At 42.5% G+C, this 57671-nt stretch carries 60 protein-coding genes and 5 pseudogenes (2 of these 65 cut by a window edge); 30 read left to right on the top strand and 35 right to left on the bottom strand.

The window, feature by feature from the left end; all coding sequences use genetic code 11:
* From L4D76_RS13275 to L4D76_RS13235, 9 genes are all read left to right on the top strand, one after another.
* Nucleotides 1-135, top strand: partial view of a TRAP transporter substrate-binding protein gene (locus L4D76_RS13275; RefSeq protein ID WP_428441370.1) — the end only. The gene continues 882 nt to the left of window position 1, outside the view; 135 of the gene's 1017 nt are visible here — the last part of the coding sequence; the start codon falls outside the window, past its left edge; it ends in the stop codon at nt 133-135.
* 99 nt (nt 136-234) lie between these two features.
* Nucleotides 235-789, top strand: a complete 555-nt coding sequence (locus tag L4D76_RS13270) for a TRAP transporter small permease subunit (protein WP_428441369.1) — start codon at nt 235-237, stop codon at nt 787-789.
* On the top strand, nt 782-2104 hold the full coding sequence (locus L4D76_RS13265) for a TRAP transporter large permease (protein ID WP_428441368.1): 1323 nt from the start codon (nt 782-784) through the stop codon (nt 2102-2104). The genes L4D76_RS13270 and L4D76_RS13265 overlap by 8 nt, the downstream gene beginning before the upstream one ends.
* 129 nt (nt 2105-2233) lie before the next feature.
* Entirely contained in the window at nt 2234-2731 is a 498-nt protein-coding gene (locus tag L4D76_RS13260) for a gluconokinase (protein WP_428441367.1), read from the top strand.
* 35 nt (nt 2732-2766) lie between these two features.
* Nucleotides 2767-4260, top strand: a complete 1494-nt coding sequence (gene gndA, locus L4D76_RS13255; protein ID WP_428441366.1) for an NADP-dependent phosphogluconate dehydrogenase — start codon at nt 2767-2769, stop codon at nt 4258-4260.
* A gap of 153 nt (nt 4261-4413) precedes the next feature.
* Entirely contained in the window at nt 4414-5415 is a 1002-nt protein-coding gene (gene gntR / locus L4D76_RS13250; protein WP_428441365.1) for a gluconate operon transcriptional repressor GntR, read from the top strand.
* Nucleotides 5416-5447: 32 nt separating this feature from the next.
* Nucleotides 5448-6401, top strand: a complete 954-nt coding sequence (locus L4D76_RS13245) for a LysR family transcriptional regulator (protein WP_428441364.1) — start codon at nt 5448-5450, stop codon at nt 6399-6401.
* 183 nt (nt 6402-6584) lie between these two features.
* Entirely contained in the window at nt 6585-7760 is a 1176-nt protein-coding gene (locus L4D76_RS13240; RefSeq protein WP_428441363.1) for an adenosine deaminase family protein, read from the top strand.
* A gap of 41 nt (nt 7761-7801) precedes the next feature.
* Nucleotides 7802-9130 carry an NCS2 family permease gene (locus L4D76_RS13235; protein ID WP_428441362.1) on the top strand — a complete coding sequence of 443 codons (1329 nt, stop codon included), beginning with the start codon at nt 7802-7804 and terminating at the stop codon, nt 9128-9130.
* A 106-nt stretch (nt 9131-9236) separates the two neighbouring features.
* On the opposite strand, the gene L4D76_RS13230 is transcribed toward L4D76_RS13235, so the two are convergent.
* Together L4D76_RS13230 and L4D76_RS13225 are read right to left on the bottom strand one after the other, a co-directional pair.
* A complete protein-coding gene (locus L4D76_RS13230; protein ID WP_428441361.1) occupies nt 9237-9434 on the bottom strand; it encodes a YtxH domain-containing protein in 198 nt (65 codons plus the stop codon).
* Between the two features lie 449 nt (nt 9435-9883).
* On the bottom strand, nt 9884-10219 hold the full coding sequence (locus L4D76_RS13225; protein ID WP_428441360.1) for a hypothetical protein: 336 nt from the start codon (nt 10217-10219) through the stop codon (nt 9884-9886).
* Between the two features lie 169 nt (nt 10220-10388).
* On the opposite strand from L4D76_RS13225, the gene L4D76_RS13220 reads away from it, so the two are divergent.
* Nucleotides 10389-11561 (top strand): cation:proton antiporter domain-containing protein, encoded by a 1173-nt coding sequence (locus tag L4D76_RS13220; RefSeq protein ID WP_428441359.1) that lies wholly within the window; start codon nt 10389-10391, stop codon nt 11559-11561.
* A gap of 81 nt (nt 11562-11642) precedes the next feature.
* Here the strand turns inward: L4D76_RS13220 and L4D76_RS13215 are convergent, their stop codons facing one another.
* The gene (locus L4D76_RS13215) at nt 11643-12866 is read right to left on the bottom strand and encodes an HlyD family secretion protein (RefSeq protein ID WP_428441358.1); all 1224 of its coding nucleotides are present in this window, start codon (nt 12864-12866) and stop codon (nt 11643-11645) included.
* The gene (locus L4D76_RS13210) at nt 12859-13293 is read right to left on the bottom strand and encodes an MFS transporter (RefSeq protein ID WP_428441384.1); all 435 of its coding nucleotides are present in this window, start codon (nt 13291-13293) and stop codon (nt 12859-12861) included. Before L4D76_RS13210 ends, L4D76_RS13215 begins: the two co-directional genes overlap by 8 nt.
* Nucleotides 13294-13464: 171 nt before the next feature.
* On the opposite strand from L4D76_RS13210, the gene L4D76_RS13205 reads away from it, so the two are divergent.
* Nucleotides 13465-14484 (top strand): AraC family transcriptional regulator, encoded by a 1020-nt coding sequence (locus L4D76_RS13205; protein WP_428441357.1) that lies wholly within the window; start codon nt 13465-13467, stop codon nt 14482-14484.
* An 82-nt stretch (nt 14485-14566) separates the two neighbouring features.
* Here L4D76_RS13205 and L4D76_RS13200 read toward each other — a convergent pair whose 3' ends face one another.
* Both L4D76_RS13200 and L4D76_RS13195 read right to left on the bottom strand, forming a co-directional pair.
* Nucleotides 14567-15040, bottom strand: a complete 474-nt coding sequence (locus tag L4D76_RS13200) for a hypothetical protein (protein ID WP_428441356.1) — start codon at nt 15038-15040, stop codon at nt 14567-14569.
* Between the two features lie 185 nt (nt 15041-15225).
* Nucleotides 15226-15591, bottom strand: coding sequence for a hypothetical protein (locus tag L4D76_RS13195; protein WP_428441355.1), 366 nt, complete (start codon nt 15589-15591; stop codon nt 15226-15228).
* Nucleotides 15592-15936: 345 nt separating this feature from the next.
* Between L4D76_RS13195 and L4D76_RS13190 the strand changes: the two genes are divergently transcribed.
* The 4 genes and pseudogenes from L4D76_RS13190 (at nt 15937) to L4D76_RS13175 (ending at nt 18834) form a co-directional block, all read left to right on the top strand.
* Entirely contained in the window at nt 15937-16980 is a 1044-nt protein-coding gene (locus L4D76_RS13190; RefSeq protein WP_428441354.1) for a GMP reductase, read from the top strand.
* Between the two features lie 54 nt (nt 16981-17034).
* Nucleotides 17035-17340: pseudogene (locus tag L4D76_RS13185) on the top strand (phage portal protein); the annotation flags it as partial.
* Between the two features lie 165 nt (nt 17341-17505).
* Complete coding sequence (locus L4D76_RS13180; RefSeq protein ID WP_428441353.1) at nt 17506-17949, top strand: hypothetical protein; 444 nt, start codon at nt 17506-17508, stop codon at nt 17947-17949.
* 633 nt (nt 17950-18582) lie between these two features.
* A complete protein-coding gene (locus L4D76_RS13175; RefSeq protein WP_428441352.1) occupies nt 18583-18834 on the top strand; it encodes an Ogr/Delta-like zinc finger protein in 252 nt (83 codons plus the stop codon).
* 137 nt (nt 18835-18971) lie between these two features.
* On the opposite strand, the gene L4D76_RS13170 is transcribed toward L4D76_RS13175, so the two are convergent.
* From L4D76_RS13170 to L4D76_RS13160, 3 genes are all read right to left on the bottom strand, one after another.
* Nucleotides 18972-20858, bottom strand: a complete 1887-nt coding sequence (locus L4D76_RS13170) for a methyl-accepting chemotaxis protein (protein WP_428441351.1) — start codon at nt 20856-20858, stop codon at nt 18972-18974.
* A gap of 465 nt (nt 20859-21323) precedes the next feature.
* Nucleotides 21324-21827 (bottom strand): GNAT family N-acetyltransferase, encoded by a 504-nt coding sequence (locus L4D76_RS13165; protein ID WP_428441350.1) that lies wholly within the window; start codon nt 21825-21827, stop codon nt 21324-21326.
* 79 nt (nt 21828-21906) lie between these two features.
* A complete protein-coding gene (locus L4D76_RS13160; protein WP_428441349.1) occupies nt 21907-22332 on the bottom strand; it encodes a GFA family protein in 426 nt (141 codons plus the stop codon).
* Between the two features lie 154 nt (nt 22333-22486).
* Here L4D76_RS13160 and L4D76_RS13155 point away from each other — a divergent pair, with 154 nt between their 5' ends.
* A complete protein-coding gene (locus L4D76_RS13155) occupies nt 22487-22822 on the top strand; it encodes a phage integrase (RefSeq protein WP_428441348.1) in 336 nt (111 codons plus the stop codon).
* 1024 nt (nt 22823-23846) lie between these two features.
* Here L4D76_RS13155 and L4D76_RS13150 read toward each other — a convergent pair.
* Nucleotides 23847-24449, bottom strand: coding sequence for a hypothetical protein (locus L4D76_RS13150; RefSeq protein WP_428441347.1), 603 nt, complete (start codon nt 24447-24449; stop codon nt 23847-23849).
* 272 nt (nt 24450-24721) lie between these two features.
* On the opposite strand from L4D76_RS13150, the gene L4D76_RS13145 reads away from it, so the two are divergent.
* From L4D76_RS13145 to L4D76_RS13120, 6 genes and pseudogenes are all read left to right on the top strand, one after another.
* Nucleotides 24722-25744 (top strand): phage integrase, encoded by a 1023-nt coding sequence (locus tag L4D76_RS13145; RefSeq protein ID WP_428441346.1) that lies wholly within the window; start codon nt 24722-24724, stop codon nt 25742-25744.
* A 123-nt stretch (nt 25745-25867) separates the two neighbouring features.
* Nucleotides 25868-26140, top strand: a pseudogene (locus L4D76_RS13140) (IMP dehydrogenase); the annotation flags it as partial.
* A 54-nt stretch (nt 26141-26194) separates the two neighbouring features.
* Nucleotides 26195-26500: pseudogene (locus L4D76_RS13135) on the top strand (phage portal protein); the annotation flags it as partial.
* A gap of 297 nt (nt 26501-26797) precedes the next feature.
* On the top strand, nt 26798-27430 hold the full coding sequence (locus tag L4D76_RS13130) for an outer membrane beta-barrel protein (RefSeq protein WP_428441345.1): 633 nt from the start codon (nt 26798-26800) through the stop codon (nt 27428-27430).
* Between the two features lie 492 nt (nt 27431-27922).
* A complete protein-coding gene (locus L4D76_RS13125; RefSeq protein ID WP_428441344.1) occupies nt 27923-28174 on the top strand; it encodes an Ogr/Delta-like zinc finger protein in 252 nt (83 codons plus the stop codon).
* A 349-nt stretch (nt 28175-28523) separates the two neighbouring features.
* Nucleotides 28524-30437: a methyl-accepting chemotaxis protein gene (locus L4D76_RS13120; RefSeq protein ID WP_428441343.1), complete on the top strand. Its 1914-nt coding sequence runs from the start codon at nt 28524-28526 to the stop codon at nt 30435-30437.
* A gap of 115 nt (nt 30438-30552) precedes the next feature.
* Here the strand turns inward: L4D76_RS13120 and L4D76_RS13115 are convergent, their stop codons facing one another.
* From L4D76_RS13115 to L4D76_RS13090, 6 genes are all read right to left on the bottom strand, one after another.
* Entirely contained in the window at nt 30553-30765 is a 213-nt protein-coding gene (locus L4D76_RS13115) for a hypothetical protein (protein WP_428441342.1), read from the bottom strand.
* A 43-nt stretch (nt 30766-30808) separates the two neighbouring features.
* On the bottom strand, nt 30809-31057 hold the full coding sequence (locus L4D76_RS13110) for a hypothetical protein (protein WP_428441341.1): 249 nt from the start codon (nt 31055-31057) through the stop codon (nt 30809-30811).
* A 139-nt stretch (nt 31058-31196) separates the two neighbouring features.
* A complete protein-coding gene (locus L4D76_RS13105) occupies nt 31197-31412 on the bottom strand; it encodes a hypothetical protein (protein ID WP_428441340.1) in 216 nt (71 codons plus the stop codon).
* A gap of 303 nt (nt 31413-31715) precedes the next feature.
* Nucleotides 31716-32522, bottom strand: coding sequence for a hypothetical protein (locus L4D76_RS13100; RefSeq protein WP_428441339.1), 807 nt, complete (start codon nt 32520-32522; stop codon nt 31716-31718).
* Nucleotides 32523-32660: 138 nt separating this feature from the next.
* Nucleotides 32661-32846: a hypothetical protein gene (locus L4D76_RS13095; protein WP_428441338.1), complete on the bottom strand. Its 186-nt coding sequence runs from the start codon at nt 32844-32846 to the stop codon at nt 32661-32663.
* A complete protein-coding gene (locus L4D76_RS13090) occupies nt 32843-33094 on the bottom strand; it encodes a hypothetical protein (protein ID WP_428441337.1) in 252 nt (83 codons plus the stop codon). Before L4D76_RS13090 ends, L4D76_RS13095 begins: the two co-directional genes overlap by 4 nt.
* 422 nt (nt 33095-33516) lie before the next feature.
* On the opposite strand from L4D76_RS13090, the gene L4D76_RS13085 reads away from it, so the two are divergent.
* Entirely contained in the window at nt 33517-36177 is a 2661-nt protein-coding gene (locus L4D76_RS13085) for an SIR2 family protein (protein WP_428441336.1), read from the top strand.
* A 512-nt stretch (nt 36178-36689) separates the two neighbouring features.
* Here the strand turns inward: L4D76_RS13085 and L4D76_RS13080 are convergent.
* Nucleotides 36690-37772, bottom strand: a complete 1083-nt coding sequence (locus tag L4D76_RS13080; protein ID WP_428441383.1) for a type I restriction endonuclease — start codon at nt 37770-37772, stop codon at nt 36690-36692.
* A gap of 199 nt (nt 37773-37971) precedes the next feature.
* On the opposite strand from L4D76_RS13080, the pseudogene L4D76_RS13075 reads away from it, so the two are divergent.
* Nucleotides 37972-38154: pseudogene (locus L4D76_RS13075) on the top strand (site-specific integrase); the annotation flags it as partial.
* Nucleotides 38155-38205: 51 nt separating this feature from the next.
* Here L4D76_RS13075 and L4D76_RS13070 read toward each other — a convergent pair.
* Both L4D76_RS13070 and L4D76_RS13065 read right to left on the bottom strand, forming a co-directional pair.
* Nucleotides 38206-38775, bottom strand: a complete 570-nt coding sequence (locus L4D76_RS13070) for a 1-acyl-sn-glycerol-3-phosphate acyltransferase (protein WP_428441335.1) — start codon at nt 38773-38775, stop codon at nt 38206-38208.
* Nucleotides 38776-38941: 166 nt separating this feature from the next.
* The gene (locus L4D76_RS13065) at nt 38942-39478 is read right to left on the bottom strand and encodes a hypothetical protein (RefSeq protein WP_428441334.1); all 537 of its coding nucleotides are present in this window, start codon (nt 39476-39478) and stop codon (nt 38942-38944) included.
* Between the two features lie 400 nt (nt 39479-39878).
* Here L4D76_RS13065 and L4D76_RS13060 point away from each other — a divergent pair, with 400 nt between their 5' ends.
* Nucleotides 39879-40361, top strand: a complete 483-nt coding sequence (locus tag L4D76_RS13060; RefSeq protein WP_428441333.1) for a phage integrase — start codon at nt 39879-39881, stop codon at nt 40359-40361.
* Nucleotides 40362-40399: 38 nt separating this feature from the next.
* A complete protein-coding gene (locus L4D76_RS13055) occupies nt 40400-40750 on the top strand; it encodes a nucleotide pyrophosphohydrolase (RefSeq protein ID WP_428441332.1) in 351 nt (116 codons plus the stop codon).
* Between the two features lie 123 nt (nt 40751-40873).
* On the opposite strand, the gene L4D76_RS13050 is transcribed toward L4D76_RS13055, so the two are convergent.
* Nucleotides 40874-41266: a YybH family protein gene (locus tag L4D76_RS13050; protein WP_428441331.1), complete on the bottom strand. Its 393-nt coding sequence runs from the start codon at nt 41264-41266 to the stop codon at nt 40874-40876.
* Nucleotides 41267-41546: 280 nt separating this feature from the next.
* Here L4D76_RS13050 and L4D76_RS13045 point away from each other — a divergent pair, with 280 nt between their 5' ends.
* Together L4D76_RS13045 and L4D76_RS13040 are read left to right on the top strand one after the other, a co-directional pair.
* Entirely contained in the window at nt 41547-41819 is a 273-nt protein-coding gene (locus tag L4D76_RS13045) for a type II toxin-antitoxin system Phd/YefM family antitoxin (protein ID WP_428441330.1), read from the top strand.
* Complete coding sequence (locus L4D76_RS13040; RefSeq protein WP_428441329.1) at nt 41800-42069, top strand: Txe/YoeB family addiction module toxin; 270 nt, start codon at nt 41800-41802, stop codon at nt 42067-42069. Before L4D76_RS13045 ends, L4D76_RS13040 begins: the two co-directional genes overlap by 20 nt.
* Nucleotides 42070-42152: 83 nt before the next feature.
* On the opposite strand, the gene L4D76_RS13035 is transcribed toward L4D76_RS13040, so the two are convergent.
* Both L4D76_RS13035 and L4D76_RS13030 read right to left on the bottom strand, forming a co-directional pair.
* Nucleotides 42153-42707 (bottom strand): GNAT family N-acetyltransferase, encoded by a 555-nt coding sequence (locus tag L4D76_RS13035; protein WP_428441328.1) that lies wholly within the window; start codon nt 42705-42707, stop codon nt 42153-42155.
* A gap of 212 nt (nt 42708-42919) precedes the next feature.
* Nucleotides 42920-43570, bottom strand: a complete 651-nt coding sequence (locus L4D76_RS13030; protein ID WP_428441327.1) for a T3SS effector IpaJ family cysteine protease — start codon at nt 43568-43570, stop codon at nt 42920-42922.
* Between the two features lie 262 nt (nt 43571-43832).
* Between L4D76_RS13030 and L4D76_RS13025 the strand changes: the two are divergent.
* Nucleotides 43833-44006, top strand: a pseudogene (locus L4D76_RS13025) (site-specific integrase); the annotation flags it as partial.
* 92 nt (nt 44007-44098) lie between these two features.
* The gene (locus L4D76_RS13020) at nt 44099-44824 is read left to right on the top strand and encodes a carbonic anhydrase (protein WP_428441326.1); all 726 of its coding nucleotides are present in this window, start codon (nt 44099-44101) and stop codon (nt 44822-44824) included.
* Nucleotides 44825-45048: 224 nt separating this feature from the next.
* Here the strand turns inward: L4D76_RS13020 and L4D76_RS13015 are convergent, their stop codons facing one another.
* The 13 genes from L4D76_RS13015 to L4D76_RS12955 form a co-directional block, all read right to left on the bottom strand.
* Nucleotides 45049-45336, bottom strand: a complete 288-nt coding sequence (locus tag L4D76_RS13015) for a hypothetical protein (RefSeq protein ID WP_428441325.1) — start codon at nt 45334-45336, stop codon at nt 45049-45051.
* Nucleotides 45337-45572: 236 nt separating this feature from the next.
* Nucleotides 45573-45860 carry a hypothetical protein gene (locus L4D76_RS13010; RefSeq protein ID WP_428441324.1) on the bottom strand — a complete coding sequence of 96 codons (288 nt, stop codon included), beginning with the start codon at nt 45858-45860 and terminating at the stop codon, nt 45573-45575.
* A gap of 156 nt (nt 45861-46016) precedes the next feature.
* The gene (gene napC / locus L4D76_RS13005; RefSeq protein ID WP_428441382.1) at nt 46017-46607 is read right to left on the bottom strand and encodes a cytochrome c-type protein NapC; all 591 of its coding nucleotides are present in this window, start codon (nt 46605-46607) and stop codon (nt 46017-46019) included.
* Between the two features lie 14 nt (nt 46608-46621).
* Nucleotides 46622-47056 carry a nitrate reductase cytochrome c-type subunit gene (locus L4D76_RS13000; protein WP_428441323.1) on the bottom strand — a complete coding sequence of 145 codons (435 nt, stop codon included), beginning with the start codon at nt 47054-47056 and terminating at the stop codon, nt 46622-46624.
* A complete protein-coding gene (napH, locus tag L4D76_RS12995; protein ID WP_428441322.1) occupies nt 47046-47912 on the bottom strand; it encodes a quinol dehydrogenase ferredoxin subunit NapH in 867 nt (288 codons plus the stop codon). Before napH ends, L4D76_RS13000 begins: the two co-directional genes overlap by 11 nt.
* On the bottom strand, nt 47912-48676 hold the full coding sequence (gene napG, locus L4D76_RS12990) for a ferredoxin-type protein NapG (RefSeq protein WP_428441321.1): 765 nt from the start codon (nt 48674-48676) through the stop codon (nt 47912-47914). The genes napH and napG overlap by 1 nt, the downstream gene beginning before the upstream one ends.
* Before the next feature lie 17 nt (nt 48677-48693).
* On the bottom strand, nt 48694-51180 hold the full coding sequence (gene napA / locus L4D76_RS12985; RefSeq protein WP_428441320.1) for a nitrate reductase catalytic subunit NapA: 2487 nt from the start codon (nt 51178-51180) through the stop codon (nt 48694-48696).
* A 1-nt stretch (nt 51181) separates the two neighbouring features.
* Nucleotides 51182-51442, bottom strand: coding sequence for a chaperone NapD (locus L4D76_RS12980; RefSeq protein WP_428441319.1), 261 nt, complete (start codon nt 51440-51442; stop codon nt 51182-51184).
* Between the two features lie 589 nt (nt 51443-52031).
* Nucleotides 52032-52580 (bottom strand): PadR family transcriptional regulator, encoded by a 549-nt coding sequence (locus tag L4D76_RS12975; RefSeq protein WP_428441318.1) that lies wholly within the window; start codon nt 52578-52580, stop codon nt 52032-52034.
* A 184-nt stretch (nt 52581-52764) separates the two neighbouring features.
* The gene (locus L4D76_RS12970) at nt 52765-54507 is read right to left on the bottom strand and encodes a methyl-accepting chemotaxis protein (protein ID WP_428441317.1); all 1743 of its coding nucleotides are present in this window, start codon (nt 54505-54507) and stop codon (nt 52765-52767) included.
* Between the two features lie 592 nt (nt 54508-55099).
* Nucleotides 55100-56281: a mannonate dehydratase gene (uxuA, locus tag L4D76_RS12965; RefSeq protein ID WP_428441316.1), complete on the bottom strand. Its 1182-nt coding sequence runs from the start codon at nt 56279-56281 to the stop codon at nt 55100-55102.
* Nucleotides 56282-56396: 115 nt separating this feature from the next.
* Complete coding sequence (locus L4D76_RS12960; protein WP_428441381.1) at nt 56397-57185, bottom strand: FCD domain-containing protein; 789 nt, start codon at nt 57183-57185, stop codon at nt 56397-56399.
* A gap of 116 nt (nt 57186-57301) precedes the next feature.
* A protein-coding gene (locus L4D76_RS12955) for a TRAP transporter substrate-binding protein (RefSeq protein WP_428441315.1) crosses the window boundary here: on the bottom strand, nt 57302-57671 show its end. It continues 614 nt past the right edge of the window; the window shows 370 of its 984 coding nt (coding positions 615-984); its start codon lies off the right edge, out of view — the gene reads right to left on this strand; the stop codon is at nt 57302-57304.

Here is a 57671-nt window from a genome sequence, read left to right as displayed (position 1 = left end):
TGGTCTGCAGACGAACGTAAGAAATTCCGAGAAATTGCCCGTGAGCAATGGAAAGTATTTGCAAAACGTTCACCAAATGCGGAAAAAGTTTACGAGTCAGTGACTCAGTTCTTAGAAGAAAACGCGCTGCTATAGCACCTGTTCTCCAGGTTACTAACAACAGCAATAACAAACTCAATAGCGATTTCTTTATGAGGGCGAATTCAGCCCTCAGTTCCACATGGACTTCCTGCGATGAATACCAACAAATCAGCTCAAGAACCTGACGATGAAAAGCCTCGTAATCTATTGGATGCTTTTATCATCAAACTTGGAAATCTACTTAGCCTTTTTTTTATTTTTACTGTTGCGATTTCATTTTACGAAGTCCTGATGCGTTATGTCTTCAACTCCCCGACCATCTGGGTTCATGAAACGGCCTCGTTCATTGGCGGCTCACTGTTTGTATTTGGCGGTATTTATGCCTTTGCCACCAACAAACATGTTCGGGTCGTACTTATTTACGATGCAGTTTCAGATAAAACACGGCATATCCTGAACATTTTCCACCATATTGTCGGATTAGCTTTCTCAGGATTGATGGCTTGGGCTTCCTATCAAATGGCTCTCGATTCCTGGTTTTCACCATGGGGAGAATTGCGATTAGACACTTCCGGTTCTGCCTGGAACCCACCATTCCCAGCGCTGCTTAAAGCCATTATTTTTCTGACCTTTTGTGTATTAGTGGTTCAGTTTATTCTTCACCTTATTTATGAAATCAATATCCTGAGGAAACAAAAAGATGTTTGATTTATCAGCGTTAGGTCTTGGTTACGGCAGTTTGCTAATGCTGGTTATGATGATTGCCCTTTTGCTAACGGGCATGCAACTGGCATTTGTTACCGGTTTTGTTGCTATATTTTTTACTCTGGGCTGGTTCGGTGTTGACGCTCTTCCTCTGGTAACCAGTCGAATGTATGGCTTTGTCGATGGCTACATCTTCCTTGCCGTTCCGATGTTCGTATTAATGGCGGCACTGTTAGATCGCTCAGGTATCGCTCGCGATCTGTTTGATGCCATGAAAGTTTTTGGTCGACGGCTTCGTGGCGGTGTCGCAGTCCAAACCTTATTGGTTGCAGTGGTACTGGCATCCATGTCAGGTGTGATCGGCGGTGAAACTGTTTTACTCGGTATTCTAGCCTTACCGCAGATGCTCCGTTTAGGTTATGACCGAAAGCTCGCAATTGGCACCACCTGTGCTGGCGGCGCATTAGGTACCATGTTGCCTCCAAGTATTGTCCTGATCATTTACGGTTTAACAGCCAGTGTCTCTATTGGTGACCTGTTTAAAGCCTCGTTTTTACCTGCGTTACTTTTGGCACTGCTGTACATCATTTATGTTTTAGTCCGTTGTAAATTGAATCCGGCTTTAGCACCTCTTCCTACCGAAGAAGAACTGGCACAAGATGCCAAACAACATCCGAGTTACTTTAAAGCCTTATTTTTCCCAATGCTGTCAGTAGCCACCGTACTCGGCAGTATCTACACCGGCGTCGCATCAGTCACTGAAGCTTCGGCATTAGGGGTTGTCGGTATCATGATTAGTACCGTGATCCGTGGCGAAATGAACACAAAAATGCTTAAAGACAGTGCCGTCGCTACGATGAAAACTTGCGGCATGATCATGTGGATTGGTATTGGTGCCAGCGCACTGGTCGGTGTCTACAACCTGATGGGAGGAATCCACTTTGTAGAACAAACTATCTTTGCGTTAAGCGGTGGTAGCCCAACAGCGACATTGTTAATAATGATGGCAATTCTGCTTGTACTCGGCATGTTCCTCGATTGGGTGGGTGTGGCGCTACTGACCATGCCAATTTTCGTACCGATAATTACCAATCTTGGCATGGATCCAATCTGGTTCGGTGTGGTGTTCTGCTTAAACATGCAGGTTTCATTCCTTTCTCCACCATTCGGACCCGCGGCATTTTATCTGAAATCTGTGGCGCCTAAAGACATCAGTCTTGGTGAGATTTTCAGTTCACTACTGCCATTTATCGGATTACAAATTATCACATTATCTCTGGTTATTATCTTCCCGCAACTTGCTCTGTGGTGGCAATAAACTGGTCTGAATTCATTCGTTTTTCGCTCACTGATAAATTCAGAGACCACAATTTGAAAGAGATTTGTGATTTAAGAGATTGATCAAATATTGCCCTGCCATCAGACAGGGCCAGGAAAAATACGCCTTATGAACAATAAAAACATATTAGTTATGGGAGTATCTGGCTGTGGGAAAAGCCTCATTGGCAGCAATCTGGCCGCAGCTTTAGATCTACAATTTTTTGACGGTGACGATTTTCATCCTCAGGAAAACGTAGAAAAAATGAAACAAGGTATTCCACTCACCGATGATGATCGTTTTGACTGGTTAAAAAAACTGAATCAGGTGTTTCGTTCAGAAGCAACAGCTGTGATTGCGTGCTCAGCGTTAAAACCAGAATACCGAGATATTCTTCGTCAGAACAATACCGAGCTGACCATCATCTATCTTCAGGGCAATTTCGAAACCATCTGGGATAGACATAAGAAAAGAGCCGATCACTACTTTAATGGCCACACGATGCTTAAAAGTCAGTTCGCCACTTTAGTTGAACCGGAACAACATGAAGCCATCTTCATCGATATCTGCCAACCGGCAGATCAGGTATTAACCGACATCTTAGAAAAACTGGTTATCAATCAGTAATACCAGACTAGGGCCTAAAAATAGGGAAAAATATAATGACTGATACTTTATGTAATATTGCCATGATTGGTCTGGGGGTCATGGGCAGAAATCTGGCGCTTAATCTGCTCGATAACCAGTTCAATGTTGCCGGTTTTGACCTGAATCCAAACCTTGTAAAACAAACTCAGGATGAAGCTAACCAGCTTGAAAAAGGGCAATTTTTATCTTGCCCGTCTTTAGTTGAAATATTAGGCAAATTAGAAAAACCACGGATCATAGCCCTGTCAGTTCCTGCAGGAAATGCTGTCGATACCGTTATCGCATCGTTAATCGATGCGGGTATTGAAGCCAATGACATCGTCATTGACACAGGAAATAGCCTATGGACTGACACCATTACTCGTGATGAAAGGTACCACACTCAATTTAAGTTTTTCAGCACTGCCGTTTCAGGCGGTGAAGTTGGTGCTCGGTTTGGCCCGGCCTTAATGGCCAGTGGCTGTGCCGCTTCCTGGCAACATATACAGCCAATGTGGGAAGCCATCGCTGCCAAAGTCGATCAGAACGGTTTACAGCTCCCGCCGCTAAGTAGCGGAGAGCCTTGCGCAGCTTATATCGGCCCTAGCGGCTCTGGGCATTTTGTCAAAATGGTCCATAACGGTATTGAATATGCCGATATGCAGCTTATTTGCGAAGTGTACCAATTCCTGCATCAGGTGCTGAATATGCCTGCCCGGGAAATTGGTCAGGTATTCGCACAATGGAATAAAGGGATACTGAACAGCTACCTGATGGAAATCAGTGCTGATATTCTCCAGCAGCAAGATCCAACGACCAATAGACCTCTGGTCGAGATGATCCTCGATAAAGCCGGTCAAAAAGGTACTGGATTGTGGACGGCTGTAACCAGTTTAGAAGCCGGGTGCCCGGCCCCTACAATCGCGCAGGCTGTGTACGCTCGCTCCCTGAGTGGCTTAAAAGATCAACGAACACTTGCTTCAAAGTCACTGCGAGTGATCACGGACACTTCAATTTCTGTCGATAAAGAAACCGCTATCGAGCAACTGCACGACGCCCTCTATTGCGCCAAACTCTGCGCATACGCTCAGGGCTTCGAACTCATGAAGACCACAGCACGGCAACAACATTGGCAACTGGATTTTGCCAATATCGCCAAAATATGGCGGGCAGGCTGCATCATTCGGGCGATCTTTTTGCAGTCCATCACGGATGCATACACCGCTCAACCAGAACTGAATAACCTGCTGTTAGATTCAAAGTTCAGTCATGAATTAGAGCTGCGCCAGCTCAACTGGCGTAAGGCTGCCGCTAACGCCAGCTTACTCGGTGTCAGTTGCCCGGGCATTAACTCTGCGTTGAACTATTTCGATGCAATGTGTAGCGAAACTTTACCTGCGAACCTGCTTCAGGCACAACGAGACTACTTCGGCTCACATACCTATTCTCGTATCGATCAACCCGAAGAAGAAAAATTCCACTTCACGTGGAATCAGTCGCCAAGAACAGAAGTAAAGGTTAGCGAATAACCAGTCAATGGCCCTGAACGACGAGGGCCTTTTTATTGCAATCGCTTGGGTATACAAATACTCCCCCCCATTAAAATCCTCATTATTACATTCATATTCCTGCAAAAACTGTGTTAATGTTACCAGTAACAAATACAATAACGATGTGGAAAAATGGTAATTAAAAAGAAACGACCGACCCTTCAGGATGTCGCTAATTTAGTGGGTGTGACAAAGATGACAGTCAGTCGTTTTTTGCGTAATCCCAGTCAGGTTTCCGAGTCTCTGCAAACCAAAATTTCTGATGCCGTCGAAGAGTTAGGTTATATCCCCAATCGCGCACCAGATATCCTTTCTAATGCAAAAAGTAATGCGATCGGCGTGCTGGTTCCGTCATTGACCAATCAGGTTTTCGCTGAAGTAATACGCGGAATCGAGAAGATAACGGAGCCCGCAGGCTATCAAACCATGCTTGCCCACTATGGCTACAGTAAGACCATTGAAGAAAAAAACATTGCTTCGCTGCTATCTTACAATGTGGATGGCATCATTTTATCGGAAAGCTTTCATACCGACCGAGCCCGGAAAATGCTTAAAACGGCTGGCATTCCTGTCATTGAAATCATGGATTCGGTATCGCCGGCCATCGAACAAGCTGTAGGAATTGATAATCAGGCTGCAGCCAGAGCAATGACAACAACAATGATCGCCAAAGGACGCAAGAACATCGTCTATTTCGCAGCACGACTGGATGCCCGCACTCGACTGAAAATGCAGGGCTACGAACAGGCAATGTTAGAACATGGCTTAAAACCGATCAGTTTACAGACTGAAGATGCCTCCTCATTTACGCTTGGTGCAGCCTTATTACATCAAATGTTAAAAGACTATCCTGATGCTGACGGCATTTTTTGTACCAATGACGATCTTGCCGTCGGTGCTATTTATGAGTGCCAGCGATTAGGGATCGACGTTCCTCAGCAGATTGGTATTGCCGGTTTCCACGGCCATGATATCAGTCAGATAATGGTACCAAAGTTAGCAACGGTGATCACTCCACGCGAACGCATCGGCCAAACAGCCGCTGAGCAATTATTAGCGCGTTTAAAAGGAGAAAAACTTAAAGAGCCAGTTATCGACTTAGATTTCCAGATCGCATCTGGTGAAAGCATATAATTGGTATAATCATATTTTCAGGATGAAAATCAATGAGCCTGGATACTAAGTGGCTGGAAGACTTTTTAATGCTGGCAGAAATGCAGCACTTTTCCCGCGCGGCAGATGCCCGTCATATTACTCAGCCGGCCTTTGGCCGACATATCCGTGCGCTGGAAAAAACGGTCGGCCAAACCTTAATTGATCGTTCCACGACTCCCATCAGCTTAACCCCAGCCGGACGGCAGTTTCGCACTGTTGCTCGTAATATCATTTCGCAAATGGAAGACGGGCTAAAGCTGCTCAATGGCATCGAGAAACCGCTGCTTAATCCAGTCCGAATTTCCACCCCACATTCTTTATCGTCACCAACATTGCTGGATCTGATTCAGCAGGTTGAAGACAACCCGATAAATGCTCAGTTTTCTGTCGACATTTTACGGGTTGATTACGCGGTGCAATCCCTGACTGAAGGTAATTGCGAATTCCTATTGGGATTTGAAATTCTGTCGTTGCTGCAACCGCCATTTAAAAATTTATGTCTCGGACAGGGAGATTTTCTTCTGGTCTCCGCCACCGACTCTGATGGGCATGCCAAGTTCTCTCCCCATAACGAGAACACCCCCCTCTTGCGTTACAGTGCGGAGTCATACAGTGCACGCTTAATTGAGCAAAAGCAGCCACACTTAACCACTATGAATACGTATCCGGTGTTTGAATCATCCATGTGTCAGCTTCATAAAGAAATGGCACTGCGTGGTAAAGGCATTGCATGGCTGCCGGACACCCTTATTCAGAGCGAGCTGGAACACGGCCTGCTGGTTGCTATCAACCCGGAACAGTACCGTATTCCATATCAGGTTCGCTTGTACCGCAACAGCTCACCACTGCACAACGAAGCGGAGAAAGTCTGGCAATTACTTAGCGAAAAATTGCATCAAGGCTGGCGGCTAACTTCTCCCTGGTTCAACAGCGAGTACCATTCAGAACCCAAATTATCGCTCTGAAAACCCTTTCCGTTCAACCAGTTCGGCCTCTTTTAAAAATCGATTGCAGCACTAATTTAATTTGTTAGTGCCGATTCGGCACTAACATATCAAAAATTGCATTTCACAACAGTCCCCTGCAGATAGATACTCTCATCAAATACAGACATTTTTATTAGTCAAACATATATCGGTGAGGCCGTCGTGAATCAAAACTCTCTCACTCTTTCAGATTTCTATCACCAGTTTCCCAAAGCAGATATTCATTACCATCTGTTAGGCGGAGTTCGGTTAGGTACTATGCTGGATTTCGCTCGCAAATACGGCGTTGAATTGCCTGAATCTGAAGCGAAGTGTTTTTATCGGGCCCACCAGCACGAAACAGGAAAAATGAAAGGCGGTATTGAAGCACTGACTTTGCTATACAGCCTGATGCGTGAACCCGCTGATTACTTCCGTGTACTGGTGGAAGTCGCTGAAGATGCCCATGCCTGTGGTGTTCGTTACATCGAAACCTTCTGGAATCCCAGCGATACAGCGGTGAACAACGCAGCGTTAGATGATCAGGCCATAAACAACCTGACAATAAATAAACCAGCTATGAGCTATGCTGCCGTGACTGATGCCCTGAGTGAGGCTATCGATTTAGTCGAACGTGAAAAAGGGTTAATCATCCGGCTGATCCCATCCATCAACCGTGAGAAATCGCCCGAAACCGCCGTCAAGATGGTAGAAGAGATGATTGCCTACCCTCACCCGTATGTACTAGGGATCGGCATTGATTATAAAGAGCACAATGCCGAGGTTGAGAAATTCTGGAAAGCGTATCGTCTGGCTCAGCTACATAACTACCGTCTTACTGCCCATTGTTCAGAATTCGGCTTACATTGGCGCAATGTGGAAACCGGCGTTGAACTGATCGAGGTTGATCGTATCGATCACGGTTATACCATTATTGAAAACCCTGCATTAACTGAAAAATACGCTAATACCGGCATTCCATTTACGGTGGTTCCATCAAACACCTATTACTTCAGACAATGGCCTGAATATCAGGACTGGTGCCGGAACCATCCAATCCGAGCCATGGCAAAAGCCGGGCTCAATATTACACCGTGTACCGATGACTGGCATATTCATAATACGACCAGTGCGAATTGCTATCGTGTCATGGTGGAAGACTTTGGCTTTGATCTCGACAGTATCCGCCAGATGATGCTGAACAGTATTAACGCCAGCTGGATATCAGAAGAACAGAAACAGCAGTGGCAAACAGATTGGGTGAATGAATTTGATAGCTTAAGGGCAAGGTTAATTTCTGAACCTGAAATAGCACCAGACCAACTGATCCAATATCGTCGGTCACCTAACACCGAATAACACAGGTATAAATACTTGCAATGACGCATAGAGGGAACACCATGGAATCTGTCGCAAAAAAACCGTTTAGCATCGCCCGATGGTTTGACTTTCAAGGCAATAAAACAACCTTGAAAACCGAAATTATCGCAGGCATGACCACCTTTGCCACTATGGCCTATATGGTCGCAGTCGTACCAGGAATGCTCAGCAAAGGCGGGCTGCCTTTTGATACTGCACTGACAATCACTATACTGATGACCGTACTTACCACCGTGGCTATGGGTATTTACACCAATCGTCCGTTTGTACTGGCTCCCGGTTTGGGTAGCGTGGCCATTTTTTCCTTTACCTTACTCGGCAGCGGTGTACCACTCAGCATTGCTTCCGGCATCGTCTTTGTCAGCGGTGTGTTATTCATGCTGGTCTCTTTCTTAGGCGTCAGGGACTTTATCGTTCGGGTTATTCCCCACAGCGTCAAAGTCTCTGTAGGGGTGGGAATTGGCCTGTTCATTGCGCTATTAGGTTTCAAACAAGCCGGTGTCATTATTGCCGACCCAAAAAAGAACGTATTACTTTTTGGTGATTTGGCCTCGATAAACGTAATGGTCGCCATACTCGGCTTTTTCCTGGTGCTGTTTTTCGTTGCTCGCAAAACACAGGGCGGTATTATTCTTGCCATCCTACTGACCACATTGATCAGCTTGCCTCTGGGCATTACTCAAATACCAGAGAGCCTGTTCAGCATACCTGGCAGCATTGATAGTATGCTGTTCAAACTGGATATCACGGGGGCATTAAGCCCGGCTTATTTACCTTTCCTACTGGCTTTCTTTATTCCTGACTTTTTCTCAACTTTAGGTACCCTGCTGGGTGTGGGTTCACAGGCGGGTTACTTAGATAAAAACGGAAACCTGCCAGGCATTGAGAAGAACTTCCATGTCGATTCCTGTGCCACCACCTTCGGTGCACTGTTCTCTTGTCCGGTGCTGACAACCTACGTGGAAAGCTCGGCGGGTGTCGAGGCTGGCGGTCGTACCGGATTCACAGCTATCGTTACTGCAGCATGCTTTGCTCTCACTCTTTTCCTTGCACCATTAGCAGGTATGATCCCAACAGCCGCAACAGCGCCCGTATTGATGTACATCGGTATTTCAATGATGGGATCAATTAAGAAGGTGAACTTCGACGACATCACTGAGTACTTACCGGCATTTGTGTGTGTTGCCATCAGTATTTTCAGCTTCAATGCCGGTAATGGTATTGCAGCGGCGATGTTGGTTTACGCCTTCTTGAAGCTGGCAACAGGCCGATATAAGGAAGATCACTGGTCAGTGTATGCCATTGCGGCACTAATGATTTACTACTTCTATATTATTGCGAGCCACTAATACCAATCGGCATAGTTACCCTGTTACTCAGTAAAAATAAAAAAGGCCTGGCGTTATGCGCCAGGCCTTTTTATTAATATTGTACCGATTGGTATTACTCAATCATTTAACTCTGAAGTTCTTCAAACTTATCGGCTAGCTCATCGGCTGTATCAGATGCTTGTTCTTTTGCACCTTCGAACATATCTTGAATCTGTTCTAATGGACTAGAGTTAGTCGCATCTACAATCTGATCTTTGTAAGCCACGCCGATGTAAATCCCAATGCAGATGCCGAACAGTACTATAACGATATATTTCAACATCGATTTATCTCTTCTAATTTTCTTAATGATTCATACTATCGGAAACGGGCGAAGCAGCATACTGCCATCTGTCTCAAAACTAACAATTTATACCAACCGGGATAAATATCTGGTCGATTGATATGCCAGCTAAAAAAGAAAAAAGTCCCGACAATTCGGGACTTTTTATATACTCAATAAATATCGATGATGAGTCAATGAAATGTGCGTTATCGCCCCATTGCACCAGATAATCAATCGCAGCAACCAGGCCGGCTAAGGCTTCAAAACTTTGTGTCCCGGTTTCAAACCGCAAATACGCGAGTTGAGTTTCAGGTTAGCAAAATCGTCTTCAACACAACATTCAGATCAAAAAAAAGGCGGATGTACTCGTTACTTGAACAAGACATTGCCACCTTTTATACAAGTATGGTTTCACAAAGAGAAACCGCCACCATAATTAGTAGATGCTAGCGATTTGCTGGTCTATCTGCGTAAACATAATTATCACCCGATTTCTTATAAAACACATTTTCAACAATGGCATAAGAGACACCCGCGATCACCGCAAACGTTGCAATTTCAGGTAATCGAGAACGGTGATAATGGTGTTGGGGTTCCTGTACCACAACAACATTCTGATGGTAATGATGATCATCGTGATGATGATGACGCTTCTTTTTATGTTTCACGATAACGACATCATGATGACCGCCGTGATGACCGCCGTGATGACCTTTTTTTGCCCATGCAAACGAAGGCAGAACAAATGACACCATTAATAAACAAGAAATTAGTAATTTCATAAGCTGCTTTGAGTTGTTATTGATAGTGAACATTGTATCTTTGAACTTTCTTGCTATGTCAGCTTCAGGTCAGCAGTCTGTCAAATCTATCAACCACACTGAGTTATCCGGCTCATTAACCAGATCGGTATTATCCTTTAAAGAGTCCGGTTCATAGGATGTAGGGTGTATGCTGATCAATCTCGATACGATAATTTTTGAACTGTGCGCCATTATGATCAGCGCAGCATTATTGGGCACCGTATTTCTCTACGCCCGTCAACCTATCATTCTGGCCTACATCGCAGCGGGCATGCTGATCGGCCCCAATGGTCTTAAATGGCTGCACGGCTCTGAAAATATCAGTCAAATCGGTCACCTTGGCGTCATCTTGTTACTCTTCCTGATAGGGTTAAACCTGCAACCCCGAAAGCTAATTCGTTTATTCAGAAAAAGTGCCATTGTTACCCTGGCTACCAGCGCATTCTTTTTTGCCTGTACCTTACTCTTTGCCTTAACCATTCAGCTGGCGCTACAGGATGCGCTAATTGCCGCCGCTGCACTGATGTTTTCCAGTACCGTTATCGGCTTAAAACTGATACCGACCACTACGTTACATCACAAGCATATGGGTGAAGTCATGACCAGTATCTTGCTGGTACAAGATATTCTCGCGATCACCGTAATTTCGTTTCTCAATGTCGATGGTGGCAATGACATGCTGACAGCCTTCCTGATGTTGCTGGTGAAACTCGGAGCCCTATGTCTGTGTGCTTATTTAGGGGTGAAATTTGTCGTACTGCCCCTTTTCAGGCGCTTTGATGTTATTCAGGAATACAGTTTTATCACCACGCTGGCATGGTGTTTATTATGGGCCGAAGCGGGACATCAGACGGGTTTATCTTATGAAAGTGGCGCATTTATCGCGGGCCTGTCAATCGCTGTCAGCCGTGTATCACAAGCAATTTCCGTGCATTTAAAGCCGCTTCGCGAGTTTTTCCTGATCCTATTTTTCTTTTCTATCGGAGCCAATATGGACTGGTCTACCAGCAATATCTATACCTTGCTAGGGTGCCTGTTTGGCGGGCTCTTGATTGTCATTAAAGTCTGGGGATTTACACTGGCTTTGCGTCTGGCCCATGAAAAACCGAGCACGAACAAAGAGCTGGGAGCAAGATTAGGTCAAGCCAGTGAATTCTCGCTATTACTGGCCTACTCAGCCATGACCGCCGGGCTAGTATCACCTGATGGCATTATGTTCATCCAAACGGCGACCCTGACAACCTTCGTCATTTCGACCTATTGGGTCGTTAAATATTACCCAACCCCAATCTCGATAGCTAGCACCCTACGCCAGGACTGATGCGGTAAGAAAAAGCAGGCGGCAGGCTAGCCGCCTTTTTATCGAGTTCTTGTTATTCGCACATTCCGTTATCTACATAAATCACATAGACCAAACGTAGTAGATTTGGGACTTCATCCGAATGATAATTCCGCGAATAATATCCAGGAAATTCAGAAAGGAAATCGGCTTCTCCGCGCTGATCCAGGCTAAACCAACCGAGCCGACCGGAATGTCATAGTCCATTGATTCATCCAGTTTTAGGCGCACGAAGTGGTGTTTATTCGCAGCGTTCACCCCAGTGGTTTGACGAACATTATCGTCACGAGCTAGCAAGCTACCCTGCGCTTCACCCGTCGCCTCAATCACGCCTTCCACTTCAGCGCTGAACACCTTACCCGGGTACACAGCAGTGGTGAATTCCGCCATCTGGCCCGCTTTCACATGACGGATCGCCTGGTGATTTACTCGCATCAATACATACTTCTCGTTGGTGTACATCTGAATACGCGGCATCACCCCCACATACTGGCCTTCACGCATAATAAAGTTCGTCAGGTAACCGTCTGTTGGAGCATAAACCTTGGTGTGATCAACATTCCATTGCGCCTGAACAACATTCTCTTTCTCACTGGTTACATCTACCGCACGGCTGTTAACCACAAGCTGTGACTTTTCATATGCCAGGTTAGCTTTATTCGCTGCCAGCTTGGATTTTTCAAACTGAGAAACCAGTGTGGTTTGCTGAGCTTTAGCCACCTCAACCGCAGTACGTTGCTCGTCCATCGTGCTTTCTGTGATGGTGTGCTTCACCGCGTTATTTTGCTCGGTATAGCGATTCAGCGTCGTTTTTTTCCATTTCAGATCTTCTTCTGCAGCCACAAGCTGATTTTTCGATATTTCAATATCTTTTAACGCAGCTTCATAAGACGCTTTAGAGATGCGGACATCTTCTTCAGCAATTGTTTGCGCAACTTTGACAGAATCCAATTTGGCTTCCGCCTTATTCAGCGCAATAACATACAGCTCATCATCCAGCTCATAGATCAGCTGATCTTTTGTGACTTTCTCATTAGGGCTAACGTGTATTGCTTTAACATGCCCCTTAATACTGCTGGATGCCGGACGCAACTGAATATGTGGCGATTGCACTACAGAGCCACCCGACAGATCCATCGGGGCGAAAGTGATAAGCCCGACCCAGACAAATAACAACCAGCTGAGACCACCAAGGTATGCAAACGCTTTGGTAAATTTATTCCAAGGCATCCCCACCAAACGTAATAGTGAGATGAACAGTGCCCATACGGCTAAACCTTCAAGCATGTTCAGGCTCCTCTTTCGCTTTGATCGTTGTGACAGATTGAGCCGATTTTACTGACGGATCCGCTTTACCTTGCTGAGCCAAGGCAGGTTCGGTCGTATCATCTGACTGCGAATACGGCGAAATTTCTGATCCATCATCACCCTTCCAGATATCCCTGATACGACGTAGCGCCTGTTCGCCATCAACAAAGGCGATAATTACAGCGATCACCCATACCCAGTGCCAGACGAATCCGATCCAGGTGAGTGCTGTTATCAACCCTATCTGATGATGCTGCTTCGTAGAGGCCTTATGAATAGGTAACTCATGGATCTTCCAAAAGCCTATCGCTACTGCTGCTATCGTTCCTAATAAAACGACCGCCGCGACGATATGCAAAGCAGTATCTACCCCTGAATTTACAAACGGCATGCTTACAAGACTCAAATCGAACAACTCCAAAGTTAATAACTGTATTTTTGATTGCGCGAATTGTGTTGGAAAAGGAATGTTACGCACCAAAAAGAGACCGATTGAATCAATAAGGCTACTTATTTGATTAATACTGACCGCATGGTTATCATCCATTGCAGTGGAAATCATGAAAAGATGTAGATAATGCCAGCACTTGATATCTCATTTATCCGAACAATCTTTCTTCAGCCATTGCTAAATGGGCTGGAAAAACACTATGGAATTAACCATGAACAGTTAGGTATTCCCGCTCGAATTTTGAAAGAGCCGATGTCTCTTATTCCTTTTTCCGAGGTCGTCGGCTGGCTGGAACACGTTGAGGCGTTAACAGGCAATCCGGCGTTCATGGTTACGATTGCGAATGAAATAAAATTCGACAAAATGGGGTATTTGGGAGAATGGTTTCTATCACCGCCAGATTTGGCGCTGGCATTTCGCCGTATTAACTATGGCACTTCCTGCTTGCAATCAGGTGCCACTTTTTACGGAGAGCAATCAGGTAATATCATTAAATGGAGTTACAATACCAGCTACGCCAAAGGACGTGGCCGCCTTCATGACAGCTTGCGTATGGCCATCATGTTCAACCATGCTTTAAAGCATTATATGGGTGATCACTACGTTCCTATTAATGTGGAAATAAGCGGGCCTCCTTGTGGCAACGGCCTGATTGAATCCTATTTTGGAACAGAAATACAATGGAATGCACCAATGACCAAAGTCTGGGTCGACATTTCCATCTTAGAACATGGTAACAACAAAGCGTTTAACGTCACCCGCCCGATGTTGATGTCAAACCTGCAGCTCGATGATTTCCTCAATATGCCGCAACCACACGATTTGGCAAAAGTCATGTTCGAAATGGTCAACTACTCACGCTATTATGGTGTACCCAATATCGATTTTGTCGCCGATCGGGTTGGACTTTCCCGTCAACAACTGCAACGCCGGCTGCATGAATACGGTTGGAACTTCACCAGCATCACCAGCTATGTGCTTTGCAACAGCGCGATTAAATACATGATGGAAGGTATGCCCATTGCCGATATTGCTGCTGCACTCGGTTACAGCAATGTGCAGAGTTTTAATAAAGCCTTTCAGCGCAATCGGGGATATACCCCAGCCCAATACCAGCAGAGGCTCTTGGAACGCAGTCGCACATAATCAGCTGAATTAATAATAATTAAAACGTACGGACAGTTGATGAATTCAGCTGTCCATAGATTCAATCAGCCAGTCCGTAATTTCAGCTTATTTGTCGCTGACACTGCATAGTAAAATGCTCAGCAGGCGTAATGTGATACCACATATCAAACTGCGCTTTGTTTTCGCTCAGTAAGATAGGTTTAAAGAAAATACGGTAGCCGGTTAAATCGCGACGCTGATCATAATCAAATGGATTGGTATTGTAAGTATCGGTGATAATTTTACGGCTCAATTGCAATGGCTTGAGTACATAATCCTGACCTGTTTGCTTGTAGCGGTAATCGACGAACAGGTTATATTCCAACTTCGTCTGTTTCTCTTCCTGATAGCGAATCCATTCTTGCGACTTTATCGTGCCATCCGGACGGAAATCATACCTCACCCAGCTTTGTTCACCCGCAGCAGCAACCTCTTCAGGTACGCACTGCCACAGTCCTACCATGTCAGGCAATGGAGATGACATAGCCATAACCGGAAACATTAACCCTGCAGCCAGTAAAAGTCCTTGTTTCATTCCTATGTCCTCTTGGTATCTGTACATGCCTTTTTCTAACAATAGCTTAACTTGCGCAGAGAACTCAATCATTGTTTCTAGTCATTTGAATATATAGCAAGCATAAAAAAACGGAATGGCCGCAAGTCGGTCACTCCGTTTTTCATGTTCAATTTCATCATATTACCGATACAACCAGCGTTCGGCTAAGCACTTGCTTTAGACGAAACAGGGACAGCTTTTATCGCCGCCATTTTCTTTAAAATCACGGAGATCGGCACGATCGGCCCCATCATTTTCACCCGCAGCGGCGCCCCGCCTAAACCATAGTGAAGTTCTGATGAGTCAGATGACGAATAATTGTACTTATAGTTAAATTTATCCGTTGCCATATGCAGCAAATCAAAATCCTTTCGGTGGCATGAGATATATGCCCGCCAATACATGGCATCAATGATTTCATCTGGCTGCTCAGCCCGAACTATGAAGCGCCAACTTCCGTCTTCCCCGTAAAAATCAAGCGGGAATATCTTTTTTATTTGTCTTCTGCTTAACAAGGTAAACCTATCCACTTAGCAAGCTTTTGATGCCAATCAGATCAAACAATCGATCATTTCGTCATTTAATCATTGGTAGGAGGAATTATGCAATGTTCCAGCGAGAATGGAAGAGGACAGGAAGAGAAAAAAAGAAATTTTTACAAAAAAGTCAGTATGCTGCAGATTCAATCTTAGGGAGGATAGCACAAAAAAAAACACATTATTAGACTTGTTAATTAAGTTTCTGGGCCTATAATGCTGAAAACCGGAGCGTCTGCCAACGCTCCGGTTTTTTTGTGCCTGCTCATCTGACGCAATCGGTTATCTGCCAATAACCGAAAGGCTGAGAGCAATATTCGATAAGATTAAGGAAATACTATGCGTATCGAACAAGACTTGAAATTGGGTTTTAAAGATGTACTGTTTCGTCCAAAACGTTCAACCCTGAAAAGCCGCTCTCAAGTCGAATTAACCCGCGATTTTACATTCAAGCATAGCGGTCGTCAATGGTCTGGTGTCCCTATTATTGCTGCAAATATGGATTCAGTCGGTAGCTTTGAAATGGCGGCCTCTCTGGCGAAACACGGGGTAATGACGGCTGTACATAAGCACTATACCGTTGAAGACTGGGCTGGTTTCATTGAATGCAATGAAGCTAAGGTGTTAAACAATGCGATGGTATCTACCGGAACATCAGAAGCCGACTTCCAAAAAACCAAAGATATCATGGCACTGACCGATGATTTAATCTTCATCTGTGTCGATATTGCTAATGGTTATTCTGAGCACCTTGTTGAGTACGTACAAAAAGTGCGTGCTGAATTCCCTGATAAAGTGATCAGTGCAGGTAACGTTGTGACTGGCGATATGGTTGAAGAACTGATCCTTGCCGGTGCAGATATCGTAAAAGTCGGTATCGGTCCGGGCTCTGTCTGTACTACACGAGTTAAAACCGGTGTGGGATACCCGCAGCTTTCTGCCATCATTGAATGTGCTGATGCAGCACACGGTCTGGGCGGTCGTATCATCGGTGACGGCGGCTGCTCTTGTGCGGGAGATGTTGCTAAAGCCTTTGGTGGCGGTGCAGACTTCGTTATGCTTGGCGGTATGCTGGCGGGCCACGTAGAAAGTGGCGGCGAAGTTATCCATCAAGACGGTAAAGCTTTCATGAAATTCTACGGAATGTCATCTCAGAGCGCGATGGACAAGCACTCAGGCGGTGTGGCTAACTATCGCGCCGCTGAAGGTAAAACCGTACTATTGCCTTTCCGTGGTGAAGTTGACAATACCATTCAGGATATCATGGGCGGCATCCGCTCAACCTGCACCTACGTTGGCGCGGGGCACTTGAAAGAGCTAACGAAGCGAGCAACTTTCATCCGTGTTTTGGAGCAGGAAAACAACGTATACGGTAAAGAGTAAACTCGGTATTTCCGAGTAATTAGAGGCCACTTTTTAGTGGCCTTTTTTGTGCCTGATAATGGCATTCAGTTGATCCCGGTTGGCGATATCGCAACCAAAGATGAGTTCGAAAAAATAAAGAATGTATCCGCGCAAGAGGTATTAGTGGGCCATCGCTTCCCTGTCGAGCTGGCGGCCATCATCCCCAGTGGAGGCACCCGAGGCGACCCGGTTAAGTTCAACGAAGTATATACCCAGAATGAAGTGATACCCGCTTGTGAAATGTTCATGGATGCGGTGAATAGTGATGTGGAAGTGCCGAAAAGCTTGCAATTCGAGTTCACTTTAGCTAATGGTGAGAAGCAAATAGCCCTCAGTTGAGGTGTAGTGCTTCAGACTCGATCTAACAACCACTGTCAGGCCGTGTCTAAGTGTCTCTGTTCGGCCACCAGCAGACACCGAGAAGAATATGTGTTCCATACTGACAAGAACAAACCAATTCAGCTGTCAAAGGGCTGGCAGTTTTTAAATTAACTAGGAAATATAATGAAAAACCGTTTGATCGTTCTTTTGACCCTCGCGTTCTCTCTGATACTAGCAGGCTGTAACAGCGAGACCCGTAATCTGCCCGACCAGAAGCCAGATTACGCCTATGAGCTGGACACCTGGCTGGAAAACTCCGAGATTTATGAGTTCACTCCCAAAGCAAACCCTGATCTAGCCTGCATCATGCTCATGCTAGATTCTGGCAAAGACATGGGGTTGTCCTGCATCCCTAAAGGCACCCAGGGTAAAGCAATTAAGCTGCTGCCGCCTGACTTTGCCTATGAGCTGGACACCTGGGCTGAGAACTCCGAACTCTACGAGTTTACTCCGCGCTCAAACACGGCCTATTCGTGCATCATGTACATGCTTGATTCTGGTAACGCAATGGGGCTGCGCTGTGAACCCAAGGCCGCCAAAGCACCGACAACTCTACCTGCGGGCTAACCGCCAACACCGATCTACCACTGGGGACCTTAGGTCCAAGCCATTGCTATTTCTTTTGTAAGCTTGAACAAAGAACCCAGCCTATCGCGGCTGGGTTCTTCAGTTAATTGAAATTTTATTTTCACCTTCAAAACGCTGCTAGCCCTTGTCCTGCTTGGCTTCAAGCGTAAGTCACCAGATCATTTTCGCGATCAACCTGATCATTAAAACAGTGACAGAAAATACACTATCCCATTTATTTTCAAACACTTAAGCAAACAAGAGAGATCATTAAGTGATCTTTAAAACTGAAAAAAACTGTAATTAATTTCAATTTTTCAGTTTTATGTTTGTGGTTTTATCGCTAGTTTCTCCCATCAACCATACCTTGAAAGCCCTGTATTCATGGGGCTTAGCGCTAAATCACTACCCTCTTCACTCCGCCAAAATTGCAGAAAACAAAACTGAAAAAAATCACTTTTTTTAAACGTCGCAGGTGGGGAGGAGGAGTGCGATTTCCGTGGCGTGAATGTGCTTTACGTGGGCGCACTCAACCTGTTCCTTATGTGAATCACTTGTTGTTCACCACTGTATAAAAAAACAGTCATTTGATTTACAATTGACTGGTCAGTTCGTCAATCAAGTGGATGTGTTATGAGAGTATTTTGCCCAGAGTGCGGTGATAAAGCCCGCATTCAAAAAACCAATCGTATATCGACCAGTTATGCGGATTTATACTGCAGTTGTAGTGACCCCGAGTGTGGTCACTCTTTTGTTATGAATCTTAGCTTTTCGCATACTCTCAGCCCTTCGGCAAAGAACACAACCGAGCTGGTTACTGCTTTAGTTAATTCAATGTCGCCAGAAAAAGCGAAGGAACTGCATAGTCAATTAGCAATGTTTTAAATATTTCCCAAACACTCTCTTACTAATGGCGCAATACCACTCCGCTTAAGTGAACGGCATTGCGCCAGAGGCGGGATTTTTGCTGAGCTTGGAAGCCCTGTTGTCACATCGCTCAAAACAAAAGGGCAAAACATTGACTATTGTAATTTAAATTTACTAACTAGAGCGCCCAGTTGTGCGTTGGCAGCAGCCAGGCTTTGCGTGCTGTCTACTGTCGCTTGTCCATTTTGGGTCAACTCGTAAACCACCTCACGAATGTTGTTTGTATTACGGCTGACTTCTTCGGTTACCAAGCTCTGCTCCTCGGAAGCAGTCGCAATTTGCGTACTTAAATCATTAATTTCAATAATGGAATTGGTCACAGTATCCAAGCTGTCCTTTACTTGTTCGGCGTTTTCAGCCGTACGTACACAGCTTGTTTTCGTCACCTCCATCGCGGTAACCGCACTGGAAGCATCTTGGCGCAACTTAATTAATATCTCATTAATTTCTGCAGTACTGGTTTGGGTTCGTGCTGCTAATGAACGTACTTCATCGGCCACCACGGCAAAACCTCGTCCTTGTTCCCCGGCGCGTGCCGCTTCGATTGCTGCATTCAAAGCCAAAAGGTTAGTCTGATCTGCAATTTCACCAATCACACCCAACACACTGACAATCTGCTGGGTATTTTCATTCATAGTGTTAATGCTCGACGATGCCGCATCCACCTCATCCATCAGGGCAACCATACCGCTAGACGCCTCAAGCACAGTATCTTTTGACAACAGCGCCACACCATTGGCTTTTTGCGTGTTAGTGGCAGTCTCTGTGGCACTTTTCGCGATAGTATCAGCGGTGGAACTCATTTCAGTAATGGCGGAAACAACTTGCTCTGTCTCGGAAGCATGATTGATTAAAGCTTGGTTATTTCGTTCTGATTGCACATTAAGTTGATTGACACCTTGAGTAATATGAGTTGATGCAAGAGAAATTTCGACCATCATGGTCTGAATATTACTGATGAAGCCATTAACTCCCTTTGCTATTTGCCCCAAATCATCATCACTATGAACATCTAATCTTTGAGTAAGATCTCCATTTCCCTCTGCCAATCCAACAATGGTTTCTTTTAACAACACTATTGGTTTATACATTTTATTCAGTGCAAACAGCAAGAATATAAGTGTCACAAATATTAATGTCGAGGAAGTAATAATAGATTCTTTTAATACGTGATTAACGTTGGCGTAAGCAATAGACTCATCTATATCTATTACAATATGCCAAGTTTTTCCATCGACAAGTTTTATGTCGCTATAATACGCAATCTTACTCTGACCATTTACTTTATATTCATATGTTCCGTGCTCATTTGCCAACACTTGTTTTTCAAAATCATTCAGATGGCTTTTACTGGATATCTCTGTTCCAAACTTCTCATGGTCTGTAGACGAAATCAGACCTCCACTTCCATCATATATACCTACAATCGCACCGGGGAAATTAATGCTTTTGACCAGTTCGTCAACTGTATCTAAAAAAAGATCACCGCCAATCACACCTTCATTTGCTACATCTAACACACTAAACATATATTTATCTGATATTCCTTTATCAAAGTAAATATCAGTTACAATTAATCCATTGGCTTTTTTGGCCATGTTATACCAGTCTTCCTGAGTTGCATCATAGTCAGGAATAAGTCCTGAATTACCGACTGTGAGGCCATTGGCATCAGCAAGATTAACCGCATCTAAGGTAGTGCTAGTAACAAGTAATTTTGCTGTTTCTATCTTTTTGTCTACATCATTATCATGAAGCAAAATCTTAGCATTGCTGATTATTTTAACATTCCCAGCAATCCATTTTTCGATACTTCCTTTGGCACTGCTTATTGTCATTTTAGCTTGCGTTTCAATACTTGCTACACTCTCATCTCTAACATTAGTATATGAAACCCAATTAGATATTGTTAATGAAACGACAACTAGCATTGTCATCACCAACATGCTTCTTTGCTTGAAACCAATTTTACTCACAGCCACAGCCCAACACCTTAACATTGGCGCAACAAGAGTGACAATTAAAACCATGAACTCTTGTTTTCGTCATAACAGAATGCGCAATATGATATCGATAATCATATTTATTAATTGTGCATTGAGTCTCATTTCATATCTATAATGGATAAATATAATCTTAATTATGAGCCGCCATTATATATTCGCAAATAATTTCGCAAGATTAATAATTATTTATTCAATTAATTTAAGGAGGAAACATGAGTGTTTTTCAATCTAATTCGTGTTGTTTTTTACAACAAACGTCATGCTGCAATCAATTATTTGGTTATTATATAAACAGAAAGTTGCTGTGACTTCCAAACTTAAATGTTTTATAACACCGCGTTAAGCCGTGAGCAATACCATGCGGACTTAACCATAACACCGTAAGCACTAGACCGGACAAAACCAGGAATGTCACGTGTTGCGAATCGGTTTGAAGCGATTTTAGGGGCGACCCTGCAAATTCAACTCTAAGACAGGAAGATATCTACCTTTAGGTTTAGAAGGTTGCTCACCAACACAGTTAGCCCCCATTTTTTTGTAAAAATCACATGCATTAGGGTCAGAAACTATGTGCATTCTAAATGCTGCCAATGACTGTAAATTTTTAACTGCATGGTCAAACAATTGTTCTCCGAGACCCTGCCCCATATATGCAGGCAAAACCCAACAGTCCTCTAGCTCGAAAATACCCTTTGATTGTTCTGATAATGAATAGAGGCCCACGATAGTTATACCTTTCTTGAGCACCCAAAATTCGCGAGACAACAGCGAAGACTGTTCAAGCAATAGATCGGGCAACCACAACTCCATCGAATCTTCAGAATATCCCCATACCTGTTTCGCTGAAGTAATAACAAAATTGATTTCCTCTAAGTCCGAAATGACTGCACGTGAAATTTTCAATTTGACCTCTAAGCCGCTAACGCCTGCAATAAGTTGCTTCACGATCAACTCACCAAGCGCACCGAACTCCAAACCAAAACTGCGGAGTAAAGTGCGTCAATTTGATGACTTTGATATTTGCCTAAACCTCTGATGCAAAATGGGCTTTAATTTCAGCATCAGTCATTTCCGGAGTATCATTGGAGAAGCAATAATAGTCAGGTCGCAGGTCACTGAAATACTGCATACTCATAACTAAATTTTCGGTATTTGGAAAAAGTCCAACGGGCATGTTATAGCTTCCCGTTTTCTTAAAGCGGCTGAATAAATGCGTACCACAATTTGAACAAAAGCCCCGCGAAGCCCAAGATGAAGAATCATACTCTTTAACTATTTCTTCACCCTCAAATTTCACATCAGTTCCACACTGCAGCATAAACAGTGGGCCTCCCCCCCATTTCCTACATGCTTCGCAATGGCAAACCGTGAATTTGGGGTCAATGTTTACCACATGAACTTTAACACTACCACATAGACAGCTAGCTACGTTTTTATCTGAACTTGACATGCTTTATATCCTCAAATTTTGATAATGAATACTAATTGAGACGAATGATTGTAGGTTCAACTAGCCTTAGTTTGTTTCTATTCCTTATTATAAACATTGATTTGCTTCATGTTACCTACATCATAACTGTATCTATATACAGTTATGATTGATTATGTCGGTTAGAAAACAAACAGATGGAACGTGGCTTTGCGAGTGCTACCCACAAGGGCGGCAAGGCAAACGTCTACGCAAAAAGTTTGCGACCAAAGGTGAAGCCCTCGCCTTTGAACGCTTCACCATGCGTGAAATTGAGGATAAGCCGTGCCTTTCTGATCTGCTTGAGCTGTGGTATTCCCTCTATGGCATCAGCTTAGGCAAGGGCGATGTTATTAGAAACAAGATACTTCGAATGGCTGAAGCAATGAATAACCCTATCGCACCAAAATTTGACTGCAACTTATACCTGAAACCACCACAAACTTTCAGTGCCTATCTATATATTTTTTAACAGTAAAGATGATGTTTTAAACTTGCACTGACAGATTGTTTATTTGTGTGATTAATGTCACGTGTCCAGCTTTCTTAATGTCAGTGTAGGCAAAGCAAGGCTAAGTTTAATTCAGACTATTGTTTAATCGTTCTTTAAATATATTCTTCTACTCTTTATTCCTAGGTATACCCAGAGTAAAGGAGTCTATATAAGAGAGAGCATCACTGACGGCCTTTTTACGATACTTACTGTAAGGCTTTGTTATCCACTACTTCTTGAACTTCAATCACCCCCTCATCATCATGCGAGATGAGTTGATGAGTTGCATACTTATAAGGAGAAACCATGGAAAAGTGCTACGAGTATTTCGGGTGTAACATTACAACCTGCATATTGCATGGAGAAAAAGACAATACTCACTGTTGGAATATCGATGAAACATTATGCAAAAATCCTGCTTTTAAGCTTGTGAGTGACACACACGACGGAAAGAAAAAGAAGACAGATTTATATTTATGTTCGTTTTGCATTTACTACAAGGAGCATGCAATAGAAGCAGGGGACAGAGTACATTGCCAATCGGGAATCGAGTTTTAACCTTTTTCCCGCATACAGCTTATTTACATAACGCTCATAAAGCGCTCCAGGCCTATTACTGTATGGTCTTCGTAGTAGACCGTTGAGATTATATTGGGGCTAAAGCCACTCAATGACAACGCTCGCAACTGGGAGAATGAGCTGAAATCGGGGCCGTATCAACAGATAAATAGTGCAAAGGGTTTAAGGCACTTTATGCCCCATCGCGAGTTTCACAAAACGCAGAAAAAATCACGATCAATGTTTAAGCCAGTAAAATGGCTTTACCATCCATGCTTATCCAAAGAAGGCCATCTTCTTGAACAAGCCATTCGGTACGTCGTCGGCTAAAATGTGAGAGCAGTTTGTGCATGCTATCCCTTGTAACATATCAACGCTTTAAATATGGGGCATATAGAATCGATTTGGGCGAAACTCAGCGACTACATGTCCCTATAATTCGTTATTAGCGTTCAACACACTCGTAAACCTCGCAGATAAAACTCCAGCAAGAAGGTACTAGATTATATTCATGTATAAACTCACCTAAATACGGAAGCTCACGACGAAAGATAAAAGTTGAATGCTTTTTTGCCAAAGATTTGTCTACTTCAAGGCCATGCTTCGCGCAATTAGCGACTTCTTGAAGCAATTTTATTTTCTTGTAGTTTTCAAACTTTGTTACATCGAAACCTTTTCTATATGTAGAGATTCTATAAATAATTTCAGCAAAACTAATCTGTTCGAACGTAAGATTTTCATCAAGTGCCGTCAATCTTGACTTAAGCACCTTTTCGACTGTATGAAATAGATAAATAACAAAGATGTGGCTATTGATAGTTTTTTTAAGTGTAATTTTGTTGCCTTCTATGTGTGCCCATGCAGGATCTTTTTCATGTTCTTCAAGATTGTCCTGCGATTTTATAAGTTGTTCTTCTGCATCTCGAAACAACTCAAAAGCGACATCGATTCTCAGCAAATCTTCTTCAGCTAAGTCTTCAAGGATAAAAGATTTCATGTTAATAGGAATATTCCATCGTTCAGCCATATAGTTCCACAAAATTTCCACAACTACCTCCTTGCAAGCTAACATTTTATTCAATGCTTTAGCTTCGTAAATCTTTTGCATATATTTAAGAACAGCCACCCTCACACGACACTATTTCTGTCAATTTTTATACTAAAACATTTAACTAGTGCTCAAATTAATGCATAAGACACTTTTTGCTACAAATGATTTTAGTTCACCATCTAACGTTTGTTTCAATTCATTTCTATAAACATTGATTTACTTCATATTGCCTATATCATGACTGTATATACATACAGCCAACATTAATTATGTCCATTAGAAAACAAACAGATGGAGCGTGGCTTTGCGAGTGCTACCCCCAAGGGCGGAAAGGCAAACGTCTACGCAAAAAGTTCGCAACCAAAGGCGAAGCCTTAGCCTTTGAGCGTTTCACCATGCGTGAAATTGAGGATAAGCCGTGGCTTGGTGAGAAAGGAGATAACCGCCGCCTTACTGATCTGCTTGAGCTGTGGTATTCCCTTTATGGCATCAGCTTAGGCAAGGGCGATGTTATCAGAAACAAGATGCTTCGAATGGCTGAAGCAATGAATAACCCTATCGCACCTAAGTTTGACAGCAAAGTTTATTCTAACTTTCGTCAGTTACGTCTATCTGGCGATATCAGTTTTGTTGATGCTCGATGGCAAAAAGGCAAGCCCAGTATTGCGACCCTCAATTCTGAGTTAGCTCGTTTCAAAGCCGTTTTCAGCAAGCTTAAAGAACTGGGGGAATGGAAAGCTCCGAATCCGCTTGAAGACATCAGGCCGCTTAAAGACCATGAACGTGAAATGGCATTTCTGAGCCAAGAACAGATTAAATCACTACTGCATCATGTATCGCTTCACTCGCGCCAAGATATGCTGAAGATAGTAAAAATTTGTCTATCAACCGGCGCACGTTGGAATGAAGCGGCCCAGCTTCGTGGTAGCCAACTCAATAAACATAAAGTTACGTTCACGAACACCAAGAACAAGAAGAACCGATCTATCCCTATCAGCGAAGAACTCTATAACGAGATCCATAAGCCAACGTCAGGCAAGTTATTTGAAGAGTGCTATACGCCATTTAGTTACATTCTGAAAAACAAGATTGGTGCTGAATTACCATCGGGCCAAGCAACCCATGTGCTTCGCCACACCTTTGCCAGCCACTTTATGATGAATGGCGGAAACATCTTAGTGCTTAAAGATATCCTCGGTCATGCTGATATTACTATGACGATGCGCTATGCCCACTTCGCCCCTGAACACCTCTCCGACGCTATCACAAAGAACCCTCTTTCAAGCCTATAACCACCTGCCGCCAGTGGCGACAAAGTGGCGGCAGCCGTGAATAACATAGCAAAAAACCGCCTTAAATAGCTGTATATACATACATATTACGGCCCCACCTCCAATGTAAGCCATTGTTTTAATAGGGATGCAGTTGTTTTTATGAAATTCTATGGAATGTCATCTCAGAGTGCGATGGACAAGCACTCTGGCGGTGTGGCTAACTACCGCGCTGCTGAAGGTAAAACCGTACTATTGCCTTTCCGTGGTGAAGTTAACAATACCATTCAGGATATCATGGGCGGCATCCGCTCAACCTGCACCTACGTTGGCGCGGCGCACTTGAAAGAGCTAACGAAGAGAGCGACTTTCATCCGTGTTCTCGAGCAGGAAAACAACGTATACGGTAAAGAATAAACACGACATTTCCGAGTAATTAGAGGCCACTTTTTAGTGGCCTTTTTTGTGCCTGATAATGGCATTCAGTTGATCCCGGTTGGCGATATCGCAACCAAAGATGAGTTCGAGAAAATAAAGAATGTATCCGCTCAGGAAGTGTTAACCGGTCACCGGTTCCCTGTCGAACTGGCGGCCATCATCCCCAATGGCGGCACCCGAGGCGACCCGATTAAGTTCAACGAAGTTTATACCCAGAACGAAGTGATACCCGCTTGTGAAATGTTCATGGATGCAGTGAATAGTGATGTGGAAGTGCCGAAAAGCTTGCAGTTTGAGTTCACTTTAGCGAATGGTGAAAAGCAAATAGCCCTCAGTTGAGGTGTAGTTCTTCAGGCTCGCCGTAGTCTCAGTTCGGCACAAAGAGTTGCTCATTAAGGTTGGAGAGAGACTCTGTAGCGGGCTATCGACACGAAGAAGTCAGGTGTTACCCAAGAGGTATTGGAATAGTGTTGCGCTATCAATAATCCAACATAGCGACATACATAGGCTGAAAATAGGATTTTTCCCACCATTTGTGCTACACATTTCATATGCAATATTGGTGTCTGTTTACCCCTTCAATTAACAGCTATTAAATCAAGCAAACTATATCAATACACACAAGGATGATTTTCCATGAAAAAGACCTTTCCAATCATAGTCGCTGTTGTTTTGAGTTCTGTATCCACTTTAAGTGCTGCTGAAGGTTTTTATGTTTTCGGTAGTGTTGGGCAATCTGACATCGACACAGGTGTTGGCAGTGTTCCTGATATTAACATTGATGAAACCGACACTATGTTTAATATTGGTGTAGGCTATCAAGGAAATGATTACTTCTCTGTAGAAGCAGGTTACGCCGATCTTGGTAAGGCGAGCGCGACTACTACATCACCAATAACAGAATCAGTATTAGGCAGCACCGTTACTGTTGACGGAACAATTTCAGCGGATGTCACTGGATTATTTATTGGCGTAAAAGGTGAAGGTAATGTCACAGAACAAATTAGCCTTTTCTTAAGAGCAGGTTTCTTGGATTGGGAATCAGATGCATCTTTCTCAGGTACAGTAATAATAGACGGCGAAACCTTTACTGGTTCAGATAGTGCTGAGGGAGCAGATGGAACAGACCCATATGTTGCTTTAGGTGCGGCATATGCGTTTACTGAACAAGTATCTGTGAACTTCCAAGCATCCCGATATATGCTGGACTTTGAGGGTTATGATGTCGATGTTGACACTCTGTCTCTAGGTGCCACATTCAAGTTCTAATAGAACCAAGTATCTAGCCAAAGCCCTTCTTTAAGAGGGGCTTTTTTGTGGCTATGTTTATTACTCTGAATTCCTGAAAAAGATAGGTAAGCCTGGGCGATTTCAGCTGAGGGCTTCAGTTAATTGAAATTTTATTTTCAGACAAAAAACACCGCCAGCCCTAGCCCTGCTTGGCTTCAAGCATAAGTCACCAGATCATTATTGCGATCAACCAGATCATTAATAAAGTGACAGAAAATACACCAAACCTTTTATTTTCAGACACTTAAGCAAACAAGAGAGATCATCAAGAGATCTTTAAAACTGAAAAAAAATACTTTTTTAAACGTCGCAGGTGGGGAGGAGGAGTGCGATTTCCGTGACGTGAATGTGTTTTACGTGGGCGCACTCAACCTGTTCCTTATGTGAATCACTTGCTGGTCAGTGCTGTATAAAAACACAGTCATTTGATTTACAATTGACTGGTCAGTTCGTCAATCAAGTGGATGCGTTATGAGAGTATTTTGCCCAGAGTGCGGTGATAAAGCCCGCATTCAAAAGACCAATCGTATCTCAACCGGCTATGCGGATTTATACTGCAGTTGTAGTGACCCCGAGTGTGGTCACTCTTTTGTTATGAATCTTAGCTTTTCCCATACTCTCAGCCCTTCGGCCAAGAACACAACCGAGCTGGTTGCTGCTTTAGTTAATTCGATGTCGCCAGAGAAAGCAAAGGAACTGCATAGTCAATTAGCTATGTTTTAATCTCTTCCATGAATTCCATAATACCGCCAAACTTTTGGCAGTATTTTTATACGGCTGGCACCAACGCAAGAACATTGCCCACATTTATCTCAACCATCCCATAATCATTTAAATGAAACTAATATATATAGTCACAACATTTATTAACCTTTCATACCATTATGCTTTTTTTGCATGCACTCATACTCATTTGACATTGACCATGTCGAATCACAACCGTATGATCTTTATATAACTATAAAACAAGATGCTATGCAACCACCGTCAAAAAGCACACGCTTCAAATAAAAATCATCATTTGTATTTGCCATTGTATATATGAACTTTCTATAACAATAACGGATAAAACGTGAATATATTATCTAGCTTTAAGGGCCGTATCATCACGGTCACCGTCTTCCTATTAACAACTTCCCTAGCAATCTCGACCTACCTTTCATATCACCAACATTCTGCTTCAATTCTGAGCAATATTGATAAATACTCACAGCTTAAAATTGACAGCTCGTCAGACAAGATTACTCAATGGTTTCATACCATCAGCGAAGGCATAGTCGCAACAGCGCCAGGCTTCGCCACTGACCATAATGATCAGCAACTTCCCCTGATGGTGAGCCAAATTGCAAATGCAACCAAAGCCTCAGATATTGTTGTCGGTTTTGAAGATGGTCGCTCTTATGGCGCCCAAAGCGGCAAGCGCAGCTTAGCCACCTACGACCCGCGGGCACGTGGCTGGTATAAAACTGCCAAACAAAAGCGCAGCACCTATATTACCGGTATCTATAAAGGGGCATCTTCAGGAAAGCTAATGGTGAGTATCGCAGAACCCTTCTACTACAAAGGCAAGTTTCGTGGTGTTTTACTTGCTGATCTCGATTTGGATCTTCTTGCCGAAGTGGTCAATGATTCCCCTTTCCTTGGAGCAATGACCGGCCTATATGACAACCAGGGTACAACCATTGCTTCCACTGGCAAAGTCGATGTTCCAGGCAAAACCAAACTGTCTGACTTCCCCGACCTGATTGAACTTTCCCGCAAAATGCTTTCTACCAAAAGCGACATTTTCAATTACACTTTAGGCGGTGTTGATAAGATCGCTTATTTTCAGGCCATTGAACTCGATAAAGACACCCAATGGCACCTGCTTGTTGCTATTGATAAATCTGTGGCCTACGCAGAACTCGATGAAGCTTTAAATACCTCTTTACTCACGGCTGGGTTATTGATCCTATTTTCAGCCGCAATCATTTTAGTTCTCCTGAATCGCCTGTATCGTCCGATCCTTGCTTTGAAAAGCACGATAGTCGAATTGTCACAAGGGAACGGCGATCTTACCCGCCGTCTTGATGTCTATACCAAAGACGATCTGGGTCAAATCGCCGAAGCCGTCAATACCTTTATAGGCAACTTGCAAACCATGATGCTGGAAGTATCGCAGTCTTCGGATCACATTTCTCGTAGCGTTGATGAACTTAAAAACCAAACAGACGCAAACAACGAGGTATTAACTGCCCACTCTACTGAGACAGAACAAATTGTTGCCGCTATTGAAGAAATGAGTACCACTGCAAGTGATGTCGCAAATAATGCATCGGAAGCATCCCAATTCACTCAAAATACAAACTCGCAAGTGTCTAAGTCAAAGGCTGTCGTAACCGAAGGTACGAGTATAACTTCTCAATTAGTAGAGGAAGTCGAAAACACTTCAGCCCGTATTACAGAAATTAGCAAAGACACCATGGAGATCACCAACGTACTGGCAATAATCGGTGAAATCGCAGATCAAACAAATTTACTTGCGTTGAATGCGGCTATTGAAGCAGCACGAGCAGGTGAACAAGGTCGAGGATTTGCCGTAGTCGCTGATGAAGTCAGGGCGCTTGCGGCCAGAACGCAAACCAGCACTGCAGAAATTGAGCAAACGTTGAAAAAGTTACGTAATGGTTCAGATGCGGCGATTGCCGCTATGGTCAGCACAAAATCAACATGCGAGAAAACAGCAGAAAACTCAACGCTGGTAACAAAGGATCTGGATACAATTGATCAAGCAATAACTTACATCAATGATTTAAGTGCACAGATTGCTACCGCAGCCGAACAGCAGAGTTCAGTTACAGATGAGATCACCCGTAACATGACTGCTATTCGCGAAATCGTTGGTGAGCTATCGGTAAATGGTGAAGCAACCACAAATGAAACCATCAACCTTGCTGCTGCAAACAGTCAGTTGAAATCTGTTGTTAGTAAATTCAGGTTGCAGTAAGCCAGCTCTCCGGCAAAGAAATATACCAGCCAGAATGGCTATCTAACCTACACCAATCTAGTAGCAACATCTAATATAAGGCCTCTACATAAGAGGCCTTACACATTACAAAACGTTACGAACTCCTGTTCATCTTTCTTTGACTGCCAGTAATCATCACTATGGCGAACAAAGCCGCCAGCGTTACCGGTATGGATTTAATGATGTCGGCATAGCTCCGTTCTGGTTCCGGTTCTGGGGTTTCTTCATAATCCCAACCCGGCCAACCGGTATCGAATTCTTCAACTGCTTGTTCAACCCGAAGCTGAATTTTTACAGATAAGGCCACCTATTATGGTGGCCTTATCATAAATCAAGAACTGCATTTACAACTACCTTGTAAGCTCTCTTTTGATTCGCTGAAACTCACTACCATTATCTGGGAATTTTAATGTCGACCTAATCACACCAAAGCTCATTGCTATTGTCATTTTTTCTTCATCGATATTAAACCAAACAAGCTGACTTTTATTTATATAAGCCTCACGACTTAAACTGTATTCGACTCCGCGATCAGACGGTTCGAAAAGGTCTTTAATTCCGTTCTTCAAGCTGATTTTTACAATATTATTATTAATCATAACTTTCCCTAAAGAATACTTACCAAGCAAAGACTTACTGGGATTATCATTCGCGTACAAATCAAGTATATGCCATCAATTAAAAACGGAACACACAAGGCGTTCCGTTCTCTCTGGTCAATTGATGGCGCAGATCAGATCAAGTCTCTGTATCTACCTGGACGGCAAGCGACGAGGCATCAGCCAGCAGGGTTCTAACCATTTCCATTTGGGCTTCATCTAACTGCCCTTTCTTCTCTTTCATTACCAATTCCACCAAAAACACCCCTACTTCAGTACGGTCTTCGCCGTATGTACTTGCAGCGAGTGCTTCAACTATAAAATAAATGGCTTGCCAGCTGATTGAATGCGCCATTTACAGTACTCCTTGCGTAAAGTACTGTACGAATATACAGTAAAGTTATTCAATGTGCAGCAATAACGAGAAAAAAGTGACGCAAGTAACTGATACAGATAAAGAGTTAGTCAAAACACCAAGGCTAGAGCTTTGTGATGACTGTCGGAATATCAGGCCGTGTATTCAATTTTGGGGCGCAACGTTTCCGTGGCTGAAGGCGGATTTGGGGAAGCCTAAAAAGATATGGCGCTGTGAAGAGTGCACGCCCAAGCGTGAGCGTGCAGTGTTTTACAAGTAATTTGTTGAACTAGGGCTAACGCATCAATCAGCAGACTGTTCTTCAGTCGATGGTGTTGTAGTGTTAGCCTTGGCTTGCTCGATGTACTTTTTTCTTCTCATCCAAAAAATCATAGCACTAACCGGAACTGTAAATTTAAACATCCAGGGCGCATATTGAGTTCCAGTTCCTGCACCGAAACCAACTAACTGAACTGTTAATAATTGAAAATTGATCACACCAGTTGTCCAATTCATAGTAACAGCACCAAAGCCTAGGAATGATAGTAAATACCACTTCCATTTTTTTACAGGCATTGGGGTTTTGTAAACGCTATAACATGTAATCACCATAAAGATTGGTGATGCAAAAGTGAGTATTACAATAAGAATACGATCTAATGTTGGAGTAACTGCTGAGAAGGAGTTCAACTCTTCCAAAGATGCCTTTGTGGGAGTAAATCTAAACGCATTTAAAACCGTATTACCACCTATACGATCCAAAGAAACTTGTGCTACCGCCCACCCACTTGTGAACTGATATTCAAGTGTGAAATTTCCATGCCAAACAGAGTTGACTGTGCGAATATTCCAACTAATTACCTTAGTCGAAAGCAGTTCTCCGCCTGGGATGAATGCAGTAACCCTATGTAGTTCCTCTTCGGTAACTGTACTAAAAAGTTCTGAATTGAAGTTACTTCTAAAATTTTCAATATCATTATCAATGAGCAATTGCATGTAATCTATTGCATCCTGAGATTCGGGAGGGATGCTACTCTCATCCAATTTATAACTACATGCGGTAATAAACATAATTGAGAGAATTGTCAGAATAGCTGTAAGTTTCTTCATGAGTCCTTTGACGTGTTTAAGATTATCTTAAGCAATCGTTCATAGTATCAATTCTTCACACCATTTAATGTATGCGGCCTCACAGAGTAATATGCACACTATCAATCCAGCTGAACGGTGAATTGCTTTTTATTACTTTTATTCTCCTGAGCTTGTATTTCGTTTTGAAGATGGGTGTTCCCGCCACCAATGAACCCCAGCACAGACAATGAGCCCTAAACCTACGCTTGTAATAATTGAGGCTCCAAGCCCATTGAAGCATGTAGCAGAACCAAAAAGCATCCAGCTCAAATTATAAACATCCCTTTTTGACAGCTTTTTCATAATATTTCCTTCCTTTCCCAATAATCACGGTTATAGTCAGGCCGTCCCGCTGCATGGCATGGAACGGCTTTAATTCTTTCTGAGTACGTGAGCTCTCTTGGTTTCGAAATCGGTACATCCCAACCTTCCCAGCTTGGTTCGTCATAAGTATCTTCGACTAGGAGTTGAATACCGGGACCAATATTACTTAATCGGATCTTTCGCCCGTCTGGTGAATGAAGTGCATCACCACGGACGATTGCATTCACACCGCCCATGTCCCACTTAATGCCCTAACGCACATTCACAGTAAAATGCCGAGTATTAGCCCCCACACTTTACCCCACATTCCGTGACTATTTGATGCTATTACTCTGATGCCGATATCATCAGTAATCGGCTCTTATCTGTCTCACATTCGCCCCAATAGCGCAATAGAACTCAATTTCGGTTGCATTAGTTTTGCTCATCAATGTTTGATTGTTTGTTATCGCCCTGTAGTAATTTACCGCGCAGTTTTTTCACATCTGCTCATCTCCTTTTCGGTATATCTAAACTGATTAGAGTGATAAACGCGATCCAACAAACATTGACCACTCAATACTATTGTGCACCAAAATGCTTAAGTATAAGATATTGATTGTATTAATTTTAGCCATGTATTTGTATATGAAATGATGGGAAGTGATAAATGATCATAGAAAACCTAGCTAGAGAGGTAACACCCCAAGTAAACATAGAAACCTTGTATAAAGAAATCCCACACAAAGGTCGCACTGTTGAAGAGCTTATTACATATATCACGACCAAAATCTGCAAAACTTCTGCCAACTACAGTTTATTATTAGGTGCGGGGGCTTCAGTTACTTCAGGGATTAAGTCTGGTCAGGATCTGGTGGAGATTTGGCGGGAAGAGGTATATAAAAGATACAATCCTACATCTGTGTATGACAAAAAATCGGCAGTAACTTATTTTTATAATACATGTGCTAACTGGTATAACTCTGATAATGAGTATTCATCACTTTTTGAAAAGAAATTTGATTTAGCATCTCAAAGGCGTAGATTCGTTGAGCAACAAGTAGAACCAGCATTTCCATCAATTGGATATTCTTATCTGGTATCTCTTGCAAACGGGGGGCATGTCTATTTTGACACAATATATACGACAAACTTTGATGATTTAATTAATGAATCTTTTTACCAATTTTCTCATACTAGACCAATTCTGTGCGCACATGATTCCTCGGTGAATAGTCTTTCCATTAATTCAACCAGACCCAAAATAATAAAACTTCATGGTGATTACTTATACGACGATATAAAAAGCACTCTTAGAGAAACAGAGACTCTCGAAGCTAATATTAAAAACAAATTAATTGAGTTCTCAAAGGAATATGGTCTAATTGTTGTGGGATATTCAGGTGGTGATAGGTCCATAATGGATGTATTGAATCACTTATTGAAAAACGAAGATTATTTCAAGAATGGGATATATTGGTGTTTAAGAAAAGATGATTATGTTAATCCGGAATTGAGAAAACTGCTCTGGAAAGATAGAGTTTATTTTGTCGAAATCGATGGTTTTGATGAATTAATGGCAAGCATTCATAATGCTACCAAAGGGAAACTATCATTAGATGAAAGTTTTGGTGATTCAAAAAAAGAAAGAATACTCAAATCATTTACTGATGATGAATATAACTTAAAAGAAACATCATCAATAATATGTGATGATATAGGGATGATTTTAAAACGACAAAACAACAAAGATATAGGTAGTCTCATTGCTGAAATTTCAAGAGACAGTGATACTAATTTTAATAGCGACATATCTGACGAGGATTTCAAAAAACTATTAAGCATTGATGGGTACATTAAACATGAGAATTATTCTGAAGCAGAAAGCATATTAAAGAAACTTATAACTGACTGTGATGACGAAGACCTATATGTGACGTATTTATTTAGGCTTATAAAGATATATTTCAACAGTGGCAATGAAAGTCAGTCAATCAATTTTGCAGAAAAACTCGTTGAGTCTGACCCTTATAATTTTCAATTCTTTATGAGAAGATTATCATTAGAAAAATCACCAGGGAAAAGGTGTGAGTTACTAATTGAAAATAAGGGTAAGTTTGAAAGGAATTACAAGTTTTATAATGTGTTAGTATCTAACGGGCTACTTCAACGAGAAGAGTCAATGAGCAAACATAAATTCTCACACAAAACCTTGATTGACTATTGTAATAAAAGTATAGAACTAAACCCATCTATTTCCAATAGTTCGTGGCACATAAAATTGGAAGTGTTAGAAAAAATGCATACCAACCCTGACAGTAAAACTACGAAAAAAGATGAAGAAACTGATATAAACAACATTCTAAGAGATTTAAAGAAAATAAATGCTCATCATATTGAAACATTCAAAATAAAAGCCCACGACTTCATATTAAAGAATAAAATTGAATCACTTAAAACTCTCATTAATGAGATTGAATCTGAATACAAAATTTCAAGTAAGAATAAAAGAAACTCTCTTATTGATATATTATGCGACACATGCCTCTCATTGAATGACTATTCTGAAGACGACACGTACAAACACGAATTTAAAAAAATAATGGGGCTTGAATTAATAAAAGACAATTCACATTTGAACTCTGTTATACTTCTTAAAATAATTTACTCTATAAATGTACAAGTAGATACTACGCGAGCCTATGAGGAAGTTGAAAAACTAATTAAGCACAAGGAAGGGTATGAATATGCTTCGAAAATCATAAACTTTTTAGTTGATATTTTTCATGCCTATGACCGTGCTTTGAATTATCTTGAGTCGATTAAAGATAAGATAAGCAGAAGTGATTATTATCTATATATGCATGAAATAAATCTAGCTAGAAAAGATCATAAAGAAGCAATAAGATTTTTAGAAAGTTCTTATAAGTTTGGTTTAGAGAAGCATAAATATATCACGGCTATGGCTTTCGCAAATTTAATATCCAGTGATTTCGAACGAGTTATATCTTGGGTAGATATGAACATGGATGATATAGGCTCTACTTCTCAAAGAGACACTCTAATCATTAACAGAGAATACGCTAAGAAATCACTTGGTAGAAAAGTAGATACAACTGCTTTAAACACAGTTGTGTCGCATAAAAATGGAAGCGGACACTTAATGTGTGCAAATGTCTTACTTGGAAAGGAAACTCAAGCAAAAGCTATTTTTGATAAAAACGTTTCTCATTGTAAATATAATTTTTACGGTTACAAAAAGTGGCCAATTATACCTGAATATTTTTTTAAAAAATATAATGATAATATGAAAGAGCTTGACTGTGCTTAGTCGACGTTAAGTAATTTAGTACCCTGTGAGCCAGCCAGTTTCTTAACATCCTCTACATGAGATAAAGTCATGATAGAATGGCCACAGGGTGGTAATTATCTCATCATTTCCCTGACTATTACTAATCTAAATACTTTATGTTGGTGCAATAGCTCTAGTGCGAAAAGTGCCCCATAGCGAGCTCCACAAAACACAGAAAAAATCACGACCAATGCTTAAGCCAGTAAAATGGCTTCACCATCCATGCTTATCCAAAGCAAGCCATCGTCTTGAACAAGCCACTCGGTACGTCGGCGGCGAAATTGTGCGAGCAATTTGCACATGTTACCTCCTTATCTTTCTATAAATAGAAGCAGTTAAGATCTGTAGTACCAACTTTGATGCTCAATTTTGCGTGACATATTCAGCAGAAAATCTACAGCATGCTGAGATTGTGCTATAAAAAAGGCCACTTGATGTGACCTCTTGGTTTCAGATACAACTCATTACTACTATTCGTCGTTATGTGTGACTCATTCGTATAGAGCAACAGTTCCTTGTAGTGCATCTGAATGTTCAAAAATATCATCGATGGTATCAATAGGATGGCGAATTTCTTTCTTATTCTCGTCTAAAATACCAATGTACTTTTGTTTTGTATTAAAGTGTAAACGACATAATGGCTTTCGATTATTATCATCTAACAACACACCAAAATAACTCTGAGTATCTCTTGCATGTATTCGTTGTAGAGCTACTTTTTGTCTTAATATTGCTTTGATAATATTGAAACCTTCAATTTCTTCTTCTGTTGTTACAACTTTAGGCGGTTCATCATCACCTTCATTGATAGCATCTATTAGTGATTCAGCTTCAACATTTGAAGTCGTTCCATTTACTTCCGTTCCAATTGCTGATTTTAGACGAGCATTAATACTGTCATTTAGAAACTGCTTAAGAGCCTTAGTGGTAATTTCACGGAATTGTGATTTCACTTTTGGTGTCTGAACACCCTCATACACACGAGATGTGAAAAACTTAACAAAATCCTCTTCCGGCTCATTAAATTGTTCAACTAACAACTTTTTAATTTGATTTAAGTATTTCAATTCACCGGCAGCATCAACTACCGACTCAACGTCAAACGAAGATTTAGTTAACTTCTTAATTTCCGGAACAATATGTTCATCAATGTCTTCTAAATCTAAGGTAAGAAATGGTTTCTCATCCATTTTATTCGGTGCATCTAGATCAGTGTAAAACTCATACTGAGCACCATTTGTTAAAATTGCTATTCGGGCATTAGTAACAGAGAAATATCTAAAAAGTTGACTTGCATGTTTTGTCGAAAGATTTTCACTGTATTTCTTACACTCAATGAGAATTTGGACTTCGCCCTCTTTCATCAATGCATAATCAACTTTCTCTCCTTTTTTTGTACCAGTATCAGCTGTGAATTCAGGAACGACTTCATTAGGATCAAAAACATCGTAACCAAGAACTGAGTGCAAAAATGGCATTACAAGTGCGTTTTTCGTAGCCTCTTCTGTAACTAAATTATCCGCAACCTGAGACAACTTTTTCGATAAACTTTGAAGTCTTTCAATAAAATCCATAACTAACCCACTCATTAATAGTCAACTCATTGAATATAACAATAAAGTTTTACGAAAAATGTTGTGCAGCTAACGAAAAACAAACGAAATACAAAGCAGTACATAACATTCGACGTTTGTTTCTATTCCCTTCAATAAACATTGATTTACTTCATATCACCTATAGAATAACTGTATAAACATACAGTTATGATTGGTTATGTCAGTTAGAAAACAAACAGATGGGACGTGGCTTTGCGAGTGCTACCCCCAAGGGCGGCAAGGCAAACGTCTACGCAAAAAGTTTGCGACCAAAGGTGAAGCCCTCGCCTTTGAGCGCTTCACCATGCGTGAAATTGAGGATAAGCCGTGGTTGGGTAAGAAAGGAGATAACCGCTGCCTTGTTAGCCAATAACAAACTGTTATATAAACATTTCTTACCAATATTTTACGATTAAAGCTGTAGGTACCTATCTGGGTGTCGCGGAGAAATCGTACTGTAAAAGTCCCATATTTGACGTAAGTCTCTTTCTAGGTCACCACTTGGGTAAATAACCTTACCAACTCCAACTTCACGCTTTTTATAGTCCACGTACCCTAAAAATATTGGCACTTGAGCTTTCATTGCGACGTGATAAAAACCTGTTCTCCACCGTTTGGCAGGTCCCCTCGTAGCTTCTGGTGTTACTAAAACGGTTATGCCATCTGAGGCTTCAATAAATTTAACCATTTCATCTACCATTTTAGGGCGCTTGTCCCCCGCTTTTTTTGCTGAACGGTCAATTGAAATCGCCCCCATAGGCTCTAGAATTAGGTTTAATGGAAAGCGAATCCATTCCTTTTTTATTGTAAAACGTGGGTTAGTTAAGTTCATATAATCGCAACCTGCCATTGTATAAACAATATCCCAATTACTCGTATGGGGAGCACCGATCATTACACAATTTTTGACATCCGCAGGCGGATAATCACGTACTTTCCAACCCTGAACTCTAAACAATAGACGAAAAATAAACTTAAACATTTTTTGAAATACCATTACTAATAGTTATAAAAAAACTCTATGGAGTCCGGTTTCGGCTAACGCCGCGTTAAGCTGCCGTAGACACTTGGCTATACTTTGCGAAGCAAAAGTGCCAAGTGTTGGAGGTCAGATTGAACGCTTTGTTATGCGTTTGAGAACCAACTTACTAACTGAAGTAACTCCAGACGAAAGAAGCAGCCAAAGACGCTATAACCCCCTGAATAAATGAGCTAACTTGGATGTACAAGCGTTCCTTTCCACGGTTTACGAATTTGACTTCTACTTTGGATTTAAGTTTGTCGGCATGATCAGATGATAATGATTCTAGCAACGCAACTTCTTGCTCTAGAAGATCTTTTTCTTTGGACAATGCATCCAGTTGGCTCTTAACTTGACTAATATATGTGTTAGCCTCATCAACATAACCAATCATGTCATCTAGCTTATTTTTTATTGAATTACTCTTAACAAAATAAGGGCGAATTTTCTTACCCAATAAGGACGAGCCCAAATAGATTGGTGCATACACTGCTACGAAAGTCGCTAATACACCTGTAACAATAGGCCATTCTTTTACACCGAATTTTTCAAGAATATTTACGATAAAGTCTACATAGCTGGGCCACAAATTGGTAAAAAACACAATAGGCACACTAATAACTACGATAACCAGAAAAAGTATTATTTTCTTTGTTTGTTCCATTCCTGTTTTTATCCTCTACTACGCATAACATTTTATTCAACGATCTAGATTCGTAAACCTCCTTCATATATTTACAAAGCAGCCATCCTCACACGACACGATTACTGTCATTTTTCATACCAGGTTACTTAACTAGTGCTCAAAAGAGAGCATAAATCAGAGTTAATACTCTACAAAAACACAGAAATATAAGTAACTGATATTATTGCTTTTACTCAACAACATGATGGACATCAAAAATATCGTCTAAAAACCACTCATATTTTGATAAAGGACAAATTTTGGTATGAATGGTTGTAGGTTCAACTAGCCTTAGTTTGTTTCTATTCCTTCCAATAAACATTGATTTACTTCATATGACCTATATCATAACTGTATAAACATACAGTTATTATTGGTTATGTCGGTTAGAAAACAAACAGATGGAACGTGGATTTGCGAGTGCCACCCCCAAGGGCGGCAAGGCAAACGTCTACGCAAAAAGTTTGCGACTAAAGGTGAAGCCTTAGCCTTTGAGCGCTTCACTATGCGTGAAATTGAGGATAAGCCGTGGCTTGGTGAGAAAGGGGATAATCGACGTCTTACTGATCTACTTGAGCTGTGGTATTCCCTCTATGGCATCAGCTTAGGCAAAGGCTATGTTATTAGAAACAAGATGCTTCGAATGGCTGAAGCTATGAATAACCCTATTGCGCCAAAGTTTGACAGCAAAGTTTATTCTAACTTTCGTCAGTTACGTTTATCTGGCGATATCAGCTTTGTTGATTCTCGATGGCAAAAAGGTAAGCCCAGGACCATCTATAAAGGCCAGGCTCAAGGTAGAATTTCTACACTTTCAGGTTTAGGCTTAGGCTTACATATTCATTTTCATTTTCACCACTAAACCATGGATTGGTGTAGAAGAACTTAAAGGTATACTAAATGAGTCAGATAAAAGAACTGCAGCTTAGACTAGCCGAATTTGCGAAAGAGCGAGACTGGGAGCAGTTCCATACACCAAAGAACTTAACCATGGCCCTGTCCGGTGAAGTAGGTGAACTAACTGAAATATTTCAGTGGCTTACTGATGAGCAAAGTTTTAACTTAAACAATAAGCAAACCTCTGCACTAAACGAAGAACTTGCTGATGTCTTCTTGTATCTCATTCGCCTTGCTGATGTCACTGGTGTCGACCTTCTTAAGGCCTCAGAAGAAAAGCTTCAAAAAAATGCACTGAAATATCCCATAGAAAAGTGCTTTGGGAATGCAAAGAAGTACACTGAGTTTAAGTGAAAAACCGCCTTTCGGCGGTTTTATAAATAAAACCATATCTAAACCAATTTACCGACAAAGCGCACCAAATCCCATATCAAAAATGCCGAGTAAAACGCATCACCTTGATGGCTTAGTTAGCGATTACTCCGGTGCTGGCATACTCGTATTAATCATGTCGCGGTGCAGCTTCCATTGGCCTGCCTCTTGCTTCCAAATGACGAGGAACTTGCCCTTGTCCAACACTTGACCGCCCTCACCTTCAAGAGTGTATCTACCAACTTCTGAGGCTGTATCACCGTACCCCTCCACTTCCAGAGCCTCTAACTTGATCGCTTTGACGCCCATGTCCATAAAGCCTTGAAATGTTGCCTGAATAGCCTGTCTACCCATAACAAAATCACCGTTAGGAGGAAGGAATTGCCCTTTTTCCGTATAGAGGGCCGCAATACCTTGCGCATCGCCTTGGCTGAACGTACTCATAAATTTTTCGTCTGCGGCTACGATAGCATCGTAAACATCAATTGAATCAGTCATATTTATCGCCTTAGTTTGCTCTATATCCATACTAGTAATAAATAACTTAAAACAATACGAATTGTAGCTTACAGACAATAATGGGCGTCACCTCGCAATCGATACACGTGGCATTTGCAATTATCTAGTCGTATCGCCTGCAATAAGGTATGCCAACTCTGAACCAGCCAAGCGCACCAAACCCCATATCAAAAATGCCGAGTAAAACGCATCACCATAATTGTTTTGTTAGGGCTTGTAGTATACAGTTGTACTGTAATCCCGTACATAGAGATAAAACATGGACTCAATAAGTGTTAACCGTTTCAGAGATAACCTAAAATCTTTTGTTGAAAATGTTATCGATCATCATACGCCGATAAAGGTAACGCGTCGTTCTGGTGAAGATTTCATCGTTATCAGTGCTGAAGATTGGGAGAGAGAGCAAGAAACACTACATGTGTTACAAAGCAGCAGTCTCATGAAGCAAATTGCTGAATCTGCTACTACTCATATCCAAGGCACTGGTCATAAACCAACAAAAGAGCAAATGAATGAAATCACTGGTCTTTGAGGGCAATACTTGGACAATCTATGAACAACTTCGTGAAAAAGATAAGAAATTGCACAAAGGTCTCTGTAAACTTTTAAAAGAGATGCTTCGGTCTGACCCTGCTTCTGGACTTGGTAAACCGGAGCCTCTCAAGCACAATTTATCAGGACTATGGTCTAAACGGATCTCACAGAAAGATCGGCTAATTTACAAATTTGATGACAATTATATCTACATATTTGCTATCGGCGGACACTATGACCAATATTAAGCCCTAACGCCAGCAATAAGGTGTGCCACGACTAAACTACCAAACACACTGAACTTCATACCAAAACTGCGGAGTAAAACGCGTCAACTTGATGTTTTTGTTAGCACTTGATGCTCCTGTGAGATGCCCAATTTGTATTCATTAATTCGCTCAATCAGACCATTTGCTAGTTCATGGTCTGTTTGCGCAGTAAACTGAAAACCTAGTTTTTTGAGCACTGTGCGGCTTGCACTGTTCCACTGTTGTGTACCAGCCCATAACTGTCCCTGAAACCCCGTAGCTTTTAGCTCGTTGATTAATGCGTTACAAGCTTCTGTAGCCAGGCCTGTTCCCCAATGCAATGGATCTATCCAATACGCTAAAGCAAAACTGGATTCTCTCCGTAACAACGAAAGTTGACCAATAGCTACATTATTATACTTATGCCTAACGCACCATACATAGCATGAACCGGTTTGCCAGTCTCTTACTCGGCTTTCATGCCAACCAATTATCTGAGATTTAGTTGTAAGCCGAGCAAGGGGTAGCTGTTTGGGAAATTTTTCGGAATTAAGCGCTTTTTGCATTACGTGCCAATCACTAATTTTAATTGGCCTAAATTGTAATCTTTCTGATTTGAACTCTGGAGTGACTTCCATATCTTCTCCGAAGTGCTAACATTTTATTCAACGATCTCAGGTCTTATATCTAGCAATATCGGAAGATAAACGATCGATGAACGGTATATCTCATGCCAAAGCTAGGAAACATTCTACGCAGCGCTTATTGATCTGCAAATGAAACATGTTGAATAGGTTATTTTCATCAAACTCCATACCAAAATCGCCGAGTGTAACGCATCAGCTTGATACTAAGTATTAGGGTTTGTCACTCTAATAGAGACACCTAACCAATATGCTGATTGACGCTTTTTAGCACTAACATCCCAAAGTTCAATCGCATCCCAATCAAAAGTATTCCCATCTAACTCTGGGTCAAACCATTCAAGTTGCTCATTACTCGCAACATAATGGGTTGTATTTGGATAACCTATAATTGATATAAGTATACTATTGGGTAAGGCTGCGGAATTTTTATTTAGTATAGTAACACTTGTTTCCATTGTATCCATAAGCTCAAATTCACTTGGAAAGGCTTGATATAACTCTGAGTACGTAGCTTTATCTTTTATTATAAGCTCAGTTTTCAAGCCAAATTTATTAAGAATATACACCATTGCTGATATTGAATTATTACCTGAATGTTCTATATATTTAGGGTTAACTCCCCTTGTAAGAATTCCCGTAATTTCGTAAATTGTTATCGCAAGTTGGTCGAGATTATGATTAGAAAGTACAGACACTGACCTACCATCAAACGTTTTTGTTACAGGGTCATACCGATTCAATTCAGCAGGTAAGACTTTATCTAGTATCCCAAAAGAGTATAAACATGCGACTACACAATAAGGACCACAATATAAGCTGCCTTCAGGTTTCCTCAAGTTTGGAAAATTATTCATCAAAAACCTCACCATTAAATACATAATATTTTATTCAACGACCTCAGATCGCATATATAACCAATATGGGAAGCTATACGATCGATGATCGGTATATCTCATGCCAAAGTTAGTAAACATTCTACGCCGCGCTTATTGAACTGCAAATGAAACATGATGAATAGGTGATTTTCATCAAATTCGTAGGATGATTAGAAAAGATTATGTTCAACGTTTGTTTCTATTCCCTTCAATAAACATTGATTTACTCCATATAGCCTATATTGTAGCTGTTAGAAAACAAACAGATGGAACGTGGCTTTGCGAGTGCTACCCACAAGGGCGGCAAGGTAAACGTCTACGCAAAAAGTTTGCGACCAAGGGTGAAGCCCTAGCCTTTGAGCGCTTCACTATGCGTGAAATTGAGGATAAGCCGTGGCTTAGTGAGAAAGGGGATATACCCCTAGTAACTGCATGGAATCAGTTGACAGGCTCACTTGTTTTCATAGTTTATAATGAATTTTAATATTCAACTCATAAGGTATAAAAATGAAAAAAACACAATTGGCTATAGCCGCGTTAGGTTTTCTGCTTTCTTCTTCAGCCTTAGCTGAAGGTAAATGGAGCTATACAGGTGAGCATGGTGTAGAGCACTGGGGTGATACTTACCCAATATGTGCAGCGGGCAGTAACCAATCTCCAATTAACATTACCCAATCTCTTGAAGTAGAGCTTGCGCCACTAAATATCCAATACCAGGGTAAAGTGACTGAATTGATCAACAATGGCCATACCGTACAGGCGAATGTTGAAGGGCTAAACACGCTGCTAGTTGATGGAAAGTCTTTCGAGCTGAAGCAATTCCATTTCCATACGCCATCAGAGAACTATATCAAAAACAAACAGTACCCACTTGAAGCGCACTTTGTTCATGCTAATGAGCAAGGTAACTTGGCTGTAGTGGCGGTAATGTTTGAAGCAGATCCCGCCTTTAATAAGAGTTTATCTAACTTACTAGCAGAAATTCCGTCAGATCACGATGAAGTAGAGCTGGATGTCGAGGTTAAGCCAAGCGAATTGTTGCCAAGCACTGATCAATACTACCGTTTCAATGGATCCTTAACTACACCACCATGCAGTGAGGGGGTACGTTGGTTTGTTCTACAAGAACCAGTGGCAGCCTCGAACAAACGCATTTCTATGCTAAGTGAGGCAATGGGCGCTAACAACCGTCCACTACAACCGTTGAATGCACGTGTGGTAGTTGAGAAATAACGTAAGCAACTTTCGTTAGTCATGATATAGCTCCGTTGATGAGGGGGCTATATCAATAACAGGCATTCATCATCGGATGTGTGGGGTTCCGTTAATTCAATATCGCCGGAGAAAGCGAAAGAACTGTATATTCAAGATGCACACTAGTGTCAGCTAATGAGTAAGCTTTGATGATAGGCATTGTAGGTGGAATGATCTTTGGCAATCAAGAACTGCAGTTACAACTACCTTGTAAGTTCTCTTTTGATCCGCTGAAATTCACCACCATGATCTGGGAATTTTAATGTCGACCTAATCACACCAAAGCTCATTGCTATTGTCATTTTTTCTTCATCGATATTAAACCAAACAAGCTGACTTTTATTGATATAAGCCTCACGACTTGAACTGTACTCAATCCCTCTTATTCCCCCAGACGATTCGAGAAGCTCTCTAAATGCGCCCCCTGACGTTTCGAAAAGGTCTTTAATCCCGTTCTTCAAGCTGATTTTTACAATATTATTGTAAATCATAACTTCCCCTAATGAATACTTACCAAGCAAAGACTTACTGGGACTATCATTCGCGTACAAATCAAGTATATGCCATCAATTAAAAACGGAGCACACAATGCGTTCCGTCCGTCTGAGGTATCAATTGAGTCTCCACAGACGATTGCATTCACACCTCCCATATCCCACTTAATACCTTGGCGTTCCAAATGATAAGGCCCCCGATTATGGTGGCCTTATCATATCAAGAACTTCAATTACAACGACATTGTAAGCTCTCTTTTGATCCGCTGAAATTCACTACCATGATCAGGGAACTGTAATGTCGACCAAATATCACCAAAGCTCATTGCTATTGTCATTTTTGCTTCATCAATCTTAAACCAAACAAGCTTACTTTTGTCTATATAAGCCTCTCGACTTAAACTGTATTCAATCCCGCGTGCAGGTACTTCGACAAGATCTTCAATCTCGCCCTCAGGCGTTTCGAAAAGATCTTTAACGCCATTCTTCAAGCAAATTTTTACAAAATTATTATTACTCATGACTCTCTCTAAAGAATAATTTCAAGTAAAAAATCGGAGGGATTATCCTTCATTTCACATAAGAAATCATGAGATATCACACGCAAAAAAACATATGCCAACGAAAAAATCCCCAACTGATGGCTCAATTGGGGATCGGTGTGTTAGCAAACGTGACTAGATCGCTTTATCAATCTTGTGCCCCTTCGGTAGCTGATGCGCAATTCCTTTATGGCAGTCGATGCAGGTTTTGCCTTCATCTTCCGCATCATCGTGGATCTTGGCAGCAACCGGCTTCTGGGTAGTGAAATCCATATATTCGAAATTATGGCAGTTGCGACATTCCTGGGAGTCATTCGCCTTCATTCTCTCCCACTCGCGGGATGCCATTTCAAATCTATGCTCTTCAAACTTCTTCGGTGTATCCACAATGCCGAAAGCCTTAGCGTACAACTCTTTACTTGCCTGGATCTTACGAACCATTTTCGGCACCCACTCTTTCGGCACATGGCAGTCAGGGCAGGTTGCCCGTACACCACTGCGGTTGTTGTAGTGAATGGTACCTACATACTCCTGGTAGACATTATTTTCCATTTCATGGCAGCTGATACAGAACTCTTCCTGGTTGCTCATTTCCATTGCGGTATTGAACCCGCCCCAGAAAATGATCCCAACCAGAACACCCACTGTCAGTATGCTCCCTATCGCGAAATGGCTAGGTTTTCTGAACCATATCCAGAAGCGCTGAATAAAACCGGGCAGCTTAATCCCCATACAACCTCCTATTTGCCAAATTTACCAGCAGGCTGAAAGGTATTTTCAACCAATGGTGTTGCATCAACCTGTGTAACATGGCATTGCAAACAGAAGTAACGACGCGGTGCAACGTCTCCCAAAACCTTATTATCACGATCCATATAATGGGTCGCACTCACGCGAGGCGCCCCTGATTTACGGTACTTATTAACATCATGGCACTCTAAACATCCGTTATTGCTCGGGTTTAGCTGGACCTGATCCGTGGAGTGCGGGATTAAAGGCGGCTGGTTAACAAAATCAAGCGCCAGGCGATCCTGCTTTTTCGGCACTTGCTTGATAGTAACAACCTCATTGCTCTCGCCAATTTCTTGATCGCCTCGCAGCGAGGTAACTTCAGCTAATGCCGCTGAGCTAACAAATGCTGCAAGCAGTGCAGCCACAACAATCTTACCCTTCATATTTGGCTCCAATTCTTGTTTTAAATTCCAATACCCTTTCAGAACAGACATCGATGCAGCGCCCACAACTGATACAGTCTTGACTCATTACCCGACGATCACCTTCTTTTAATGGCTGTCGCAATACTTCAGGCTCCGGACACACATTGAAACAGTCCATACACTTGTTGCATGCTTCACGGTTAGTTGCCGTCACCCGGAGTAAGCTCTTACGGCCAATCACCCCGTAAGTCGCCCCCAGCGGACATAAATGACCACACCAGCCGTGTTCGACCAGAAGTAAATCGAGCACAAACACCAGGGCGATCAAGATCCAACCGGCTCCCATGCCGAAGATTAACCCGCGGTGCAACGCAGCTACCGGATCGACCCAGCTCCATAGCACAGTGCCCGAAATCGCACTGCCAAGCAGCAGAACCGCCAACAGCCAGTAACGCATGCTGGATGGCCAGCTATAACTGACCTTAAGATCCAGTTTTCGCCTTAGCCACGCGGCAGCATCTGTCACTATATTCATGGGGCAAACCCAGCCGCAGAACACACGCGGCCCGATCACGGCGTAAAACACCACTACGATGAGCGCACCCAGCAGGGCGGTAAGCTCTGGCAGATGTCCGGCCATCAGGGTTTGCAGCAAGATCAGCGGATCGGTCATCGGTATGGTGTCAAACAATGTGCTTGATGACAGGTTGCCCCGCAGCACACCGAGTGTCGGCCCAACCATAAACAAGCCGATGATCAGCAGCTGACAACAACGGCGCAACAGCAAAAAGCGATGTGCTTTCCACCAGCCCAGTGTTTTTACCGCAGCTTTACCGGCATCTTTCGCATGGTTTTTCACAAAGAGTTTCGCCATTACTGGCCTCCCCCTGCGTTGTCGGGTTTACGGACAGGCAACGTCAGATCGTCAGGGATCAAACTGCCACCGTGCTGCGCCTTTTCTTCCCAGCCTATCCGGTAATGCTGCCCCATCTGACCTTTCGCCAGCACCGTCGGAACCACCTTGATCGCCGCTTCGTCCAGCACGCAGGCTTCCTCGCATTTACCACAACCGGTGCAGGCATCAGTGTGCACGGTTGGAATAAACTTGGCGTGGTAGCCCGTTCGCTGATTACGAATAGCCTCTAAGGTGATCGCCTCATCAATCAGCGGGCACACGCGATGACAAACATCACAACGTAAACCCAGCCAATTCAGGCAGTTCTCATGATCGATCAGAACGGCTGTCCCCATCTTTGACTGATAAATATCGGTCATCACAGGATCGAGTGCACCACTCGGGCAAGCCACGACACAGGGGATGTCTTCACACATCTCGCACGGTACCTGCCGGGCCGTGAAATACGGGGTTCCGGTAGCCACCGGCGACACCAACGTCGCCAGTTTCAATGTGTCATACGGGCAGGCTTGCACGCACAAACCGCAGCGCAGGCAGGCCTGAAGAAAATCAGGCTCGTCTAACGCACCCGGCGGGCGTATCGGTACTCCCACATCAGCCTGGCTTTGCCTGGTTTGCAAACCCAGTACCGTTGCTGCAGTGCCAACACCGATGGCCGTTCGCATGGCGTCTCGCAAGAAACGCCTGCGACTGTCAGAAGTTCTAAAGCGCGGAGTCTTCATCGTTCTGTACTCGTGAGTTATGCTTTAACCACTTTCACCGCACATTTCTTAAAGTCGGTTTCTTTCGAAAGTGGATCCGTTGCATCGAGGGTTAACTTGTTGGTTAACTGGCCGGCATCAAAAAATGGCATAAAGACTAAGCCCTGAGGCACTCTGTTTCGGCCGCGGGTTTCGATGTGGCTCAGTACTTCACCACGGCGCGACACTAACTTGACCGCATCACCACGACGCAGGCCGCGTTTTTTCGCATCGAGTGGATGCATATAAACAACGGCATCGGGGAATGAGCGATAGAGTTCCGGCACCCTGCGCGTCATAGAACCGGTATGCCAGTGTTCGAGTACCCGTCCGGTCGATAGCCAGAGATCATATTCATCATCCGGTGATTCGGCAGCAGGTTCATAAGGCAGGGCAAAAATCACCGCTTTTTTATCCGGCTTGCCATAGAAAGAAAATTCCTCCCCTTTGTTCACATATGGGTCGTAACCTTCTGAATAGCGCCATAAAGTTTCTTTGCCATCAACCACAGGCCAGCGTAAGCCCCGTGCCTGGTGGTACATATCAAACGGCGCCAGATCATGGGCATGGCCCCTGCCAAAGTAGGCATACTCTTCAAACAGCCCCTTTTGCACATAGAAGCCAAAATCACGGGACTCATCGTTTAACTGATCGGCAGGAATTTCGTCAAGGCTGAACTCATCGACATTGCCATTTTTATACAGCACATCGAACAACGTTTTGCCTTTAAGCTCCGGTTTTTTGGCAATCAGCTCTGCTGGCCAGACTTCCTCAACCTTAAAGCGCTTGGAAAATTCCATCAGCTGCCAAAGATCTGATTTCGCTTCACCCGGCGGGGAGATTTGCTGGCGCCAGAACTGGGTACGGCGCTCGGCATTACCATAGGCACCTTCTTTTTCAACCCACATTGCTGTGGGTAAAATCAGATCTGAGGCCATGGCCGTAACGGTTGGATACGGATCGGAGGTCACAATAAAGTTCGCAGGATCGCGGTAGCCCGGCAGGCGATCTTCATTAATATTCGGTCCGGCCTGCATATTGTTGTTACACATCACCCAATAGGCATTGAGCTTGCGATCTTTTAGCATCCTGTCCTGGAGAACGGCATGGTAACCCGGTTTTGCCGGAATGGTGCCTGCCGGTATGTTCCACTTGGTTTCACACATTTCACGGTGCTTGGGATTCATTACCACCATGTCGGCAGGCAAACGGTGAGCAAAAGTACCCACTTCACGCGCAGTACCGCATGCCGATGGCTGCCCCGTTAATGAGAAGGGACCGCAACCAGGTTTCGATATTTTGCCGGTTAACAGGTGAATGTTATAGACCAGGTTGTTGGCCCAGACGCCGCGGGTATGCTGGTTGAATCCCATGGTCCAGTAAGAGACAACTTTAACATCAGGATCTGCATACATTTCGGCTAATTCATTGAGCTGATCGATCGGTACACCTGACAGTTCAGACGTGTATTCAGCGGTATACGTCGAGACAAACTTGGCATATTCGTCAAAGCTCATCGGCGTTGATTTTTTGCTGCCCGGGTTCTTGGCCGCCTTTTCCAGCGGATGAGTCGGACGCAAGCCGTAGCCGATATCCGTTTCACCTTTGCGGATATTGACATGCTTATCAAGGAACGCTTTATTGACCTTATTATTGGAAATAATGTAGTGGGCAATAAAGTTTAAAATCGCCAGATCCGTCTGTGGCGTGAAAATGATCGGGTTATCGGCCAGCTCATAACTACGGTGGGTAAAGGTGGAAAGCACAGCGACTTTCACTTTGTCGGAAGACAACCGGCGATCGGTGAGACGTGTCCACAAGATGGGATGCATCTCTGCCATGTTAGCTCCCCAAAGCACAAACGCATCGGCTTGCTCTAAATCGTCATAGCAACCCATCGGTTCGTCCATGCCGAAGGTACGGGCAAAGCCAACAACGGCAGAAGCCATACAATGACGGGCATTGGGATCGATGTTGTTTGACCGGAAACCGGCTTTAAACAGCTTGGCAGCCGCATAGCCTTCCCAGACAGTCCATTGACCTGAGCCGAACATTCCGACAGACGTCGGCCCTTTCTCCTTCAATGCCTGCTTATATTTCTCCGCCATGACATCAAAGGCTTCATCCCAGCTCACTGGCGTGAACTCACCCTCTTTATCGTAAACCCCATCGGTTTTACGCAGTAACGGCTGAGTAAGACGATCTTTTCCGTACATGATCTTGGGCAGGAAATACCCTTTAATACAGTTTAACCCTTTATTAACCGGCGCGTCAGGATCGCCCTGGGATGCCACTACCCGGCCATTTTGAGTACCGATAAGTACGCTACAGCCTGTGCCACAAAAGCGGCAAGGTGCCTTATCCCACTTGACTTCCGTGTCTTCGCCGGCAGCTTGGGCAACAGAAACAGGTAAGGTCAAGCCTGCCGCCGCTGCTGCCGCTGCTGCTGCATTGGCCTTTAAGAAACTACGTCTACTGACTGTCATTTTACGCTTCCTTAAGCTCAGATTGCTCATCCATATGGTTGTACACCAAGGTCACAGCTAACACGCCGGGCAGTGTTTTTATGTCTTCGAAACGTCCTACCAATCCGTCTCTGCTATCGCCCTCGAGTACCACCACCATCTTTCCGACTTCATTGCTTACAGGTACTTCTGCCCCTTCCAGATTTTCTATTGCTTTTTTAACAGATTCAGTCTGATCAGCTAACGCGAGCACAATCAGGCTACAGACATGGTAATCGCTCATCTATTGAACCCTCCCAAACAGACATAGCGCACTCCTATTTTTAAGAGCCGTTCCTATTTTTTAAAACATGAGTTAAGAGGCAAACTTCCCTAAAAACATGCCGATACATGAAGCAAGCACAAGCAAAATGCGATCCGACCACTTAAACACGCATGTTTTGTAGGGATACTCCTAATCTATGCCTATAATCCATCAGATGCATACCTCTAAAGGAGTAATGCAATACCTAATTGAGATAGATCAAAAAACAAGCAATACCTAGCTCACATTTTGCCAAAATCGCCATATATCAAAGCATTGCGTTCTGTAAATAAATTCAATTAACACTTAATGGGGATCAGAAAATAGCAGGGGAATATACATGACGCTGTTTTGGTAGACTCGTTGGGGGAAACTTAAGAGGGGTATAACGGGCTCGATAACGCTTCTAGACTCTGGCGACGACAATGATTTTTCCAACTAGACCCATAACCTTGTGACAACTGACTTGTTCATTCAGCTATGGGCATATTTATCATTGATTGTTTATCATTGATTGCTTTGTTGTTTTTCTCGGCAACGCATCATCCTGATGATCAACAACCAATAATTATTCAACATCGTCGATCTCTTTAAGCTCAGTGAGGGCTTCTTCTGCCCAGCTAATCCACGCCTGACGGTTATGCATACCACGCCGCAGGGTCAGGCGGTCAAGACGAGACTGGCGCTCCATGTTTTTGTAGTCAGCAAAGTGGATTTTTTCCAGTTCACCATAGTTGTTCATTAGTGTATGAGACTCTTGAATGAGTGCCGCAAGCTGCTCTTGCATTGGTTCAGAATTATGAACACCGCAAACCAGTAGTTTGGCCAAGAACTCATCGCGGATCTTTGGATTGCGAGCGGGTTCCTGAAACCAATCAAACAGCGCCTGCCGTCCAAGATCGGTAATGGAGTAGACCTTACGGTCCGGTTTGCAATTTTGTGGTTCATGTCGGGAGGTAGCCAAGTTGTTGTCGGCCATTTTGTTCAATTCGCGATACACCTGTTGGTGGCTCGCTTTCCAGAAATAACCGATGCTGCTTGAGAATTCTTTGGTGATATCGTAACCGGTGGCATCACGAGTGCTTAGTACGGTTAATATTACGTTTGATAATGACATTTCTTCTATCCATAAAGAAAAATACAACAAGAAAGAATCACAACCAGTCAATTTCTGATTGAGCATTCTCTAGTAGACATTTAATTCCTTGGCAATTTTTAAATAAAAATTCGATTAGAAACAACTCCGCCTAAAGTTAATAATGAATATAATATTCACGTTCGAATCTGTTTTGTTAAAATAGTTAACTAAGTTTAAATCGGCCTACAACATCATGAAGCTGAGTATTGGTATTGTTTAACTGATGGGTGCTATTTACGGTTTCCTGTCCATTGTGATTAATATTGTTAATCATCTCCTGAATGGCAGTCATATTGCGGTGGATTTCCTCTGTCACCGAACTTTGCTGCTCAGCAGACGCCGCTGTCTGTGCCGTTAAATCGTTAATTTCGACGACGGATTCTGTCATTGATTCGAGTGAATCCATTACTCGGGCGGTATTTTCCGCTGTATGCTGACAGCTGGCTTTTGTCGTTTCCATCGCACTAACAACTGTGCTGGTTCCACTGCGCAGTTTAGCCAGCATTTCATTGATTTCAGTTGTACTTTGCTGAGTGCGCGCTGCCAACGTCCGTACCTCATCAGCGACAACAGCAAAACCACGGCCCTGTTCACCAGCTCGAGCAGCTTCAATCGCTGCATTCAGTGCTAACAAATTTGTTTGTTCGGCGATATCGCCAATAACACCTAACACAGAGCCAATCTGAGCAGTATCTTTACTCATGGTCACAATAGACTCAGACATACTCTCCATTTCGCCAACCAAAGCCGAAACACTCTGAACCGCTTCTTGTACTACAGTTTTTGACTGCTCTGCCTCATTGTTGGTTTTTTGTGTCAATCTAGCCATACTGGCTACACTTTGCGCAGCAGAGTCCGCGGTTGAGCTCATTTCAGTGATTGCGGTTACGACTTGTTCGGTCTCTTCAGAATGGGCGGTTAACAATGCCTGATTGGAATCTGCCTGCTCACGCAACTGATTGATTTCCAAGTTAATAGACTGACCAGACTGAGCTACATCCAATATCATTTTTTGCAGATTATCAATGAATTGGTTAATGCCTGCCGCGATTTTACCAAGATCGTCCTGAGCATATACATCCAAACGACGGGTCAAATCGCCGTTACCTTGCGAAAGCTCAGTCACGATATTGCGCAGGGAAACAATTGGCTTAAACGCCACATTAATGGCTGCAATACTGAGTGGAATAATCGCTAAAGCAGCAAGCAACAACGCAAAGGTGATAGAGTTATTGAGATGAGCAGTATTTTTCTGAATAAATGCTTTATCAATATACCCAGTCAGGCTCCACTTCTTGCCTCGAACATCAAATTCACTTGGTAAGGGTATAAGGTCACCCTTTTTTTTGCTTGAAAATAACACATTACTATTTGAATCAATCAGTTCAATATAACTACCAGCTATAGCTGATTTTTCCAATAATGTCTGAGTGTAGCTTAGATCTATAAAAAATATATCACCAGATCCTTTTCTACGCGGAACTGTAATCGTAATCAGCGGCTTATCTTCATCATAGAAAACGTCGCTTACAACGACTAGACCGTTGGCTTTTTCTACTTGATCAATATATGATTGAACCTTATTTTTATCATCAATACTACCTTCAGGTGTAAATGCTAAGTCACTGACAACTTTTACGATATCATGAAATCCTGTTTTTTCTTTGGTGCCTTTTATTGACGCCAGGCCAAAATTCAAGTTTTCTGTTAAAATTATTTTGTTATTGATGTCTTCAACTAACTTATCTTTTATCAGGTTAACCTGCGCCTTGATATTCTTCGTGTCGGTCTCATAAATATAATTGCTAATATAATGATTAACACTAAAGTATGATGTCACGATTGTAATCGAAATAATAATAATGAATATTGCAATCATATTCATCTTGAAAGATAGTTGCTTCATGGTTAGAGATCCCTTTTACCCACCGAATAGCTAATGCATCCTTCTAAAATGTTTCTTATTAACTACGACTCGAAAATTAAATATTATTTTAAATCATTTATATAGCATCACCACCAGATCAGTAATGGTTTAATAACCGTGCATAATTGAAGGTAAGAAATCTAATAGTGTATAAACTGTAACAATATTGAATCATTTCAAATTACAATTATATGTTCACAATTTAATCAATGGGTAACTAACAATTATCGCGGCCCATTAAAAAATGGCTGTTAACTTTATTACTAGTAACCCATCAAGAATGAAGTCGACATTAACACCACGCCAACATGGTGTTAATGTTAATTTTAAATGACACAACTTTAATGATTTTGATTTTACTTGTGATTAATTAATCAATAATACCTTTATCTACGCATGTACAAATTCATAGCGTTGAAATAAAAAACACCACTTTAAGCTGCATTTGATATTTTAAACAAAGTCCTGATTTATAAACATAGCCATATTAACAAATAGGAACAATCACAAGGAATCAAAATAAATTTAAGTCGCTTTAATGGATAGACTTATTAAATTAACTATAGCTTATTTATAGAAAGAAAGTTCGTCTCAATGCCAATTCAAGACCACGAACCTCTGCCAAACCTTTCAGACGTCCAATCGCCGAATAACCTGGATTGGTTTTCTTTTTCAGATCATCCAGCATTTGATGACCATGATCCGGACGCATAGGAATTAAGCGTAGATCGCCATTCTCTTTACGGTGTTGCTCCTCCTTCAGAATTTCCAATACCACGTTATACATGTCAACATCACCTTCTAAGTGAGCCGCTTCATGGAAATTATTGGAATTATCTTCACGTTTCGTCGAACGTAAATGGGTAAAGTAAATACGATCGCCATATTGCTTGATCATATTAACAAGATCATTGTCACCACGAACACCATAGGAACCAGTACACAAGGTAATACCGTTCATTTTACTTGGGACAGCCTTCGTTAACCATTCAATATCATCGATAGTGGACACAATTCGAGGTAAGCCAAGAATGGGACGCGGTGGATCATCTGGATGAACAGCCAGTTTCAGACCGTAAGCTTCACAAACAGGCATTAACTCCTGCAGAAATGCCGCCATATGCTCACGCAGTGTTTCTTTATCAATGCCTTTATAACGATCCAACTGTACCTGAAAGGCTTCTAATGTGTAACCTTCTTCGGCACCAGGCAGGCCTGCGATAATGTTAGACGTCAGCTTTTGAATATCCGCTGGCGACATATTATCAAAATAGATTTTTGCCTGTACTTTTTCATTGTCAGAATATGTGTCTTCTGCACCAGGTCGTTTCAATATATGCAGTTCAAATGCAGCAAAAGCAATTTGATCAAATCGCAATGCTTTAGAACCATCCGGCATTTCAAATTCAAGATCAGTACGGGTCCAATCCAAAACGGGCATGAAATTATAACAAACAGTATCTATACCGCATTCTGCAAGATTACGCAGTGTTTGCTTATAGTTCTCAACCCACAGTGCATAATCACCCGTACGTGTTTTGATTTCTTCATGCACAGGTACACTTTCAACAACAGACCAGGTTAAACCTTTCTCTTCAATGATTGCTTTACGAGCCAGAATGTCCTCTTTACTCCAGACATGACCATTGGGGATCTGATGTAAGGCATTAACAATGCCGGTTGCACCCGCTTGACGAATATCATCTAACGATACAGGATCATTCGGGCCATACCAGCGCCAAGTTTGTTCCATGACAATCACCTTTTTTAGACATGACTGATCCCTTCGATAAAAATCTATCGAATCTAAATCAGTACTGGTTGTTATTTCGTTGCCATTAAAGATGGCGGAAAAGTGGGATACGCGTTTACTTCATATCCCTAAGGAGTAAAACTGGGTTAGAGCTGAATAAATAACCATCAAAATTAGGATCATCTATATCTGACAGCTCTAATAATCGTTGTTTTACATTTTCAAGGTGTTGCCACATTGCATTTTTTGCTGAGACAGGATCTTTCCTCTGCATCGCTGAAAGAATCTGCGCATGGTCCGCTAACCACTCTTCACGGTAAGCTTGATCTATGATATGAGATTGTAATTTTTTCCACATTGGACTCATTTCACGACGTTCCCAGGATTGCTTTAGCATATCTACCAATACGGAATTTTGAGTCGCTTCAGCAATGCAAAGGTGAAATTGCTCATCACCAATGTACTCACTTGAACCACTGGCCAACTCTTGTCGCTCTAATTCCAATGCAGCACGCATTTTCACGATATCACCCGGTGTTACCTGAGTCGCTGCAAATTCAGCGATATTACTTTCAAGTAACTGCCTTGCCTGTAACATTTCAAACGGTCCAGCATCATCACTGATGATCGCTTTTTTTCCATTAGATTTGTTTGGAATATTAAGGATATAGACACCTGAGCCTTTTTTCACCTCAACCAAGTTTTCAAGTTCAAGCATAATAATCGCTTCACGCACCACAGTACGGCTGACATTCAGTCGATCAGCAATGTCACGCTCAGGGGGTAAACGATCCCCGACTTGATAATTACCTTCAATTAGCTCTTGGCGAAGGATTAGACCTAGTTCCTGATAAGGTCGTTTGGTTTCAGATGGCATCATAATGATATTGTCACTCAATTTAATCACACTCATTACATGATCATAGCAACCACATAAAATTGGTCAACCTATTTCTCTTTACTTACGCAATGTCACAACACCTTTGCTGTTGCTAGCAATTCGCTAGCAACAGCACAGACTTATTGAACCGCTTGAATGCGCTCAACAATCGCCATCAACTCTGGCTTAGTTTTTGCGATATCAGCGTACATTGGTTTAACGGCCTCAACGAACGCCGCTTTATTAGGTGTTACAAATGTCACGCCCATTTTTTCCGCTTTAGCACGTTCTTTTTTCTCTGATTCAGCCCAAAGATCTTTCATCAGTTCCATAGAGTTTGTTGCTGCTTGTTTTAGTGCAGCTCTATTCTCATCAGACAACCCATCATACGCTTTGTTTGAAATAACCAGCACGTCTGGAACCATAGTGTGTTCATCCATGCTGAAGTATTTTGATACTTCGCTATGACGGCTTAAGCTGAAAGATGGAATGTTATTTTCTGCCGCATCG

The organism is Photobacterium sagamiensis, from assembly GCF_050337085.1.
Classification (GTDB): domain Bacteria; phylum Pseudomonadota; class Gammaproteobacteria; order Enterobacterales; family Vibrionaceae; genus Photobacterium; species Photobacterium sagamiensis.
The sequence above is the reverse complement of the archived record's forward strand: the minus strand, read 5'-3'. Positions and strand labels throughout refer to the sequence as shown.

Coding starts and splice junctions, on each gene's coding strand:
- L4D76_RS13035 (WP_428441328.1), bottom strand. CDS start 42,707: ATGGAAGTCACTCCAGAGTTCAAATCAGAAAGATTACAATTTAGGCCA.
- L4D76_RS12980 (WP_428441319.1), bottom strand. CDS start 51,442: ATGAGCGATTACCATGTCTGTAGCCTGATTGTGCTCGCGTTAGCTGAT.
- napG (WP_428441321.1), bottom strand. CDS start 48,676: ATGAAGACTCCGCGCTTTAGAACTTCTGACAGTCGCAGGCGTTTCTTG.
- L4D76_RS13050 (WP_428441331.1), bottom strand. CDS start 41,266: ATGACTGATTCAATTGATGTTTACGATGCTATCGTAGCCGCAGACGAA.
- L4D76_RS13110 (WP_428441341.1), bottom strand. CDS start 31,057: ATGATTAATAATAATATTGTAAAAATCAGCTTGAAGAACGGAATTAAA.
- L4D76_RS13000 (WP_428441323.1), bottom strand. CDS start 47,056: ATGAAGGGTAAGATTGTTGTGGCTGCACTGCTTGCAGCATTTGTTAGC.
- L4D76_RS13225 (WP_428441360.1), bottom strand. CDS start 10,219: ATGAAATTACTAATTTCTTGTTTATTAATGGTGTCATTTGTTCTGCCT.
- L4D76_RS13070 (WP_428441335.1), bottom strand. CDS start 38,775: ATGTTTAAGTTTATTTTTCGTCTATTGTTTAGAGTTCAGGGTTGGAAA.
- L4D76_RS13010 (WP_428441324.1), bottom strand. CDS start 45,860: ATGAGTAATAATAATTTTGTAAAAATTTGCTTGAAGAATGGCGTTAAA.
- L4D76_RS13145 (WP_428441346.1), top strand. CDS start 24,722: ATGTCCATTAGAAAACAAACAGATGGAGCGTGGCTTTGCGAGTGCTAC.
- L4D76_RS13015 (WP_428441325.1), bottom strand. CDS start 45,336: ATGATTTACAATAATATTGTAAAAATCAGCTTGAAGAACGGGATTAAA.
- L4D76_RS13040 (WP_428441329.1), top strand. CDS start 41,800: ATGAAATCACTGGTCTTTGAGGGCAATACTTGGACAATCTATGAACAA.
- L4D76_RS13245 (WP_428441364.1), top strand. CDS start 5,448: ATGAGCCTGGATACTAAGTGGCTGGAAGACTTTTTAATGCTGGCAGAA.
- uxuA (WP_428441316.1), bottom strand. CDS start 56,281: ATGGAACAAACTTGGCGCTGGTATGGCCCGAATGATCCTGTATCGTTA.
- L4D76_RS13030 (WP_428441327.1), bottom strand. CDS start 43,570: ATGAATAATTTTCCAAACTTGAGGAAACCTGAAGGCAGCTTATATTGT.
- L4D76_RS13190 (WP_428441354.1), top strand. CDS start 15,937: ATGCGTATCGAACAAGACTTGAAATTGGGTTTTAAAGATGTACTGTTT.
- L4D76_RS13095 (WP_428441338.1), bottom strand. CDS start 32,846: ATGAAAAAGCTGTCAAAAAGGGATGTTTATAATTTGAGCTGGATGCTT.
- napH (WP_428441322.1), bottom strand. CDS start 47,912: ATGGCGAAACTCTTTGTGAAAAACCATGCGAAAGATGCCGGTAAAGCT.
- L4D76_RS13160 (WP_428441349.1), bottom strand. CDS start 22,332: ATGTCAAGTTCAGATAAAAACGTAGCTAGCTGTCTATGTGGTAGTGTT.
- L4D76_RS13270 (WP_428441369.1), top strand. CDS start 235: ATGAATACCAACAAATCAGCTCAAGAACCTGACGATGAAAAGCCTCGT.
- L4D76_RS13085 (WP_428441336.1), top strand. CDS start 33,517: ATGATCATAGAAAACCTAGCTAGAGAGGTAACACCCCAAGTAAACATA.
- L4D76_RS13175 (WP_428441352.1), top strand. CDS start 18,583: ATGAGAGTATTTTGCCCAGAGTGCGGTGATAAAGCCCGCATTCAAAAA.
- L4D76_RS13200 (WP_428441356.1), bottom strand. CDS start 15,040: ATGAAACAAGGACTTTTACTGGCTGCAGGGTTAATGTTTCCGGTTATG.
- L4D76_RS12975 (WP_428441318.1), bottom strand. CDS start 52,580: ATGTCATTATCAAACGTAATATTAACCGTACTAAGCACTCGTGATGCC.
- L4D76_RS13215 (WP_428441358.1), bottom strand. CDS start 12,866: ATGCTTGAAGGTTTAGCCGTATGGGCACTGTTCATCTCACTATTACGT.
- L4D76_RS13265 (WP_428441368.1), top strand. CDS start 782: ATGTTTGATTTATCAGCGTTAGGTCTTGGTTACGGCAGTTTGCTAATG.
- L4D76_RS12970 (WP_428441317.1), bottom strand. CDS start 54,507: ATGAAGCAACTATCTTTCAAGATGAATATGATTGCAATATTCATTATT.
- L4D76_RS13100 (WP_428441339.1), bottom strand. CDS start 32,522: ATGAAGAAACTTACAGCTATTCTGACAATTCTCTCAATTATGTTTATT.
- L4D76_RS13065 (WP_428441334.1), bottom strand. CDS start 39,478: ATGGAACAAACAAAGAAAATAATACTTTTTCTGGTTATCGTAGTTATT.
- gntR (WP_428441365.1), top strand. CDS start 4,414: ATGGTAATTAAAAAGAAACGACCGACCCTTCAGGATGTCGCTAATTTA.
- L4D76_RS13180 (WP_428441353.1), top strand. CDS start 17,506: ATGAAAAACCGTTTGATCGTTCTTTTGACCCTCGCGTTCTCTCTGATA.
- L4D76_RS13080 (WP_428441383.1), bottom strand. CDS start 37,772: ATGGATTTTATTGAAAGACTTCAAAGTTTATCGAAAAAGTTGTCTCAG.
- gndA (WP_428441366.1), top strand. CDS start 2,767: ATGACTGATACTTTATGTAATATTGCCATGATTGGTCTGGGGGTCATG.
- napA (WP_428441320.1), bottom strand. CDS start 51,180: ATGACAGTCAGTAGACGTAGTTTCTTAAAGGCCAATGCAGCAGCAGCG.
- L4D76_RS13125 (WP_428441344.1), top strand. CDS start 27,923: ATGAGAGTATTTTGCCCAGAGTGCGGTGATAAAGCCCGCATTCAAAAG.
- L4D76_RS13130 (WP_428441345.1), top strand. CDS start 26,798: ATGAAAAAGACCTTTCCAATCATAGTCGCTGTTGTTTTGAGTTCTGTA.
- L4D76_RS13230 (WP_428441361.1), bottom strand. CDS start 9,434: ATGTTGAAATATATCGTTATAGTACTGTTCGGCATCTGCATTGGGATT.
- L4D76_RS13260 (WP_428441367.1), top strand. CDS start 2,234: ATGAACAATAAAAACATATTAGTTATGGGAGTATCTGGCTGTGGGAAA.
- L4D76_RS13055 (WP_428441332.1), top strand. CDS start 40,400: ATGAGTCAGATAAAAGAACTGCAGCTTAGACTAGCCGAATTTGCGAAA.
- L4D76_RS13155 (WP_428441348.1), top strand. CDS start 22,487: ATGTCGGTTAGAAAACAAACAGATGGAACGTGGCTTTGCGAGTGCTAC.
- L4D76_RS13020 (WP_428441326.1), top strand. CDS start 44,099: ATGAAAAAAACACAATTGGCTATAGCCGCGTTAGGTTTTCTGCTTTCT.
- L4D76_RS13060 (WP_428441333.1), top strand. CDS start 39,879: ATGTCGGTTAGAAAACAAACAGATGGAACGTGGATTTGCGAGTGCCAC.
- L4D76_RS13235 (WP_428441362.1), top strand. CDS start 7,802: ATGGAATCTGTCGCAAAAAAACCGTTTAGCATCGCCCGATGGTTTGAC.
- L4D76_RS13220 (WP_428441359.1), top strand. CDS start 10,389: ATGCTGATCAATCTCGATACGATAATTTTTGAACTGTGCGCCATTATG.
- L4D76_RS13045 (WP_428441330.1), top strand. CDS start 41,547: ATGGACTCAATAAGTGTTAACCGTTTCAGAGATAACCTAAAATCTTTT.
- L4D76_RS13205 (WP_428441357.1), top strand. CDS start 13,465: ATGCCAGCACTTGATATCTCATTTATCCGAACAATCTTTCTTCAGCCA.
- L4D76_RS13105 (WP_428441340.1), bottom strand. CDS start 31,412: ATGGCGCATTCAATCAGCTGGCAAGCCATTTATTTTATAGTTGAAGCA.